This window comes from Rhodanobacter sp. TND4EL1 (assembly GCF_054061035.1).
Window position 1 is genome coordinate 171,724 of the sequence record NZ_JBSSDT010000004.1, and the last position, 57,671, is coordinate 229,394.

The 57,671-nt window shown below is 65.6% G+C and carries 48 protein-coding genes (2 of these 48 only partly in view); 13 read left to right on the plus strand and 35 right to left on the minus strand.

All coding sequences use genetic code 11. The features are described 5' to 3' along the window. Positions 1-1,127 carry the 3' portion of an ATP-dependent RNA helicase DbpA gene (gene dbpA / locus ACVWWQ_RS14585; RefSeq protein WP_133951746.1) on the plus strand. The gene continues 253 nt to the left of window position 1, outside the view, so 1,127 of the gene's 1,380 nt are visible here — the last part of the coding sequence; its start codon lies beyond the left edge, outside the window; its stop codon occupies positions 1,125-1,127. Between the two features lie 29 nt (positions 1,128-1,156). Next, complete coding sequence (locus ACVWWQ_RS14590) at positions 1,157-1,933, plus strand: glutaminyl-peptide cyclotransferase (RefSeq protein ID WP_133951748.1); 777 nt, start codon at positions 1,157-1,159, stop codon at positions 1,931-1,933. Positions 1,934-1,948: 15 nt separating this feature from the next. Here ACVWWQ_RS14590 and ACVWWQ_RS14595 read toward each other — a convergent pair whose 3' ends face one another. Then, positions 1,949-3,184 (minus strand): TIGR03862 family flavoprotein, encoded by a 1,236-nt coding sequence (locus tag ACVWWQ_RS14595; RefSeq protein WP_133951750.1) that lies wholly within the window; start codon positions 3,182-3,184, stop codon positions 1,949-1,951. A gap of 143 nt (positions 3,185-3,327) precedes the next feature. Between ACVWWQ_RS14595 and ACVWWQ_RS14600 the strand changes: the two genes are divergently transcribed. Further along, a complete protein-coding gene (locus ACVWWQ_RS14600) occupies positions 3,328-4,722 on the plus strand; it encodes a M28 family metallopeptidase (RefSeq protein WP_133951752.1) in 1,395 nt (464 codons plus the stop codon). Between the two features lie 12 nt (positions 4,723-4,734). Here ACVWWQ_RS14600 and ACVWWQ_RS14605 read toward each other — a convergent pair whose 3' ends face one another. The 16 genes from ACVWWQ_RS14605 to ACVWWQ_RS14680 form a co-directional block, all read right to left on the minus strand. Beyond that, on the minus strand, positions 4,735-7,470 hold the full coding sequence (locus ACVWWQ_RS14605) for a bifunctional diguanylate cyclase/phosphodiesterase (RefSeq protein ID WP_457383448.1): 2,736 nt from the start codon (positions 7,468-7,470) through the stop codon (positions 4,735-4,737). A 52-nt stretch (positions 7,471-7,522) separates the two neighbouring features. Then, positions 7,523-10,045 (minus strand): ATP-dependent helicase HrpB, encoded by a 2,523-nt coding sequence (gene hrpB, locus ACVWWQ_RS14610; RefSeq protein ID WP_133951754.1) that lies wholly within the window; start codon positions 10,043-10,045, stop codon positions 7,523-7,525. Between the two features lie 60 nt (positions 10,046-10,105). Next, positions 10,106-12,724: a type II secretion system secretin GspD gene (gspD, locus tag ACVWWQ_RS14615; RefSeq protein WP_133951757.1), complete on the minus strand. Its 2,619-nt coding sequence runs from the start codon at positions 12,722-12,724 to the stop codon at positions 10,106-10,108. A gap of 3 nt (positions 12,725-12,727) precedes the next feature. Beyond that, positions 12,728-13,414, minus strand: coding sequence for a general secretion pathway protein GspN (locus tag ACVWWQ_RS14620; RefSeq protein WP_133951759.1), 687 nt, complete (start codon positions 13,412-13,414; stop codon positions 12,728-12,730). Further along, entirely contained in the window at positions 13,411-14,058 is a 648-nt protein-coding gene (gene gspM, locus ACVWWQ_RS14625) for a type II secretion system protein GspM (RefSeq protein ID WP_133951761.1), read from the minus strand. The genes ACVWWQ_RS14620 and gspM overlap by 4 nt, the downstream gene beginning before the upstream one ends. Continuing rightward, positions 14,055-15,224 (minus strand): PilN domain-containing protein, encoded by a 1,170-nt coding sequence (locus tag ACVWWQ_RS14630; RefSeq protein WP_133951763.1) that lies wholly within the window; start codon positions 15,222-15,224, stop codon positions 14,055-14,057. Before ACVWWQ_RS14630 ends, gspM begins: the two co-directional genes overlap by 4 nt. Next, entirely contained in the window at positions 15,221-16,090 is an 870-nt protein-coding gene (locus tag ACVWWQ_RS14635) for a type II secretion system protein GspK (RefSeq protein ID WP_133951765.1), read from the minus strand. Before ACVWWQ_RS14635 ends, ACVWWQ_RS14630 begins: the two co-directional genes overlap by 4 nt. Next, positions 16,087-16,740, minus strand: a complete 654-nt coding sequence (locus ACVWWQ_RS14640; protein ID WP_099654443.1) for a prepilin-type N-terminal cleavage/methylation domain-containing protein — start codon at positions 16,738-16,740, stop codon at positions 16,087-16,089. Before ACVWWQ_RS14640 ends, ACVWWQ_RS14635 begins: the two co-directional genes overlap by 4 nt. Further along, positions 16,737-17,159 carry a prepilin-type N-terminal cleavage/methylation domain-containing protein gene (locus ACVWWQ_RS14645; protein WP_099654444.1) on the minus strand — a complete coding sequence of 141 codons (423 nt, stop codon included), beginning with the start codon at positions 17,157-17,159 and terminating at the stop codon, positions 16,737-16,739. Before ACVWWQ_RS14645 ends, ACVWWQ_RS14640 begins: the two co-directional genes overlap by 4 nt. Next, positions 17,156-17,626 carry a GspH/FimT family pseudopilin gene (locus ACVWWQ_RS14650; RefSeq protein WP_457383459.1) on the minus strand — a complete coding sequence of 157 codons (471 nt, stop codon included), beginning with the start codon at positions 17,624-17,626 and terminating at the stop codon, positions 17,156-17,158. The genes ACVWWQ_RS14645 and ACVWWQ_RS14650 overlap by 4 nt, the downstream gene beginning before the upstream one ends. A gap of 74 nt (positions 17,627-17,700) precedes the next feature. After that, entirely contained in the window at positions 17,701-18,120 is a 420-nt protein-coding gene (gene gspG, locus ACVWWQ_RS14655) for a type II secretion system major pseudopilin GspG (protein WP_099654568.1), read from the minus strand. Between the two features lie 125 nt (positions 18,121-18,245). After that, positions 18,246-19,463: a type II secretion system inner membrane protein GspF gene (gene gspF, locus ACVWWQ_RS14660; protein ID WP_133951767.1), complete on the minus strand. Its 1,218-nt coding sequence runs from the start codon at positions 19,461-19,463 to the stop codon at positions 18,246-18,248. A 1-nt stretch (position 19,464) separates the two neighbouring features. Next, a complete protein-coding gene (gene gspE, locus ACVWWQ_RS14665) occupies positions 19,465-21,198 on the minus strand; it encodes a type II secretion system ATPase GspE (protein WP_133951769.1) in 1,734 nt (577 codons plus the stop codon). Positions 21,199-21,371: 173 nt separating this feature from the next. After that, complete coding sequence (locus ACVWWQ_RS14670) at positions 21,372-24,995, minus strand: ESPR-type extended signal peptide-containing protein (protein ID WP_133951771.1); 3,624 nt, start codon at positions 24,993-24,995, stop codon at positions 21,372-21,374. Between the two features lie 236 nt (positions 24,996-25,231). Continuing rightward, positions 25,232-27,232, minus strand: coding sequence for a PA domain-containing protein (locus tag ACVWWQ_RS14675; RefSeq protein WP_133951773.1), 2,001 nt, complete (start codon positions 27,230-27,232; stop codon positions 25,232-25,234). Continuing rightward, entirely contained in the window at positions 27,229-27,681 is a 453-nt protein-coding gene (locus tag ACVWWQ_RS14680) for a post-PEP-CTERM-1 domain-containing protein (protein ID WP_099654449.1), read from the minus strand. Before ACVWWQ_RS14680 ends, ACVWWQ_RS14675 begins: the two co-directional genes overlap by 4 nt. Positions 27,682-28,164: 483 nt before the next feature. Between ACVWWQ_RS14680 and ACVWWQ_RS14685 the strand changes: the two genes are divergently transcribed. Then, positions 28,165-28,992 carry a TatD family hydrolase gene (locus tag ACVWWQ_RS14685; RefSeq protein ID WP_133951775.1) on the plus strand — a complete coding sequence of 276 codons (828 nt, stop codon included), beginning with the start codon at positions 28,165-28,167 and terminating at the stop codon, positions 28,990-28,992. A gap of 39 nt (positions 28,993-29,031) precedes the next feature. Here the strand turns inward: ACVWWQ_RS14685 and ACVWWQ_RS14690 are convergent, their stop codons facing one another. From ACVWWQ_RS14690 to ACVWWQ_RS14705, 4 genes are all read right to left on the minus strand, one after another. After that, the gene (locus ACVWWQ_RS14690; protein ID WP_133951777.1) at positions 29,032-29,565 is read right to left on the minus strand and encodes a pseudouridine synthase; all 534 of its coding nucleotides are present in this window, start codon (positions 29,563-29,565) and stop codon (positions 29,032-29,034) included. 30 nt (positions 29,566-29,595) lie between these two features. Beyond that, entirely contained in the window at positions 29,596-30,549 is a 954-nt protein-coding gene (locus ACVWWQ_RS14695) for a class I SAM-dependent methyltransferase (protein ID WP_133951779.1), read from the minus strand. 214 nt (positions 30,550-30,763) lie between these two features. After that, on the minus strand, positions 30,764-31,876 hold the full coding sequence (locus tag ACVWWQ_RS14700) for an S-(hydroxymethyl)glutathione dehydrogenase/class III alcohol dehydrogenase (RefSeq protein ID WP_133951781.1): 1,113 nt from the start codon (positions 31,874-31,876) through the stop codon (positions 30,764-30,766). A gap of 58 nt (positions 31,877-31,934) precedes the next feature. Beyond that, positions 31,935-32,855: a LysR substrate-binding domain-containing protein gene (locus ACVWWQ_RS14705; RefSeq protein WP_133951783.1), complete on the minus strand. Its 921-nt coding sequence runs from the start codon at positions 32,853-32,855 to the stop codon at positions 31,935-31,937. Between the two features lie 105 nt (positions 32,856-32,960). On the opposite strand from ACVWWQ_RS14705, the gene ACVWWQ_RS14710 reads away from it, so the two are divergent. Together ACVWWQ_RS14710 and ACVWWQ_RS14715 are read left to right on the plus strand one after the other, a co-directional pair. Continuing rightward, on the plus strand, positions 32,961-33,140 hold the full coding sequence (locus ACVWWQ_RS14710; protein WP_133951785.1) for a hypothetical protein: 180 nt from the start codon (positions 32,961-32,963) through the stop codon (positions 33,138-33,140). A gap of 107 nt (positions 33,141-33,247) precedes the next feature. Then, positions 33,248-34,192, plus strand: coding sequence for an aldo/keto reductase (locus ACVWWQ_RS14715; protein WP_133951787.1), 945 nt, complete (start codon positions 33,248-33,250; stop codon positions 34,190-34,192). Between the two features lie 150 nt (positions 34,193-34,342). On the opposite strand, the gene ACVWWQ_RS14720 is transcribed toward ACVWWQ_RS14715, so the two are convergent. Continuing rightward, a complete protein-coding gene (locus ACVWWQ_RS14720; RefSeq protein ID WP_133951789.1) occupies positions 34,343-35,365 on the minus strand; it encodes a TraB/GumN family protein in 1,023 nt (340 codons plus the stop codon). A 132-nt stretch (positions 35,366-35,497) separates the two neighbouring features. Then, a complete protein-coding gene (locus ACVWWQ_RS14725; protein ID WP_133951791.1) occupies positions 35,498-37,723 on the minus strand; it encodes an NADP-dependent isocitrate dehydrogenase in 2,226 nt (741 codons plus the stop codon). A 254-nt stretch (positions 37,724-37,977) separates the two neighbouring features. Between ACVWWQ_RS14725 and ACVWWQ_RS14730 the strand changes: the two genes are divergently transcribed. After that, complete coding sequence (locus tag ACVWWQ_RS14730) at positions 37,978-38,340, plus strand: hypothetical protein (protein ID WP_457383449.1); 363 nt, start codon at positions 37,978-37,980, stop codon at positions 38,338-38,340. Between the two features lie 60 nt (positions 38,341-38,400). On the opposite strand, the gene ACVWWQ_RS14735 is transcribed toward ACVWWQ_RS14730, so the two are convergent. The 5 genes from ACVWWQ_RS14735 to ACVWWQ_RS14755 form a co-directional block, all read right to left on the minus strand. Continuing rightward, complete coding sequence (locus tag ACVWWQ_RS14735; RefSeq protein ID WP_099654457.1) at positions 38,401-38,907, minus strand: hypothetical protein; 507 nt, start codon at positions 38,905-38,907, stop codon at positions 38,401-38,403. Positions 38,908-38,948: 41 nt separating this feature from the next. Further along, positions 38,949-39,251 (minus strand): LysM peptidoglycan-binding domain-containing protein, encoded by a 303-nt coding sequence (locus ACVWWQ_RS14740; RefSeq protein ID WP_099654458.1) that lies wholly within the window; start codon positions 39,249-39,251, stop codon positions 38,949-38,951. Positions 39,252-39,420: 169 nt separating this feature from the next. After that, entirely contained in the window at positions 39,421-42,561 is a 3,141-nt protein-coding gene (locus tag ACVWWQ_RS14745) for an efflux RND transporter permease subunit (protein WP_133951793.1), read from the minus strand. Positions 42,562-42,801: 240 nt separating this feature from the next. Next, entirely contained in the window at positions 42,802-46,041 is a 3,240-nt protein-coding gene (locus ACVWWQ_RS14750; protein WP_133951795.1) for an efflux RND transporter permease subunit, read from the minus strand. 93 nt (positions 46,042-46,134) lie between these two features. Beyond that, a complete protein-coding gene (locus tag ACVWWQ_RS14755; RefSeq protein WP_099654461.1) occupies positions 46,135-47,388 on the minus strand; it encodes an efflux RND transporter periplasmic adaptor subunit in 1,254 nt (417 codons plus the stop codon). A 471-nt stretch (positions 47,389-47,859) separates the two neighbouring features. Between ACVWWQ_RS14755 and ACVWWQ_RS14760 the strand changes: the two genes are divergently transcribed. After that, positions 47,860-48,381, plus strand: a complete 522-nt coding sequence (locus ACVWWQ_RS14760) for a c-type cytochrome (protein WP_099654462.1) — start codon at positions 47,860-47,862, stop codon at positions 48,379-48,381. A 91-nt stretch (positions 48,382-48,472) separates the two neighbouring features. Here the strand turns inward: ACVWWQ_RS14760 and ACVWWQ_RS14765 are convergent, their stop codons facing one another. Continuing rightward, positions 48,473-49,066: an ACP phosphodiesterase gene (locus ACVWWQ_RS14765; protein ID WP_133951798.1), complete on the minus strand. Its 594-nt coding sequence runs from the start codon at positions 49,064-49,066 to the stop codon at positions 48,473-48,475. 48 nt (positions 49,067-49,114) lie between these two features. On the opposite strand from ACVWWQ_RS14765, the gene ACVWWQ_RS14770 reads away from it, so the two are divergent. Further along, positions 49,115-49,804, plus strand: coding sequence for an alpha/beta family hydrolase (locus tag ACVWWQ_RS14770; protein ID WP_133951800.1), 690 nt, complete (start codon positions 49,115-49,117; stop codon positions 49,802-49,804). Positions 49,805-49,842: 38 nt separating this feature from the next. Next, on the plus strand, positions 49,843-50,964 hold the full coding sequence (gene zapE / locus ACVWWQ_RS14775) for a cell division protein ZapE (RefSeq protein ID WP_133951802.1): 1,122 nt from the start codon (positions 49,843-49,845) through the stop codon (positions 50,962-50,964). Between the two features lie 38 nt (positions 50,965-51,002). Here zapE and ACVWWQ_RS14780 read toward each other — a convergent pair whose 3' ends face one another. The 4 genes from ACVWWQ_RS14780 to gpmA all read right to left on the minus strand — a co-directional run bounded on the left by ACVWWQ_RS14780 (position 51,003) and on the right by gpmA (position 53,659). Then, positions 51,003-51,575, minus strand: a complete 573-nt coding sequence (locus ACVWWQ_RS14780) for a DUF7010 family protein (protein WP_133951804.1) — start codon at positions 51,573-51,575, stop codon at positions 51,003-51,005. A gap of 34 nt (positions 51,576-51,609) precedes the next feature. Next, positions 51,610-52,170, minus strand: a complete 561-nt coding sequence (locus tag ACVWWQ_RS14785; RefSeq protein WP_133951806.1) for a DUF1453 domain-containing protein — start codon at positions 52,168-52,170, stop codon at positions 51,610-51,612. A 95-nt stretch (positions 52,171-52,265) separates the two neighbouring features. Beyond that, positions 52,266-52,877 (minus strand): DUF6445 family protein, encoded by a 612-nt coding sequence (locus ACVWWQ_RS14790; protein WP_133951808.1) that lies wholly within the window; start codon positions 52,875-52,877, stop codon positions 52,266-52,268. Between the two features lie 38 nt (positions 52,878-52,915). Continuing rightward, entirely contained in the window at positions 52,916-53,659 is a 744-nt protein-coding gene (gene gpmA, locus ACVWWQ_RS14795; RefSeq protein WP_133951810.1) for a 2,3-diphosphoglycerate-dependent phosphoglycerate mutase, read from the minus strand. 147 nt (positions 53,660-53,806) lie between these two features. On the opposite strand from gpmA, the gene ACVWWQ_RS14800 reads away from it, so the two are divergent. Continuing rightward, the gene (locus ACVWWQ_RS14800) at positions 53,807-54,466 is read left to right on the plus strand and encodes a hypothetical protein (protein ID WP_133951812.1); all 660 of its coding nucleotides are present in this window, start codon (positions 53,807-53,809) and stop codon (positions 54,464-54,466) included. Between the two features lie 99 nt (positions 54,467-54,565). On the opposite strand, the gene hemF is transcribed toward ACVWWQ_RS14800, so the two are convergent. Further along, entirely contained in the window at positions 54,566-55,471 is a 906-nt protein-coding gene (gene hemF, locus ACVWWQ_RS14805) for an oxygen-dependent coproporphyrinogen oxidase (protein WP_133951814.1), read from the minus strand. A gap of 114 nt (positions 55,472-55,585) precedes the next feature. Further along, positions 55,586-56,290, minus strand: a complete 705-nt coding sequence (locus ACVWWQ_RS14810; RefSeq protein ID WP_099654471.1) for a YdcF family protein — start codon at positions 56,288-56,290, stop codon at positions 55,586-55,588. A gap of 151 nt (positions 56,291-56,441) precedes the next feature. On the opposite strand from ACVWWQ_RS14810, the gene ACVWWQ_RS14815 reads away from it, so the two are divergent. Both ACVWWQ_RS14815 and ACVWWQ_RS14820 read left to right on the plus strand, forming a co-directional pair. After that, positions 56,442-57,635: a beta-ketoacyl-[acyl-carrier-protein] synthase family protein gene (locus ACVWWQ_RS14815; RefSeq protein WP_133951816.1), complete on the plus strand. Its 1,194-nt coding sequence runs from the start codon at positions 56,442-56,444 to the stop codon at positions 57,633-57,635. Then, positions 57,632-57,671, plus strand: partial view of a beta-ketoacyl synthase chain length factor gene (locus ACVWWQ_RS14820; RefSeq protein ID WP_133951818.1) — the 5' portion only. 752 nt of this gene lie beyond the right edge of the window; 40 of the gene's 792 nt are visible here — the first part of the coding sequence; it begins with the start codon at positions 57,632-57,634; its stop codon lies beyond the right edge, outside the window. Before ACVWWQ_RS14815 ends, ACVWWQ_RS14820 begins: the two co-directional genes overlap by 4 nt.

Here is a 57,671-nt window from a genome sequence, read left to right on the forward strand (position 1 = left end):
AGGTCAGCAAGGCGATCCGCAAGCTGGCGGCCAACATTCCCAACGTGAAATTGCTGACCCTGTGCGGCGGCATGCCGCTGGGCCCGCAGCTGGCTTCGCTGACGCACGACCCGCACATCGTGGTGGGCACGCCCGGCCGCGTGCAGGAACACCTGAAGCGCGAGAGCCTGCATGGCGGTGGGATCAAGGTGCTGGTGCTGGACGAAGCCGATCGCATGCTCGACATGGGTTTCACCGAGGCGATCGACGACATCATCGGCCGCATCGCGAAGCACCATCAGACGCTGCTGTTCTCGGCCACCTATCCGGACGAGATCCGCGAGGTGAGCAAGCGCGTGCAAAAGAATCCGGTCGAGGTGACGGTGGATGCGCCGGTCGATGAAAAGCCGGCGATCGAGCAGCGTTTCCACGAGGTGGAGCCGACACAGAAACCCGATGCGCTGGCGCAATTGCTGAGCGGCGCGGTCGTCGATCAGGCGCTGGTGTTCTGCAACATGCGTCGCGAGGTGGATGCAGTGGCGCAGGAACTCGACCGCCGCGGCTTCTCTGCACTGGCGCTGCATGGCGACATGGACCAGCGTGACCGCGACGAGGTGCTGGTGCGCTTCGCGAACCACAGCTGCGCCGTGCTGGTGGCCACCGACGTGGCCGCACGCGGACTGGACATCGTGGCGCTGCCGCTGGTGGTCAGTTACGACATCGCGCACGACCCGGAAACCCACACCCACCGCATCGGCCGCACCGGCCGCGCCGGCCAGGCCGGCCTCGCAATCACGTTGTGCACGCCGCGCGAACGACCGAAGGCCGCGAACATCGAGGAATTGAACGGCACGCCGTTGCCGTGGCGCCCGCTGAAGGTCGCTCCAGCGCGCGGAAAGACCTTGCATCTGGCGCCGATGAAAACGCTGGTGATCGACGCCGGCAGGCAGGACAAGCTGCGCCCCGGCGATATCCTCGGCGCACTCACCGGCGACGCCGGGCTGGCCGCGAAGGACATCGGCAAGATCGACGTGTTCGCCACCCGTGCCTACGTGGCGATCACCCGCGAACTGGCCAACAAGGCGCTGGAACGATTGCGCGCCGGCAAGATCAAAGGCCGGAATTTCCGCGTGCGGCCGTTGGGCTGAGCGCGTCCACCTTGCCGGAAGCTCCTGCCATGCCGCACTGGTTCCATCGCACGCTCGCCCTCGTCCTGTTCGCTGCAATCACGCCCGCGTGGGCGGCCATTCCGGTCTACGGCTTCAAGGTCGTGCACAGCTATCCGCATGACACCGCTGCGTACACCGAAGGCCTGTTCTACAAGGACGGCCATTTGTACGAAAGCACGGGCCAGGTGGGCGAGTCGACCGTGCGCAAAGTCGATCTGGAAACGGGAGAAGTGGTGCAGCGTCATCGCCTGCCGAAGCAGTACTTCGGCGAAGGCATCGTCGACTGGAAAGACCGGATGATCCAGCTCACCTGGCAAAGCCAGACCGGTTTCGTCTACGACCTAGCCAGCTTCACGCCGAAGAAAACCTTCAACTATCCCGGCGAAGGCTGGGCGCTGACCCGCGATGACAAGCACATCTACATGAGCGACGGCAGCGCGGAACTGCGCGTGCTGGATCCGGAAACGCTGGCCGAAGTCCGCCGCATCCAGGTCACCGCCGATGGCGTGCCGGTCACCCATCTCAACGAACTGGAGTGGGTCGACGGCGAAATCTACGCGAACGTGTGGCTGACCGAGCGCATCGCGCGCATCGATCCGAAGAGCGGCCGCGTGGTCGGCTGGATCGATCTGGCCGGCTTGTTCGACAACAGCCAGTTGCCGAACCCGGTCGACGACGTGCTCAACGGGATCGCCTGGGATGCACAGCACAAGCGTCTGTTCGTCACCGGCAAGTGCTGGCCGACGCTGTTCGAGATCAAGCTGGTGCCGCGCAGCGCCAACTGAGCAAGGCGCAGCGGGTCAGCGCTTCAGCCAGCGCGCCGCACCACGTCCGGCCAGCAGTCCACTGGCGAAGCTGGCGGTGAGCAGGTAGCCGCCGGTGGGCGCTTCCCAATCGAGCATCTCGCCGGCGCAGAACACACCCGGGCGATCACGCACCATCAGATTTTCATCCAGCGCTTCCAGCCGCACGCCTCCGGCGGTACTGATCGCCTCGGCTACCGGGCGTGGTGCACGCAGGCGCAGTGGCAACGCTTTCAGCTGCGCCGCCAACGCCGTTGGGTCGGCCAGCGTAGACTTGTTGGCGAGTTCGAACACCAACGCGCATTTCGCCGGATCCAGGCCGGCGCGGCGACGCAGCCAGTCGCCGATGCTGTGCTTGCCACGCGGCGCGGCGAGCCGTTCGGCCAGCACCGTTTCGGTGTAGCCCGGCACCAGATCCAGCCGCAGCATCGCTTCGCCCTGCGCAGCAATCTGCTCGCGCAGGTCGGCGCCGATGGCATAGATCAGACTGCCCTCGATGCCGTATTCACTGAGCACGAATTCGCCCTGGCGCGCATGGGCAACGCCCCGGCGATCCACCCAATGCGCCACTACCGGCTTCAACGGTGCACCGGCGAAACGGCTGGACAGATGCTCGCTCCAGGGAATCTCGAAACCGCAGTTCGCCGGCTGCAGCGATGCGATGTCGATGCCGGCCTGCTGCAGCGGTACCACCCACGCGCCATCGGAACCCAGCTGCGGCCAGCTGGCGCCACCGAGGGCGAGGATCACTGCCTCCGCCGACACCACCCGCTGTCCCTGCGGCGTGGCGAAATGCAGCGCATCGTGCGCCTGCCAGCCCAGCCAGCGATGGTGCATGTGGAAGGTGACCCCGGATTCGCGCAGCCGGCGCAACCAGCCACGCAGCAACGGCGCCGCCTTCAGGTCACGCGGAAACACGCGGCCGGAACTGCCGACAAACGTCTCGACGCCAAGCCCGCTGGCCCAGGCGCGCAGCGCCTGCGCGTCGAACGCCTGGAGCCAAGGCGCCACCTCGTCGCGACGCGCGCCGTAACGCTCGACGAAGCGCGGCAGGGGTTCGTCATGGGTGAGGTTCAGGCCGCCCTTGCCGGCCAGCAGAAATTTCCGTCCGACCGAGCCCTTGGCGTCATACAGGTCGACCGCCATGCCGGCGGCGCAGGCCGCTTCGGCCGCCATCAGTCCCGCCGGACCGCCGCCAATGATTGCCAGTCGGGGAGAGTTGGTCCGATTCATCCGTGCATGGTCGCATGCGCCGCCGCACAAGCAACAGACACCGGAAAGTGGCGTGCAGGCGATGCGCGATGCGCGGCTGCCGCGGAGCTCTGGCCCGGGCACGACGTTGTATGGTTGGCCCTTCCTTCCGAAGGCTGTTCCCGATGCGTCGAAGCACGCCCCTGCTTTCCATGCTCCTGCTGGCAACGACCAGTGCCGGCATGGCCGCCACCCTGCCAGCCGTGCCGCGCGAACAACCGGCGCTGCACGCGCTGGCCAGTGCGCCGAGCGAGGCCGAACTGCGCAGCACGATCACGCAGCTGGTGGGCTTCGGCACCCGGCATACGCTGTCCGACACCACCTCGGACAGCCGCGGCATCGGCGCGGCACGACGCTGGGTGAAGCGTCGCTTCGAGGCGATGTCCCGCGAGTGCGGTGGCTGCATCGAGGTGATCACGCCGTCGCAAATGTTTACCGGCAAGCGCATTCCGGTGGCGACCGAAGTGATGGACGTGGTCGCGATCAAGCGTGGCCGCGGCGACCCGCGACGGGTGATCGTGATGACCGGTCACCTCGACTCGCGGGTCACTGACGTGATGAACAGCCACAGCGACGCGCCCGGCGCCAACGACGACGCCTCCGGCGTGGCCGCCTTGATCGAGGCGGCACGGCTGCTGTCGAAGCAGGACAACGACGCCACCCTCGTGTTCGCCGCGCTGTCGGGCGAGGAACAGGGGCTGTATGGCGGCAAGGTGCTGGCGGACTACGCCGTGGCCCATGACTGGCAAGTGGAAGCGGAGTTGAACAACGACATCGTCGGCAACAGTCGCGGCCAGAACGGCGCGCGCGACAACACCAGCGTGCGGATTTTCTCCGAAGGCACCAAGAGCAACGAAACACCGGCGCAGGCGAATTACCGCCGCTATCACGGTGGCGAAGTGGATTCGGCGTCGCGCAACCTCGCCCGCCTGATGGCCAGCGTGGCCGGGCAATACCTGCCCGACTTCCGCGTGCACATGGTCTATCGCACCGACCGCTATGCTCGCGGTGGTGACCAGGTGCCGTTCCTCGAAGCCGGCTTTCCGGCGGTGCGGGTGACCGAGCCGCACGAGGATTACACCCGCCAGCATCAGGATCTGCGCAGCGAGGGTGGCGTGCATTACGGCGACACCATCGACGGCATCGACTTCCGCTATCTGGCCCGCATCACCGCGCTGAACAGCATCACCATGGCGACGCTCAGCCGGGCACCGGCGCCACCGACCGGCGTGGACAGCGCAGGCGCACTGGCCACCGACACCACCTTGCGCTGGAACAAGGTCCCCGGCGCGGCCGGCTATCGCGTGCACTGGCGCGATACCACCGCGCCGCAGTGGCAGTACCAGCGTGCCGTGGGCGACGTCGACCATGCGGTGATCAAGGACGTGGTGATCGACGACTGGTATTTCGGCGTCTCGGCCGTATCAGCCAATGGCTACGAAAGCCCGGTGGTGTTTCCCGGCTACGCCGGCAGCTTCGAGCGCTCGCCGGCGGTGGCGGTACCCAGTGGGAAGCCGTGACTCAGGAGCCGCTCAGTCCAGGTAGAACAGCGCCGGCTCCGGTCGGTGCAGGCTGAAGCCCTGCACCCGGTTCACGCCCAGGGCGGTCAGTGCCTGCACCGTCTCGGCATCGGCCACCCATTCGGCGATCACTTCCAGGCCCAGCCGGTGACCGATGTCGGTGACCGCCTTGACCATCAGGTGACTGACTGGATCGGTCAGCATGTCGCGCACGAAACTGCCGTCGATCTTGATGATGTCGAGCGGCAGATTCTTCAAATAGGTGAATGAGGACATGCCCGCGCCGAAGTCATCCAGCGCGATGCGACAACCCGCGCTGCGCAATGCGGCCATGCAGCGCGCCACCTGGGAAAGATTGCGCACCGCCACGGTCTCGGTGATCTCGAAACAGACCCGCGAGGGCTCCACCCGATAGCGGCGCAACAACTTGATGATGCGTTCCACCAGCGTCGCGTCCTCGAGGCTGGCGCCGGACAGGTTGATGGCGACCATGTCCAGTCGTTTGCCGGCGGGGTGAAGCCGATCAAAATTGGCCAGCGTGGTTTCGATCACCCAACGATCCACCACCGGCATCAAGCCGTAGCGCTCCGCGGCCGGCAGGAAAACGCCCGGCACCACCAGCTGTCCGGATTCCTCACGGAAACGCAGCAGCATCTCGATACCGGGTTCGCCGCCGTCATGCAAAGGCAGCGGCCACACTTCCTGATAGGTCAGCTGCAGCCGATGTTCATCCACGGCCCAGCGCAGCCGATTGGCCCACTCCATTTCGCTGCGCCGGCGCACGGTCTGATCGTCACGCTCGGAATAGAAGTGCACGCGATTGCGGCCCGCCTCCTTGGCCATGTAGCAGGCGGTGTCGGCCTGGGTCAGCAAGTCCTTTGCCGAGACACCCGCTGGCTCGGCCAGCACCCCGCCGATGCTGGCGCTGATCGTGTAGCTGCGCTGTTCCCAGAGGAAGACGTAACCGTCAATGCAGCGGCGAACACGCTCGGCGACCTGTTCGGCCTCCTGTTGATCGCGCACATGGGTAAGCAGCACACCAAACTCGTCGCCGCCGAGCCGGGCCAGCACATCGCTGCCGCCAAGCTGCTTGCGCATCACGCCCGACAGCTGGGCCAGCAACTGATCGCCGGCGAGATGACCCGAGGTGTCGTTGATCAGCTTGAACTGGTCAAGATCGATGTACAGCAGCACCACGACCGGCGAAGCCGCTGGCCCCGCCACCAGCGACTCCTGCAGGCGACGTTCGAATTCACGCCGGTTGTAGAGATCGGTCAACGCATCATGGCTGGCCTGGTGGCTGAGCAACTCGGTGAGCTTGCGCTGCTCGCTGATATCGCTGGCCACCATCAGCAGCTTGTTGCGACCACTCAACGCCACGCGCGAGATCGCGACACTGGCCCAGAAGCGCACGCCGGCTTCGTTTTGCAGGCAGGCGTCGATCCGGCTGCAGCCGCGTGTATCAGGCTGTTGCAGTTGGGTCCGCAGCTCGGCGTCCTCGAACAGGTCCGACAGCTGGTATTCGGTCAGGTCATCGCCCAGACGGTCGCGCGCCGCGTGGTTGGCGTAGGTGATCCGTCCGCCTTCGAACTCAGCCAGCAGCACCAGTGCGGGCAGCAGTTCGTTCAATGCGCGGAAACGCTCCTCGCTTTCGCGGTAGCGCCGACTCATCTGCCAGCCCAGTTCCAGCGCGCGTTGCCGCGTGCTGACAATGGAATACACCAGAAGTGCAAACAGCAGGCTGGCCAGCAGGCCGGCCGGCAGCGGCGAATCCTCCCATTCGAATGCCGCCGAGCTCCCTTCGAGCGACAGCATCAGCACGTCCCAGGTTCGGCCGCCGTAAACCAGTGGGCGCTCGAACCGATAAGCGCCGACAGGTTCCGCAACACCGGGGGCGGAATCGAACAGAGGCAATGGATGTGCGCGGTCGGTAATGTCGCTCAGTTGCAGGCGAAGCTCGCGCTTCACGTCGTCGGGTATCGCGTTGTCGATCAGGCTGCTGGCACTGAAGGACATTGCTATGGAGCCGCGAATGCGTTGACGCCGCTGTTCGAGGGTTTGCGGTGAACTCCCGGGACTGAATACCGGCAGGCGAAGAGTGATGCCATCGTCCGCGTCCGCGGCAGCGGCGGCGGACGCGCCGGCCTGCTGGATGAGCCGAAACGGCGCCGACAGGGTGGCCAGGTCACTGTCGCGTGACGCCAGCAGCCCTTCGAGATTCTTCGGCTGCGCCCCCACATCCAGCCCGAGCACGGCATCATTTCCCGCCGATGGTTCCACCCAGCGAGTCACGTAGAGCTCGCCGTGGCTTCCCGACTCGCGCCGGGCATAGGCCAGGGCAAGCATGCTCGGAAACTGCTCGCGGGGACGCAGGTTGGTGTAGAAAGTGCTGAACTCGGCAGCCGTGACTTCGTCGGAAGCGAGGAACAGCGTTTGCACCGCACGCAACAGCCCTTCGGCGGCGTGCAGTTTCGTTTGCAGCGCCGCATACGTCTTGGCGGCCAACTCGCCACGAACCAGGGATTGCTCCAGCTGTTGCCGCCGCTGCTGCTGATGGTTCAGCGCCAACGCAAGCATCAGCCCGACCAGCAGGGCGAGCAGGCTCCACAGGATCGCGCTCAGGCGCGACGGCGACGGCTTCACCATCAGCGCGGCGTCGTCAGCCGATCGACGGTCCTTGTCCGTCAACCCGAACTCGTTGAGATCCATGTGTCCTGGCACATCGCCCACCACGTAGGTCCGTTGCATCGGATGGTACAGGAGCGCCCTGTGCTTGAATTGTCACGATGGCGCAGTAACGTCAGCGCCGCTCGCGCGGCTTGGCGCGATGCGTCGGCGTCGCGGTCCACGGATCGTCCGGCCAGGGATGTCGCGGATAGCGCCCCTTCAGCTCCTTCTTCACCTCCGGATAGGTTCGCTCCCAGAAGCCTTTCAGATCCTGGGTCACCTGGATCGGCCGTCCGGCGGGCGACAGCAGATGCAGGGTGACGGGCACGCGGCCGGCGCCGACCCGCGGGGTATCGGCCAGGCCAAACAATTCCTGCAGCTTCACGGCCAGCACCGGCGGCTCGCCTTCCACGTAGTCGAGCCGGCGACTCTGCCCGCTGGGCACGAGCAGGCTTTCCGGCGCCTGCGCATCCAGCGTGCGGCGCTGTTCGAAGTCGAGGCGCGACGCCAGTGCCTGCGTCAGATCCTCCGGTGCCAGCGCATCGAGTCGATGCCGGCCGTGCAGGCACGGCGCCAGCCATTCCTCCAGTGACGCCAGCAGTGCGGCATCGGAAACATCAGGCAATCCGAGCTCCGGCATCCAGCCACGCAGGGATTGCATCCGCGCACGCAGACGGTGCGCGTGCTCGCTCCAGGGCAGCGTATCGAGGCCGCGGGCGCGCACCGCCGCCAGCAACGCGGGCAGCGCATCGGAGGACTTCACCGGGACGCTGCGACGCTCGAGCACGATCGCGCCGAAGCGTCGCTCATCGAACGCTTCGGCGGCCGCGCGCTGCTCGTTCCAGCGCAGGCTGCGTTGATGGGTGAAGCGTGCGGGGAAATCGCGCTCCAGCGCGCGCGGGTCCAGCGGCGCGGCGGCGAGGATAAGGCTGTCGCGACTGTCACGGCGCAACTCGAGGACGACCAGCCATGGCTCCCCCAGCAAGGCCGTGTTCTCGTGCAGACGGGCACCGCGACCGTTGGCCAGGGTGTAACGAAGGGGGTTGCTTTCATCGCGACGCGCCACCCTATCGGGGAAGGCATGCATCAACAATTCGCCGACACTGTGACTGTGGGGTACGCCGCTGGCGGCCGTCTTCACCTCCAGCCGCCGACGCCAGCCTTTGCTGGCCTGCTCGATCGCCGCCAGCGCGCCGGCGTCGGCGTCGCGTGCCAAGCTGCCGCGACGATCACGCCACCCGTGCAACGCCGTCAGCCGCACGCGCAAGTCGTCGTTGCGCGACTGCTCCCCGCGCAGCGGCGAGCGCGCATCCAGCAGGGCCAGCAGATCAGCTGCCAGCGCACGCAACGGCACTGGCGCGCGCAAGGCGGCCGCCGCCAGTCGCGGGCTGCTGCCAAGGTCGAGCATGCGTTGGCCGAGGGCGCTGATGCGCCCGTCGTGGCCGAGCGCGCCGAGTTGCTGCAGCAACTCACGGGCCTGCGCCAGGGCACCGGACGGTGGCGCATCGAGCCATGGCAGGTCGGCGCCGCTGCTCGCGGAGATGCCCCAGGCGGCCAGTTCCAGTGCCAGCGAGGACAGTTCGGCCTGCGCCATTTCCGCGGTTCGCGCCAACTCCAGCCGCCGGCTCTGTGGCCACAGCCGATACGCCGTGCCTTCCGCCACGCGACCGGCGCGACCGGCGCGCTGGTCGGCCGAAGCCTGTGAAATGGTCACCGCTTCCAGTCGGGTGAAACCCGAGTTCGGATCGAAACGTGGCTCCCGCGCCAGCCCGCTGTCGACCACCGCGCGAATGCCCGGCAACGTGATGCTCGACTCGGCCACGTTGGTCGCCAGCACGACCCGCTGCGTGCCCGCTTCCGCCGGCGCCAGCGCCGCCTGCTGTTCGGCCAGCGACAGTTCGCCATGCAGGGCCAGCACGTCGACGTTGTCACGTGTCAGCGTCTGCGCCAGCACGGTCCTGGTGCGCTCGATCTCGCGTCGACCCGGCAGGAAGGCCAGCACGTCGCCCTCATTTTCTTCCAGCGCCTGCCGGACCACCCTGGCCAAATGGTGTTCGAGGCTTTCCTGGGTGCGCGCCGGCGGATGTTCGATCCGCACCGCGAAGCTGCGGCCGGGGCTGGACAGCCGCGGTGCGTCCAGCCACTGTGCGATGCGTTCGCCATCGAGCGTGGCCGACATCAGCAGCAGGCGCAGCTCGGGCCGCAGGGTTGCCTGCACGTCCAGCGCCAGCGCCGCGCCAAGATCACCGGCCAGATGACGCTCGTGGAATTCGTCGAACACGATCGCGCCGATCCCCGAAAGCTCGGGATCGTGCTGGATCAGCCGGGTCAGGATGCCCTCGGTGACCACTTCAATGCGGGTGGCGGCACTCACCTTCGACTCGAAGCGGATGCGGTAGCCGACCGTCTGTCCCACCGCTTCGCCGAGTTGCTGCGCCATGAATTGCGCGGCGGAACGTGCGGCGATGCGGCGCGGCTCCAGCATCACGATCTTCTGGCCGGCCAGCCACCCGGCGTCGAGCAGGGCCAGCGGCACCTGGGTGGTCTTGCCGGCACCCGGCGGCGCCTCCAGCACCAGTCGCGGATGTGCCGCCAGCGAGGCAACGATCTGCGGCAGCAGCGGGGTGATCGGAAAGTGCGGCGTGGATGCAGTCATCCGCGCGAATGATAGTGGCTGCGGGCGGAGCAGGCCTGCCTGCTCCGCCACTGCGTGGCGTTACGGCGACTTGACCGGCGCACTGCAGGTCGCCTGTCGTTTGCGCGCCAGGTCCAGGCCCTTCGGATCATTCGCATGCTGGCGCGCCTGGATCACCACCTGCCAGTTGCGCTCGCACAGCGCGCCACGTCGCGTGCCCTGCTGCCACGACTGGATCGCCAGGTTTTGCGCATTCAGATAGTCACCCTTGCCCAGTGCCGCTTCCGCATGCTCCTGCATCTGCTCGGGCCAGCTTGGTGCCGGGGTCGGCGACGCAGGCAGCGGAAGCGTGATCGCGGCGGCCGCCGGAGCAGCATTGGCCTCCTTGCGCAACGGCGCCAGCGATTCGAATTTGCTCTGGTAGTCGTCGGTGATCTGCTTGGCATCCGCACCGCCGCGAATCACCCGTGGGGTGATCAGCACGATCAGCTCGGTGCGATTGCGGCTGCGGTTGGTGCTGCCGAACAGCCGCCCCAGCACGGGAACCCGGTTGAGACCGGGAATGCCGGTATCGGTATTGCCCTCGGCCTGCTCGATCAGCCCACCCAGCAGCACGGTTTGCCCGCTCTGGACGGCTACCTGGGTGGCCAGCTTGCGTTGCGAGATCGCCGGATTGCCATTGACCAGCGGCACCGATTTGTCGGCCTGACTGACTTCCTGGCTGATGTTCATGTAGACCAGACCGCCCGGATTGATCCGCGGCTGCACGTTCAGGATCACGCCGGTGTTGATGTAATTGACCTGGCTGTAACTGGTCGGCGTGCCGATGCCGGTGTTCACGCTGGTCTGGTTGATCGGAATCTGGTTGCCCACCGCGATGCTGGCGGTCTGGTTGTTCATCACCACCATCGACGGTGCCGACAGTGTCTTGGTGTTGCCGCTGGTCTCCATCGCGCGCACGGCGACCTGCAGGTTGCTGTTCAGGAACGAATAGAAGAACGGCTCGCCGCCAAACGCATTGCCACCCTGGCCGAGGCCGATCTGGCGGTGGCGATAGGGTTGCCCCGGAGTGAAGGTCGAGTTGCCGCTGCTGTCGGCGGTGGTGCTGCTGCCGGTCAGGCCTTCGAGGTACCACTGCACGCCGAACTGGAATTCACCGGTGAGGTTGACCTCCAGAATCCGGGTCTCGATCTGCACCTGCATCGGCACGTTGTCGAGCTTGCTGATCGCCGACTTGATCTCTTCCCATTGCGAGGGCCGGGCGCGTACCAGCAGCTGGTTGTTGCTGTCGACCGAACTGATCCGCACGCTGCCATCGCTGGAGGCGTACTGCTGCTCGTTGGCGGCGGCATTGCCGCCCGCTGCGTTGCCGCCGAAACCGCCCGCATTGCTGCCAAAGCCACCACCTTGGCCGGTGCCGGCTGCCTCGCGACTGCCACCGTTGTTGAAACCGGAACCGTTGTCCATGCCGTTGATGCCGCCGCTGCGCGAGGCATCGGCGGAGTTGCCGAAACTGCCGGCGGTGCTGCCCATGCTGTTGGCGCCGGCATTCTCGGCACTGCCAAGCGTTGCACCGGTCAGCCCGGGCCCGACCTGCCCACCACTGTCCGCCGCACCGCTGCCACCGGCGCCGTTGGTGTAGATGTTGGCCAGATACTTGGCCAGGTCAGACGCCTTGATGTTGCGCACGTCGTAGACGAACAACTGCGGCTCGTTGCCGCCGCCGCGATCGATGCGCGCAATCCAGTCGCCGACTTCCTGCAGGTAATCGGACTGCGTACTGATCACCACCAGGGCATTGGTGCGTTCGATCGGAATGAAACGCAGCATGCCGGCCAGCGGCGTGTCGCCGTGCACGCCGAACATCCCGTCCAGTTTCGGCATCAGCTCGCCGACCTTGGCGTACTGCAGGTTGAATACGCCCACCGACATGCCGCGCAGCCAGTCGACGTCGAAGGTGCGCACCATGCTCTGGTAGTTGGCCAGTTCCTGCGGCGTGCCCGACATCACCAGCAGGTTGCGGGCAGGGTCGGCGAGCAGGGTAGCGTCGGGCCGCGCGAACGGCTTGATCAGCTTCTGCATTTCCGTGGCGGAGATGTAGCGCAGCGGGAACAGCCGGGCCTGCAATCCGCCTTGCGGCGCGGTAGCACCGAGGCTGGGCACCAGGTTGCCGGCGACCGCGTCCTTCTGCGGCATCACCACGTAACCGCCATCGCGGTGCACCAGCGCGTTGCCGGTCCAGCCCAGCAGGGTTTCGAGGATCGGCAGCGCCTGGCCGGCATCCACCGGTTCGGATGTGGAGAACGAGATGTTGCCCTGCACGCCGGGCACGATCGTGTAGTTCTGCTTCAGCAGGTCGCCGAGAATCGCCTTGACCACCGCCTGCACCGGCTGGTTCTCGAAGTTGAAGGTGACCGCGCCGCTGCCGCTGGCCGCCGGCCGCGGCGTGGCCAGCGCGCCGGGGCGAATGAACTGTCCGCTGCCGTGGCTGATTTCCGGCACCGCGATGGTCCCGGCGGCAGTTTCCATCGGGGTGTTCAGCGGCAGCGGGGCCGGCACCGGATTCTGCGTGCCGGCCATCGCCTCGCGCTGCAGGGCGCCGTCGTCATGCGGCTGCGGCAGGCTGGCGCAGCCCGCCGTGCCGACCACCAGCGCCAGGGTGGCAGCGCGCAAGGTTTGCTGGGTGAGGATGCGGAACATGGATCAACGTACTCCTTCGTTGGCCGCGGCGGCGCGTGCGGCCCGACGTTTCTGGATGGTCTTGCGCAGCCGGTCGGCCGGCGATTCGCGCGGTCCGTCGGTGTCCACATGCACGGGCGACGGCGAGAGCATCGCCGGCGGTGACGGTCCGGTACGCACCGGACCGTCACCGCCGGCGGCAGCCTCCCTGGATGCCCCCCGCAGCGGGTCGATCGGCGCGCCCGCCGGCAACTTCAATTCCGTGCGCCCGCTGGCGGCATCGAAGATTGCCGAACGCGGATGCACTTCGACCAGCTTCACGCTGCCATCGGGCAGCGACTCGCCTTCGCGCAACCGGACTTCACGATCGTTCTGGCGATCATGCAGCAAGGCCATGTGCAGCGAAGGCGTAAGAATGACGCCGGTCAGCGCCAGGTCGCCGAGGTTGCTGCCGCCATCGGCAGCGGACGTCGTCGGCTTGCGATCAGGTGAGAACAACGGCTTTTGCCAGACCGCCGCAAACTGCTGCAGCGGCATCGGTTGCGGCAGGTTGGCCGGATTGCCTGCCGACGGCAGCGGTGCGTGCGCGCGCGGTGGATCCCAGCGCACGCCACGACCCATGCCGAACAACAGCAGCAGCAGCAACGCACCCAGCAACACCGTCAACGCTAGCAGCCACGGCGTCAGCCGGCGCTGACTGGCGGCGTTCATGGCGCGTCTCCCGGGGTAACGACCGGCGCACCCGCCGATGCCGGCGGCACGCGCGCGGGCCGCACATAGCCGGACAGGGTGAACTGCACTTCCAGCGGTACCGAACCACCCTCCTGCGCCGCTACCGGATTGCGGTAGATGCTCAAGTCGTCGATGAACAGATACGGCGTGCCCTGCTCCAGCGCCTGCATCACCGCGGCCAGCGGCTCGATGTCGCAACTCAGGCTGATGCTCGCCGCCGCCTTGCGATACGGCTCACCAGCGGCCGGCGACGGACTGGGCAGCGGCATTTTCTGGCTCACCGTGCAACGCCCGCTGCCCGCATGGGCGGCGACCACGTCGACCACGCGCTGCATCAAGTCGGCCGAGGCCGTGTTCGGATCATCCGCCGGCAGGAAGGCGCTGCTGGCTGCCTGGCCCGCACCCAGCGCGCTGATGCGCTGCTGCAGCGCCGGCTTTTCGGCAATGGCACCGGCGTAGCGACTCTGTGTATCGCGCAGGTCCGCCATCTCGCCGTGGATCCGCTGCAGCGGCGCGACGAACCACCAGTGCAGCAACACGAAGTAACCAAGCAGCAACACCAGCAACAAGAGGAGCACCGCCGCGATGCGACTGTCACGCGGATTCATGGCAGCCAGCTTCATGGCATGCCTCCGGCAGGGGCCGCTGGCGCGGGCGTCTTCGGTTGCCTGATGCGTGCAGTGAGATAGAAACGTTCCTTGCCGCTGGTCGGATCCGGCTGGATGCTGCCCTGGAAACTGGCGTCGGTGACGAGTGGCGAATCCTTCAGCGCGTCGAGCAATTTCACGGCCTGCTGGCTTTGTCCCTGGAAGCCGATCTGACCGGCGTTGTCGACGCTGAAGCGTTCCAGCCACGCGCTGTCCGGCAATCGCGTGGTGACGTCGTTGAGTACGCTCAACATCGACACGCTGTTTTTCTTGCGCTGAGCCAGGAAGCCCGCCGCGCCGGCATTGTCCTGCAGTTGCTGGCGCAAGGCCGTCACCTGCTGCGCTTCGCCGCGCATGTCCTCGACTTGCGCACGCATCTGTTCGAGTGCCGTGCGGCGGTTGTGCACCCACTCGCCCAGCACCGACACCAGCAGCAGCACGCACGCCCCCGCCAGTAACAGGTTGAGGCGACGACGGGGATGCACATGCTGCGGAATCCGCTCCGCTGGCAGCAGGTTCACGCCAAGCCGACCATCGCCGAGCGCCACGTCCGCTGCGTCAACGCTGATCGACTGCGCCTGTAGCCTTGCCAGCAGGGGATCAAGAACGTCGCGGGTGACTACCACCAGCTCGGCGTTGAAGCGCCCAGCCGGTGATGTGGTGGCCAGCTCGCGTACCGCGTAATGCACCTGCGCGAGCGTGAACGGGGTTTGCCGATCCATCTCGAAGCCGGCCACCTGGACCAGGTTGTCGCGCGCCGCCGATGGCAGGCTGAGCGTACGACGCAATACCTGGGCGGGTGCCAGCAGCAAGGCGACGCGCAGATCCTCCCGATCAACGCCGTGCAATGCATCGCGCATCGCCATCGGCGGCAACGCCGGCATTTCACTGGCAGGCTGGCCTTCGTCGGCCCAACTCGCCAACAGGCCCGGCTGGCCACTGTGACGCAGGGTCCACGTGGTGGCGGACGGTTGCAGCACGTACCAGTCCGCGCCGCTGCGGAACACCCCGCGCCAGCGCACCGGCAGCAACGCGCGCAACTCGCCGCCCCACCAGCGCAGGAAGCCCGGCAACGGCGAAGCCCGCCAGCTGCGGCGTACACCATCGACCAGCGGCCGCATTGACTGCGTTGCCGAACTCATTCCGCCTCCCCTTCCTGCCAGCGCAAGACGACATACGGTTGCGCCTGCCCCGCCTGCAGGCGAATCGTCGCGCGCAGGATCGCGCGCGTGCCGTCGGCCAGCGTAGCCTCCGACCGGATACTATGCGTTGTTCCGCCGCCCAGAACCAGCTGCGGATCGTTCGCGTTTTGCTGCCGTGCAGCCGTGATCTGCTGGCGTTGTTCCGGGGTCATTCCCGGTATCGCGGCCAACGCCAGCGGCGGTGCGGTGTTGGGGTCGGGGCTGGCGGCCCCGGACCAGATCGTCAATGCCGGTGCCAGCAAGCGATACAGTGACGGGGTCACGCCAAGCACCATCTGGAATTCTTCGACACTGGCAAACGGACCGTGACGCGGACCGTAATGTCTTCCGGCGGCAAGGTAATCACTCTTTCCGTTCGCGACCTCACCCGGCGCCCCGGGCAGGGAACGCCAGTCGATCACGTGATCGACCAGCGCCTTGGCCGGCAGCGGCTGCAAGCCAGCCGCCTGGAACAACGCCAGCAACACCTCCGGCGACGCGGCATTGAGATCCACCTTGCCGCCTTCGTCGATGGCGCGCACCACGACCGTCGCGTCGTCATAGTGGAACGTGTACAGCCGCCCGTCCGCAAGCCAGCGCTGCTTGGGTTGCGGACTTTGCACACCGTACGCGGCACGCATCAGTCCGGCCTCGGCCGCATAGTGAGCCTGCGTCTGGGCGAACTGGTAGCGCGCCTGGATACCCTCGGTGCGCGCCAGTGCCGCATAACCGCCAAGCAGAATGGCCAGCAAGGTGCACGCCCACAGCACCAGCAGCAAGGCCACCCCGCGTTGATTGCCACGGCCGCCTGACGCTGCGCGGATCATCGGACGCTGCCTCCGCGAATGCTCATGCGCAGGCCTTCCGGCGTGGAGTTCACTCGCAGCGGCACGTCCAGCCGTGGCCATTCGACCGTGCCGTCCACCTGCAGCTCGACCCGCACCAGTTGGGGCAACACGCGGCCGTCGACCCATTCAGGTGACCACGCCACCACCGCACCTTTCTGGTCCATGCCGCGATAGCTGAAACTGCCGTTGCGAATATGGTCAACCAGGACCTGGGGATCACCCAGGGGCTGCGGTGGCTGACCATCGGGCGGCAGTAGCGCCAGGCTCCATTCCAGCCGCTGGCCGCCGTGGCCATCGTCAACCAGCTGCAATTGCTGCAATTGCGGGCCGAGCTTGCCCAGATAGCCGGGCAGCGGTGCCACGTAGCGCATCTGGCGAGCAGTGCCGACGAAGTAGATCGGCTCGCCGTGATCCGTCCGATCAATCGGCTGGGTCAGCGTCTGTGCCAGTTCACGGCGCAGAAACTGCTGGGCGGAACGGACCTGGTCCATCCGCTCGATGGCCGCGGTACCGGAACGTACGCTGTGCGTGGCAGTGCGAATGCCCGAGTACACGCCCACCAGCAACAAGGCCAGCAACACCAGCGAGGCGAGTACCTCCAGCAAGGTGAAGCCGGCCTGGCGGCTCATGGACCGGCCTGCGGCTGGCCCGAGGCCAGCGGACCGCCCAGTCGCAGCGTACGGAAATGGCGGGTGCGGGGCTGCGCCTGGGGACCCCACGACACGGCCAGATCCAGCTGATACAGCTGCAGCGGCGCACCCGGTATCACCGGGCCACCGGTACTCCACGGCGTCACGTTCAGCTGCCAGCGGTAGTGCGGATCAAAGCGGCCGGAACGACTTCCCGGCGTGACCGGCTCGCCCACGAAGGCACTGTCGAGCAGGCTGCGTGCGCGCATGGCCGCTTCGCTGTACTCCGCCGCGTTGTGGGTCAGGCTGATCGAGGCACCGGCCACTTTCATCAAGGCCGTGAACGCGATCGCCAGCAACATGATCGCGGCGATCACCTCGAGCAGGCTGAAGCCGCCTTGTTTCCGCCCGGCGTTCATCGCTTCGCCACCGTATCCACCACGCGCACTTCGCCGGTCAGCCACGACACGTTGATGTGCCACTCGCGCCTGCCGCTGTGCAGGGTGATGCGCCCGCCGGTGGAGCTGCCGTCAGGAAAGAAGCGGATGCGCCCGGTGTGATCGTCGGGCTGGTCTTCCCTGGCGCTGGTGATGCTGACGCGCAACCCCTTGGGCAACAGCACGTCCTGCCGCTTCGCACCGCCATAGCTGTTGGTGCGGGTGTTGACGTCGAAGTGCTGCTCCTCGCCGCGTACGATGGCTTGCGCGCGGGTGGCACGCAGCGCGCCGGCCAGTTCGCCGCTGGCGGCACGCACGCGCGCACTGGCCAGTCCCTGCGTCACCGACACCGAGACGGCTGCCACCGCGATGCCGATCAGCAGAATCACCGCCAGCATTTCCAGCAGGGTGAAGCCGGTGGCGCGCGATGCGCTTCCGGGATTGCGGATTCGGGATGGAGGATTCGCGAAGCCGGACCGGCGCTTGCGCGCCTGACCGAATCCCCGCATCCCGAATCCCGATTTCACTGCCAGTTGCCCACGTCCTTGCTGTAGCCGTCACCGCCAGGCTTGCCGTCCTGACCATAGAAGATCAGGTCGAAACTGCCGTTCTTGCCGGGGTACTGGTAACCGAACGCGTGACCCCACGGGTCCTTCAGCTCCGACGCCTTGGCGTACGGTCCTTGCCAATTCGGTGCGTTGGCCGGCTTGGTCACCAGTCCGTCGAGTTGCTGTGGCGGCGTACCGTTGTCCAGCGCGTAGTTCTCGATTTTCTGACTCAAGGTCATCAGTTGCGATTTGCCGGCACCGTATTTGCCCTTGTCGACATTCTTGCCGACCTGGGTCACCACCACCGCGCCGATGATGCCGATCAGGACGATCACCGCCAGCATTTCCAGCAGGGTGAAGCCGCGGGCGCGCTGCGCGCGCGGCGAGCGGGTCAATCGTCCTGCATGCGGATGCCTCGATCCCGACTTGCACGGAACCGGTGCGTCGGGCTCGCGCACATCTGCCCGTTTCCCGTAGCCCGTTCCCCGCTTCTGCATCAACATCATCGTCATCTCCACGTTCATTGAATATTGCTGGTCAGGCTGAGCAGCGGCAGCAGGATCGCCGCCATGATGATCGCCACCATCACGGTCATCACGATGGTCAATGCCGGCACCAGTGCCGCCAGCAAACGATCGATCGCGCGCTTGGATTCGAGTTCAAAGGTGTCGGCGACTTTCAGCAGCATGGTGTCGAGCTGACCGGCTTCCTCGCCCACCTGCACCATCTGCATCGCCAGCCGCGGAAACAGTTTCGACTGGCTCAATGCCAGGCTGAGACCAGCGCCGCCCTTGACCTGTTCGTGCGCCGCAGCCAGCGCGGTATCCAGCGCAAGGTTGCCAGTGACCTGGCGCGCAATCGTCAGCGCACTCAACAGTGGCACGCCGTTCTTCAACAGCGTGCCCAGCGTGCGGGCGATCCGTGCGGTCTCCACTTTCAGCAGCAACGGGCCAACCAGGCGCAGATGCAGCAGCCGGGTATGCCAGGCCCGCCGCGCGACCGGGTCGCGCAGGCGCGCGCGCCAGAAAAAGATGCCACCGCCCAGCACCAGCAGGATCAGCCACCACCACGCCTGCAGCGTGTTGCCGACCACCAGTACCGCCTCGGTGATCCACGGGATCGGCACCTGCATGTCTTCGAAGATCGGCACGAACTGCGGCACCACGTAAGCCAGCAGCAGCACCAGCGAACCGAGCACGCCGACCATCAGGAACGCGGGGTAGATCAGCGCATTGATGATGCTGCCGCGCATCGCCTGCGCACGCTCGAGGTAATCGGCCAGCCGGCGCAGGGTTTCCTCCAGTGAGCCGCCGGCTTCGCCCGCACGGACCAGGCTGACGTAGAGCTTGGGAAACACGCCGTGTTCTTCGTCCAGCGCCGAGGACAGGGTATTGCCGCCGCGTACGCGATCACGCACGCGTTCGACCAGCTTCTTGGCGTGCTCGCCCTCGGGCAGGTCAAGCAGGATGCCGAGCGCACGATCCAGTGGCTGACCCGCACCGAGCAGGGTCGCCAGCTGATGGGTGAACTGGGCCAGCTGATCACCGCTGAACGGACCGCGCTTGAACCATCCCGCCATGCCGCTGCCACCGGCTGCGCCATGGGCGGGCTGGGCCTCCAGCGGCGTATGCCCCTGGTCCTGCAGGCGTCCGATCACTTCCTCGACGCTGGCCGCCTCCATCTGACCTTGCAACGTCTCGCCGTCCGAGCTGACCGCCTTGTAATGGAATTGCGCCACGTCAGCCGTCCTGCGTCACGCGCAGAACCTCTTCCAGCGTGGTCACGCCGGCTACCGCCTTGGCGATGCCGTCTTCGTACATGGTGCGCATGCCTTCGGCACGCGCCTGCTTCTCGATCTCGCCTTCGTTGGCCCGCTGCATCACCAGTCGGCGCAGCGGGTCACTCATGGTCAGGAATTCCATGATCGCGCGACGGCCGCGATAGCCGCTGGGGTTGGCCGCGCTGGTACCGGGTTTCCACAGGCGGATCGGACGTTCGTCGGTGTACTTTTCCAGCTCGAACTGCGCGATCACTTCGGGCAGCGCCTCGTACGCAATCGCGGTTTCCGGGTCCAGCCGACGCACCAGTCTCTGCGCCAGGATGCCGTTGATGGTGGAGCCGAGCAGGTAGTCCTCCACGCCCATGTCGAGCAGGCGCGTGACGCCACCGGCGGCGCTGTTGGTATGCAGCGTGGACAACACCAGGTGACCGGTCAACGCGGACTGGATCGCGATTCGGCAGGTTTCCAGATCGCGCATTTCGCCGATCATGATCACGTCCGGATCCTGGCGCATGATCGAGCGCAGCGCGCCGGAGAAATCCAGACCGATCTGCGGCTTGACCTGGATCTGGTTGATGCCCTCAAGCTGGTATTCGACCGGATCCTCGACGGTGATGATCTTCACGTCGTTGGTATTGATCTGCGACAACGCGGTGTACAGCGTGGTGGTCTTGCCCGAACCGGTTGGCCCGGTGACCAGCAGGATGCCGTGCGGCTTTTGCAGCACGTCGACAAAGCGCTGCTTGAAACTGTCAGTGAAACCCAGAGATTCGAAATCAAACACCACCGATTCGCGGTCGAGAATGCGCATCACCACCGATTCGCCGAAGCTGGTCGGCACGGTGGATACGCGCAGATCGAGTTCCTTTCCCTGCACGCGAAGCTGAATGCGACCATCCTGCGGCAGGCGCCGCTCGGCGATGTTCAGCCGCGCCATGATCTTCACGCGCGAGATCACCGCCGCGGTGGAAGAGGAAGGCGGCGCTTCGACTTCGTGCAAGACGCCGTCGATGCGATAGCGCACCTTCAGGCGGTTTTCGAACGGCTCGATGTGCACGTCCGACGCGCGTTGTTCCACCGCGCGCTGAAGAATCAGGTTGACCAGGCGGATGACCGGCGCCTCGGAAGCCAGGTCGCGCAGATGCTCGACGTCGTCCTCCTCCGCCGCGCTGCCATCGAGGTTTTCCACGATCGTGCCCATCGCCGAGCGGCCACTGCCGTAATAACGTTCGATCAGGCCGTCGATTTCCGAACGCAGGCCCACGCGCAGCGCCACCGGTCGCCCGGCAGCGAGTTCGACCGCCTGCCGCGGATACGGGTCAGCCGGATCGGCCACGATCAACGCCAGTCCGTGCACCTCATCCTGCACCGGCACCACGTGCTGCTGCTTGAGAAAGCGCAGGGACAGCTCGAGATCGGTCGGCGGCAGTTCCGGCGCATCGCGCGCCGACAGCAGCGGCACCTTCAGCAGGTCGGCCCAGCCCTCGGCAAGATCACGCTCCGAAACCAGCCCGAGACGAGCCATCAGCGTGGTCAGCGTGCCCTCGGTCGACTCCTCATGCAGTCGGCGCGCGCGCACCAGGTCGCCTTCCTTGAGGCGTCCGCGAGCCACCAGCCACGCGCAGACTTCCGCCTCGCGATCATTCACGGCGATACCCAACCCGTTGACCGCCGGCTCAATCGCTGCCGACATTTTCCACCCCACTCAATGCACGAGAAACCGTCAACGCCCCCTGCAGCGAATCGGTAAACGACATAGTTATCACATCCCGCGGGCAACATGCGAGCACGCGCTTCACGCTTGCCGGCATCAAGAAAAAGGCCGGCGCCCCGCGGCGCCGGCCTGGCCTGGATCAAACGCTGGAATTACCAGCCGAAGCCGACACCCACGCCACCGGAAGCCTCGTTGCCGCTGACCGCGGCACCGAACGTCAGATTGGCCTTCGGCGACAACTGGCGCGAGTAGCCGACCGACAACGCAGCCTCCCCGCCGTAGCCGCCCACGCCCACGCCGACGCGGTTGGGCGTGTTGATGCCCTGCGTGCTGAACGCCATCTGTGACATCGCCGTACCCATCGCGCCGACCTGATTCACACGTTTGTCGACGGCGCGGAAGCGGGTGTTCGTTTCGTTGCGCAGTGAATTCACATCCGCGGTGCTCGCAATGTTGGCGAACTTCTGGTCAGTATAGGCATTGGCTGTCTGCAAGGTCTGCTGCGCCGTGGCGTCGCTGTAATCCTTGGCGGTGACGAGGGCCTGCTGCACCTGGCCGAAGTTGGCCGCATCCGTCGCCTGGCTACCGGCTGCCACGTTCGCGATCTGGCGATTGTTGGTCGCCGTGCCCACCGACACCGTGTTGGCGCGGTCGGCCACCGAGCCCTGACCCAGTGCCACGGCCCCCGAGGCGGTTACCGATGCCCCTTCGCCAATGGCCACCGCGTTGGTCGCCGCCGCATCAATGGTGGTGTTGGCACCTACCGCCGTGCTGCCATCAGCATTGACCTTCGCGTTGCCGCCAATCGCCGTGTCGTTCGGCCCCGCGGCGTAGCTGTCGCCACCGATTGCCGTGCCGTGATCGCCACCGACTTTTGCGTTCGCACCAATCGCCACACCGTGCGAACCCGCCGCAACCGATGCATCGTCGCTACCGTCACCCGCAGTGTCGATCCCGATGGCGCCCAGCTGGATGGTGCTCTGCTGGAGGGCACCAAGCTGACCCTCGATCGTGCCGACCCGACCGTCCAGCGAGCTGATGGCAGCGGTGTTGGTGGCGATGGCCGCCGTGTTGGCACTCACGTCCGAGCCGGTCTGGGCAACCTGTGACCCCATGGCCTGCAACTGCCCCAGATTGACCGCATCGGTCGCTTGGGTGCCGTCCGCTACGTTGGTGATCTGACGTTCGAAGCCGGCGCTTCCCACCGAGACCGTATTGGCCCGATCCGCCAGCGACTGCGCACCCAGCGCCACGGAGTTGTCGGCCGCTGCCTTCACCCAGGCACCGGCGCCCAGCGCCGTGCCGTTGACAGCATCCGAACCCGCGAGCCAGCCGAACGCCGCGGCGTAATCGGCCGTCGCATACGCACCTGCGCCCACTGCCGTGGCCCCCATGCCCGAGGCCTCGGTGACGAAGTTGCCACCCGCCGCGCTGCCACCCAGCGCCACGCTTTCATCACCGCTGGCGGAGCTGCTTTCACCGACTGCCACGCTGCTGGCACCATCGGCCGCTGCAAATGCGCCATTGGCCAGCGAGAAGTCTCCGTTGGCCGCTGCTCCGTAGCCAGTCGCCGTCGCGCCCAAGCCGGCAGCAACGCTCTGCACACCCACGGCCACGGTAGCTATCTGCGAAGCCGCCGAGCCAAAGCCCAAGGCAACGGATTGGGCGCCGGTTGCCGCAGATTCGGCACCGACCGAGGTGGCATAGTCAGCGGCGGCGTACGCCAGGGCGCCCAGGGCCGTGGACTCACTGCCGTCCGCCTGCGCACCGATGCCCACCGCGGAAGCAGCCAGACCACTGGCAATTGAACTGGCGCCGATCGCGGTACCGCCATCACCGGCCGTCGCCGAGCCGGTGGTGCCGGTCAGGATGTTGGAGGCCAGGCCGCCGATCGCCACGCTGTCGGCACCCGTGGCGGTCGCCCCGGCACCGTAGGCCGAACTGTTGCCGCCGATGGCCTGCGCACCGTTGCCATACGCCGAGCTGTTGTCCGCTGCCGCATGACTGCCGCTGCCGGTCGCCACGCTGCCGATACCGTCGGCCATCGCATTGGCACCGCTGGCCACGCTGTTGTCACCAGCGGCGACCGCTCCGTAACCACTGGCCACGGAGAACATGCCCAGTGCGTTGCTGCCCCAGCCTACCGTGGTGGAGCCTTCGCCAAACGCCACGCTGCCCGCACCCAGCGCCGTGCTGTAGTCACCCTCGGCGTCGGACTGGAAGCCGAACGCCGAGCTCTCCTGACCGATCGCGAAGCTGCTCGAACCTACCGCTGCCGACTGCATGCCAAGCGCCAACGTGTTGTAACCCGTCGCCACGCTCTCATCGCCCGCCGCCGTGCTGAGAGCACCCGAGGCCACCGAATGAACACCGGATGCCACCGCGTCTTCGCTGCCATCGGTGGCGCCGTCAGCGCCAAAGAGATGCGTGACCGCACTCGTGCTGCTGGCCAACGCATCGAGCTGACCCTTGTTCACCGCATCGGTCGCCTGGGTACCGTCCGCGACGTTGGTGATCTGACGCTCGGAGCCGGCGCTGCCCACCGAAACCGTATTGTCGCGGTCAGCCACGCTGCTGTCGCCCAACGCCACGCTGCTCACGCCCGTGGCGGAAGCGCCCACACCCAACGCGGTGGAGAAGTCACCATCGGCGGCGGCCGCATAGCCCACGCTTGTAGCCAGGAGTCCCGCCGACGAACTTCTGCTGCCCACCGCGGTACTGCCGTCATTCGCGGCAACGGATGCATAGCCGAGCGCCAGCGATTCGATACCGATCGCCTGCGTCGTGGAACCCATGGCGGTGGAGTTGGCGCCGATCGCGGCCGATTCGGCACCGACCGCCGTCGCGTAAGTGCTCGCGGCATACGCCAGCGCGCCCAGGGCCGTGGACTCACTGCCGTCGGCCTGCGCACCGATGCCCACCGCGGAAGCAGCCAGACCACTGGCAATCGAACTGGCGCCGATCGCTGTACCGCCATCACCGGCCGTCGCCGAACCGGTGGTGCCGGTCAGGATGTTGGAGGCCAGGCCGCCGATCGCCACGCTGTCGGCACCCGTGGCGGTCGCCCCGGCACCGTAGGCCGAACTGTTGCCGCCGATGGCCTGCGCACCGTTGCCATACGCCGAGCTGTTGTCCGCTGCCGCATGACTGCCGCTGCCGGTCGCCACGCTGCCGATACCGTCGGCCATCGCGTTGGCACCGCTGGCCACGCTGTTGTCACCAGCGGCGACCGCTCCGTAACCACTGGCCACGGAGAACATGCCCAGTGCGTTGCTGCCCCAGCCTACCGTGGTGGAGCCTTCGCCAAACGCCACGCTGCCCGCACCCAGCGCCGTGCTGTAGTCACCCTCGGCGTCGGACTGGAAGCCGAACGCCGAGCTCTCCTGACCGATCGCGAAGCTGCCACTGCCCGTGGCGGAAGATCCCGCGCCGAGCGCCAGAGCGTTGGCGCCAAAAGCCACGCTGTCGTCGGCGGCAGCGAAGCTGAGGGTGCCCACCGCCGTCGCACGATCACCGGTTGCAGAGGCATCCGGGCCGCAGACGAAGGCGTCATCACCGGAAACTGCAGCTGACGCGCCCACGTCCAGCTGGCACATGGCGGCTGCGCTTTGTGCCGATGCCGTGCCGACCGGAACCATGGCCAGCGCACCCACCAGCGCCACCGCACCGCAAACCAGTCCGACGGATCCCGACTTGCCGCGCTTCGAAGCCAGTTCGGAGACAACAACCATGGCGCCCAACGTGCGGCTCCATACCTTTCTGTAAATCTTGTTCATGCAACACCTCGACGGTTATGACATGTAAATCTGTGGATGACACCAGCTGCGACTTGCCCGATGGCCGGCCGCTGGTGCGCAAAATTCGGATTCGCGGATCGCCCGACGGACGCGATGTCCCGCATCGAGGCATTTCATCTGCCACGAAGTTTCGGAACGACGGCGAGCCTGATCGCGATTGATTCAGGACACCCGGCAGGACGACCAAGGGCCGTCACTGCCAGGTGACCCTCGTCCTACCGCTGGGTAAAGTTGCCCAGCACCGACACGCCGCTGAAGTCCGTCTCGCCATACACCGTGACGTAGTACGTTCCTGCATCCGGACGCGCGATCAACACCGACTCGCTATTGGTCCGGGCATGCACCGATTTCCAGGTGAAGTCAGTCGGCGAAGCCTGCGATCCGAGTTTCACGTAGATCGAGACATCACCCGTGCCGCCCAAGGTGCGCAGACTCAGACCCAGTGCCCCGGCAGGGACGGCCAGCGTGTACACCTTGCTCGACGCTGCGGCGCCGGATTGCGCCGGAACGGTGACGCCTGCGGAAATGTCCTGCGGCGCAAACGCACTCCACGCCTTCCACTGCTTCAAGGTCTCGGCATCACTGAGGCAGGTGTTGAGGCTGCTCGCCTGACCGCTGGTGATGAGACTGTCGGTCGCCAGGCTGGTCGCATAAGCGCGTACCGCCGGACGATAGGCATCCACGGTCTGGGCAGCAGCGGCAATGATCTTGGCGTTGGCCACCACGTTGGCACCGATCACCACGCCGCCGGGCAGCCAGGTCGGGATACCGCTGTCGCAACCCAGCAGGCTCTGCGTACCTGCATTCACCTGCCAGCCTTCGTCCTGGAACAGCGCCGGCGTCAGATCCAGGTCGATGTGGCCGGCCAGATCCGCGTTGATGGCATATTCCATGAGCGCATTGGGTGTCAGACGCGTGTCGTAGTGCGAGAACGACGAGCCTTGGGCCAATACGGTCGGCGCGTACAGCTGCACGTTGCCAGCCGCGTCCGCACCGGCAAGGCTGTTGCCCAGCACCAGCGCCCCGGTGAGACCACTCAAATTCGCCTTGAACTTGCTGCCATCAGCCTGGGTAACCGAGATCACCGGAATGCTCACGGAGATGGCGGGCACGATGGTGCCGGCCTGGTTGTTCGCGATGATCACACCGGTGGCGCCAGCGGCGATGGCATTGCCGGCCTTGATGTCGAACGAGCAGGTGCCCCGATCGATCAACACGAGATGACCAGCCACGGCGGATGCATTGGTGAACGGGTTGCAACCTTCGAACGTGCTGACGCCGGGTGCCTGCGGGGCACTGGTCGCCTGCACGACCGTTCCGCTGAAGTTGGCCGGAGTAGCCGGGATCGGACTGCCGCTCTGGCTGAAGTTGTAGTCACCGGCGGCGCCGGCCGGAGCCGAGATGTGCAGGGTGGTGGTCTTGCCCAACGCCAGCGGAGCCTGGGCCTTCACATGGCTGCCGGTGAACACCAGGTTGCCATCGTTCAGCGCAGAGGTAACGCGCTGGGCATTGGTCATCGCGTACCAACCCTTTTGCTGCGTGTTGTCGTACACGAACGTGGAGTAGATATCGGGACGACCGACGCCGTCGTTTCCGGCAAGCGGCGCGCCGGTGGTGAGGCTGCCAAAGCCGGAGAAACCGAGCCCGTGGCCGATTTCATGCAGCACCACGTTCAGGAAGTCGATCTGACCCGGCGCCTGCTTGCCATCCAGGCCGAAGTACCAGTCCGAACCTTCCAGACAGCCGGTCGAGCCCAGCGCGCCGTTGAAGCGGGCGCGGATATCGGCGGCACCCGGATTGGCATCCTGATGACTGAGCGCATCGAACAGGGCCGAGTGATACCAGGTGTTTGCCACGGCACCGGTCGGCGCCGGCGCGTTGAACGAGAAGATGTTGGTGGTGCCCGCCGAGCCAAGCACGCCCGAGTTGGCATCACAGCTCAGCTTGGCAAAGCTGGCGCTCACGGTGACCGGAACGTCGCTTTGCAGCACCGCACCCCAGATGTCCGCGGCAAACTGGAACACGATCTGCGCCTGCTGGCCCCGGGTCGTGCCCGGGTTGCCACCAATCGGCGTGGCCGGCGTCGGGTCGTCCAGGCCCTGACCGGTGCCCACATCCTGGTTGGCGATCTTGATATCGGCGGCCGATACCTGGCCCGCCATGAAAATCAGGCCGAGCCCGAGGAAAGCGTTGAACAAACGATTGCGACGGATCATTTCGTCACCTCCACCGCGGTCGAAGCGTTCGGCGTGTCGCCGGCGTGATGGATGCTCAAGCTGCCATCGGCCTTCCGTTCGGCGACCAGGCTGCTCATCAGGTTCTCCGGCAACGCCATGCCCACGGCGGTATGACCATTGCGAAGCTTGATGGTACGAAACGTGGCGCGTGCCTCAGCTTCGTTGCGCGGCGCCGCATCCTGGCCCAGCGCGCCGATCTTCGTTGACGCAGCGGCGGACTGTTGCAGCATCGCGCGTGACAACGAAGCACGCTGTTCTGCAGTTGGTGCCACGAGCTGACCGGTCGGCGAAATCGCCACCTGCACACCCTGCACCGTCACCGACGCGGCTTGCGCTGCCGCCTGTGGCTCGGCTGCGCTGACCATCGTGGCCATGAAGAATCCAGCCAAGGCCAGACTCGAACCGCGCACTATCCATTTCTTGTCCATGCAACCCCTCCCGTTAAAAGCAACGCCCCGTTTCAGGCGTGCAAAAGCCCGCCACGCGCGTTTCCACGCGTGCTGTATGGATGTTCCGATACGGATTCGACGAGATCGCGCGAAAGCCCCCCATCGCGCAAGCTCTGATCCCCCACGGCATCAAAATGAGACACCGTCGATGGAACCTATCGCAAGTTTCCGCGGTGGTCAACGCGGTTTTTTCCGAGGCCTGTGGAAGCGCGAAAGGCCGCGCGGCAGCGAGTCACGATACCGACGATCCGCCTGCGATTTCCCCTGTGCGGATGCGACGATCGCCCTGCCCACATGAAAAGGGCCCGCAACGAAACCTGCGCGTTCGCGCCCCAATCAGGCGTGCTGCAATGCACTGCTGATTCGGCCATTCCGATCTGGCGCATGCGGATCTTTGCCGCGAGAACAGAAAACCCGCGCCGCAGTTCTGGCAACATGCTCAATGAATGTCCGGGAAAAAGCATGTCTCTTATCGATATCGGCGCCAACCTCACCCACGAATCGTTCCATCACGATCTTGATGCTGTGCTGCAACGTGCGCAGACGCATGGCGTCAGGCGAATGATTGTCACCGGCGCTTCCGTCGATGGAAGCGAAAAAGCCTTGGAACTGGCGACCGACCACCCCGAGTTGCTGTTTGCAACCGCAGGCGTCCATCCCCACCATGCCGTCGACTATGCCGATACCGCCGACACGCAACTGCGTCGGCTGGCGCAGGATCCCGCGGTGCGCGCGATCGGCGAAACCGGCCTTGACTACAATCGCAACTATTCGCCGCGTGACGTGCAGCTGCAGGTGTTCGAACGTCAGCTGCAAATCGCGGTGGATACGCAGAAGCCGCTGTTCCTGCATCAGCGCGATGCCCATGCGGACTTCATCGACTTGCTACGGCGCTACCGCGACAAGGTTTCGGGTGCGGTGGTGCACTGCTTCACCGATACCGGCGAGGCGCTGCGCGACTACCTGGCGCTGGATTGCCACATCGGCATCACCGGCTGGATCTGCGATGAACGGCGCGGCACGCATCTGCGCGAACTGGTGCGCGAAATTCCGGCGAACCGGCTGATGATCGAGACGGATGCGCCGTACTTGTTGCCGCGCACGGTCCGCCCGCAGCCGGCCCACCGACGCAATGAGCCGATGTATCTGAAACATATCTGCGAAGAGATCGCACGCGACCGCGGTGAGAGCGTGGAGGTCACGGCCGCGAACAGCACCGCGACAGCGCAGGCGTTTTTCGGATTGCCGACACTGCCGCGGGAATCGCTCGAAGATGGCGGCCCGGTCTGATCCGCGTCGACGCCAAGAGCATCGTCCGCGAGCGGGCGCCTACGCGAGGCGGCGGGTTTCGCCGGGCGGCAGGTCGGCGAGCGCATGGTCGCCGATGCGCACGCGAACAAGGCGCAGCGTGGGAAAGCCGACTGCGGCGGTCATCCGTCGCACTTGACGGTTGCGGCCTTCGCGCAAGGTAAGACTGATCCAGCTGGTCGGGATCGTCTTGCGAAAACGCACGGGTGGAACGCGCGGCCACAGCCAGCCAGGCTCGTCCACCTGGATGGCCTCGGCCGGCAAGGTGGGGCCATCGCTCAGGACCAGTCCGTGTGAAAGCGCCTTGAGCGCCGCGTCATCAATGCTCCCATCCAGCTGGGCCAGATAGGTCTTGGCCTGCTTGTGGCGCGGATCGGTAAGCCTGTGCGCCAGCCGTCCATCATCGGTCAGCAGCAAAAGCCCTTCGCTGTCCTGATCGAGTCGTCCGGCCGCATAGACGTCTTTCTGATGCACGAAATCCGCCAGCGTGGCACGACCACGATCGTCGGTGAACTGACAGAGCACGCCATAGGGCTTGTTGAGGGCAATGAGCATGATCAGACCAAGCCGGGACGCATCGACCCGTTACCTGCCGCCGACTCCCGACGTGGCAGCACTGGCCGGAACGGCCGGCTTGACGAACTTCAACGTCATCCGGTCAGACTCGCCGATTGCCTGGTAGGTCGCCTTGTCCTTGTCGCCCAGAGCCAGCGTTGGCGGCAGCGTCCACACGCCCTTCGGGTGATCCCGATTGTCCTTCGCATTGGCATTGATTTCGCTGCTTCCATCCAGCACGAAGCCCGCATCGATGGCCAGCCTCACCACGTAGGCGGTGGGCAGGTAGCCACTGTCCCTGGTCGCCTCAAGCGACATGCCGTTGGCGGCCCGATGGTCCACCACACCAAGCACGCCGCCCGGCTTGAGCACGTTGAAGAACGCCTTGAACATGGCCTGCGCCGAATCGCCCACGGTCCAGTTGTGCACATTGCGGAAGGTAAGTACCACGTCAGCCGAACCCGGCGCCCCAAACACAGGCGTCGCGGGATTGAACTCGATGATGCGGGCGTTGCCGTAGTGAGCCGGGTCGGCGGCGAATTTCTTGCGCAACGCCGTGTCGTCACTGCGCGCCTCGCCGTCGGAGGCAGCGGCCTTCTCGGCGGCGATGTAGTGGCCATTGTCATTCAACAGCGGCGCGAGTATTTCCGCATACCAGCCACCACCGGGGGTGATTTCGATTACCGTCTGGTCGGGTCGCACGCCGAAGAACTGCAGCGTGGCCTTCGGGTGACGATACGCGTCACGTGCGGCATGCGCCGCCGAACGCCAGCTTCCCGCCAGGATGTTGTCCAGCTGGGATGCGGTGAAGTCGCTGGCACTGGTGGGTGGCACCAGCTCATCCGCAGGCTGATCGCTCACCGTCGTCGCCGTCGTCGCCATCTGCGCCGCGGCCGGGACCGGCAGCCCCAGGAATGCGCCGAGCAGCAGCACCGCCGTGGTGGCGAACCAACTCTTCCCTGCAATGGCGGTGACGCGAATCATGGTGGACTCCTTGGCGTGCATTCGAGCGGACAACCCACTATCACCAAAAACATGTGCAGGCCGGGTGGATGGCCCGCCCCCGTCACCGGCTATCGACACCTGACCGAGCGCATGGCTTCGACAACCCCGGGCGCAGCCCCCATGCAATCACCAGAGGCCAGAATGAAAATCGCCGCCAGCTTCGACACTGGCAGCGACTCCCGCGCATTCTACGTCAGTAGTGGATCACGGAGCGGATCACCTTGCCCTCGTGCATCAGGTCAAAGGCGTCGTTGATGCGCTCCAGCGGCAACACTTCGGTGATCATCTCGTCGATCCTGATTTCACCGGCCATGTAGCGCTCGACATAACCCGGCAACTGCGAACGGCCCTTCACGCCGCCGAACGCCGAGCCGCGCCAGACGCGCCCGGTGACCAGCTGGAACGGCCGGGTGCTGATCTCCTGCCCGGCACCGGCCACGCCGATGATGATCGACTCGCCCCAGCCCTTGTGGCAGCACTCCAGCGCCGACCGCATCACGTGGACGTTGCCGATGCATTCGAACGAATAGTCCACGCCGCCGTCGGTGAGCTCGACGATGACTTGCTGGATCGGCGTGTCCGGGTAATCCCTGGGATTGACGAAGTCGGTGGCGCCCAGCATCTTGGCCATCTCGAATTTCGCCGGGTTGGTGTCGACCACCACGATGCGCCCGGCCTTGGCCATCACCGCGCCCTGCACCACCGACAGGCCGATGCCGCCCATGCCGAACACCGCCACCGACGCGCCCGGCTCGACCTTGGCGGTATTCAGCACCGCACCGATGCCCGTGGTGATGCCGCAGCCGAGCAGGCAGACCTTCTCCAGCGGGGCCGCCTTGTTGATCTTCGCCAGCGAGATTTCCGGCAGCACGGTGTATTCGCTGAACGTGCTGGTGCCCATGTAGTGCAGCAGCGGCTTGCCGTTCAACGAGAAACGGGACGTGCCGTCCGGCATCAGGCCCTGGCCCTGGGTGACGCGGATTTTCTGGCACAGGTTGGTCTTGCCGGAGCGGCAGAATTTGCACTCGCCGCATTCGGGCGTGTACAGCGGAATCACGTGGTCACCGACCTTCAGTGAGGTGACGCCTTCGCCGACTTCCTCGACGATGCCGCCGCCTTCATGACCCAGGATCACCGGGAACATGCCTTCCGGATCGGCACCGGACAGGGTGAACGCATCGGTGTGGCAGACACCGGTGGCAACGATGCGCACCAGCACCTCGCCGGCTTTCGGGCCGGCTACGTCGACCTCTTCGATCGACAGTGGTTTGCCTGCTTCCCAGGCAACGGCGGCGCGTGACTTCATGGCGGCACTCCTTGATGCGATACAAAAACGTAGAGCGCCTCATGGTAACTGTTCGAGGTCAGTTTCCGGCAGCCACGCACGTGCCCATGCCCGGCATCTGCCGACAATAATCCTCTGCTTCGGCCAGCAACCACTCACGAAATACCTGCAGACCACGGTGCTCCAGCGAACGCGGTGGATAGACCAACCAGTACGCCTCCTCTACGGGAAGGAAGCGATCGCCCAGCACCCGCAGTCGCCCCGCGTCAATCAGCGACCTGGAAGTCACCATTCGCCCGAGGCCCACGCCGAGCCCCTCCAGTGCCGCATGCCGCAACGCGTCGACCGTATCGAAATGCGCCACATAGCGCTTGGGCGGGGTTCCGCCGTACTGGGCAAACCAGGCATTCCAGCGGTTGGAGCGATTCGGATCACCCAGCAGCGGCCAGCGCGCCAGATCGAGCGGATCGGCGTCACCCATCTGAGCAATCAATTCGGGCGCGGCAACCGGGGCAATCCATTCGCCGAACAGGCGTTCGCCGTGCAGGCCCGCCCAATCCCCACGGCCGTAGCGCAAGCCGGCATCGACCGGTTCGCGCGCGAAGTTCACCAGCGAGGAGCCGGACTGCAGGGTGAGTTCCAACTCCGGGTGGGTGGCAACCAGCCGTGGCAGCCGGGGCACCAGCCAGCTCGACATGATGCCCGGACTGGCACTGAGGGTCAGCGCATCGTGGTGACGCGCGCGATAGGCCGCCAACGCATCTTCGATACCGTCAACATGGTCGCTGACCGCCTCCAGCAGGCTGCGGCCGTCGACAGTCAGGCTGACGCCACGCGGCCCGCGCTCGAGCAGGCGCCGTTGCAATCGCTCCTCCAACTGACGCATCTGGTGGCTGAGCGCACTGACTGTGAGGTTGCTCTGCTCGGCGGCGCGCGAAAGATTGCCCAGCCTGGCGACAAGAACGAACTGTTGCAGCAGGCCAAGGGGAAGCTTTCCCATTTTGAATATTCCTCAAGTCTGGCTTGCGAATATATCGCTTTTTGGCGGCCTTTCACCCGGCTACCTTGACGCCCTACCAAGCCACAATCCCCAGGGAGACCCCTCATGAGCTCCATTTGGAAAGACTTGCTGTTCCTGCACGGCCATCTTGCTAACAAGAACGAGCTCGACTGGCACGCCGATGCCCGACCCGAGCAACCCGGCCAGTGCAAAGACAAAGAGACCCAGCGCTCCCTCCTGGCCTGCTGCACTCACGTGTGGCCACGGCTGACCCGTCCCCGTTAGTCCAGACCGCACTTGAATGCCGGGGATCCGCAGCCACTTCAACAGAATCACGCGCTGCCACCCTGCCCGGGGACAGCGCTTTCGGTCGCTGCCATCCGAGGTACTCCATGCACATGCGCCAGCTCGGCAACTCGCCGCTTTCGATCGCCCCGCTCGCCTTTGGCGGCAACGTGTTCGGCTGGAGTGCCGACGAGAAGCGTTCATTCGAATTGCTTGATGCGTTCGTCGACGCCGGTGGCAACCTGATCGACACCGCCGACGTCTATCCGGCCTGGGTGCCCGGCAACCACGGCGGCGAGTCGGAAACCATCATCGGCAAGTGGCTGAAGACCAGCGGCAAGCGCGGTCAGGTGGTGATCTCGACCAAGGTGGCCAAATGGGCCGAGCAGCCGGGCCTGTCGCCGGTGAACATCCGGCAGGCGGTCGACGGATCGCTGCAGCGCCTGCAGGTCGACTGCATCGATCTGTACCAGGCGCATGAAGACGATGCCAGCGTGCCGATGGAGGAAACCCTCGACGCGTTCGCGCGCCTGATCGAAGCCGGCAAGGTGCGCGTGATCGGCGCGTCCAACTTCAGCGCCGAACGCTTCGCCGATGCATTGGCCATGTCGAAGAAACACAGCCTGCCGCGCTACGAATCCCTGCAGCCGGAATACAATCTGGTCAGCCGCGCCGGCTACGAGCAGGAGCTGGAGCCGCTGATCCGTTGCGAGAACATCGGCGTGATCAGTTACTACGCGCTGGCCAGCGGCTTCCTCAGCGGCAAGTACCGCAGCGACACCGACCTCGGCAAGAGCAGTGCGCGCGGCGGGGCAGTGAAGAAATTTCTGAATCCGCACGGCCTGCAGGTGCTCGCCGCGCTGGACGAAATCGCCGCCACCCATCGCGCCACGCCGGCGCAAGTTGCACTGGCCTGGCTCATCGCCCGGCCCGGCCTCACCGCCCCCATTGTCAGTGCCACCAGCGTGGAGCAGTGGCAGGAATTGCTGGGTGCCACCGAGCTGGCCTTGAGCGACAACGAAATCGCCCGGTTGGATCTCGCCAGCGCCTGATCTCCGACATACCCGTATAGCCGGACGCGCCGTTCACTCCGGCGCAACAGCAACGCATGGAGCATTTGCAGGGCGGGCACTATCCGCCGCTTTTCGTTACGCACGACGCAAGACAAAAGCCGGCGGACATTTCCCGCACGACGAAGCCTTTCACTCCGGTGCGTCGACTTCGTAGCCCTCGGACTGCAGCGCGGCCAGGTAGCCATCCGGTTTCAGCAATTCGTCCATCGTCAGCAGCGCAAAGGTCTGCGCATTACTGGCCAGCGCAGCGCGGGCGGCGGCGAGCCAGGTGGCTCGCTGCCTTGTCGGCACGTCGTCGAGGCCCAGCGTCTGGGCAAAGCCGGCATCGGCCAGCGCCGCCACGCAAGCATCACGCCAGGCGCTGTCCGGCAGGTTGCGCAAGGTCTGCAGGTCACCAGTGGCCCATGCATTCGCGCGCGCGGTCATCGTCGGCATGTCGTGTTCGATATTGTCCAGCATGCGGATGAAGCAGGTGGTGTCATGCGGCGCGGCACGCTTGAACGCCTTGAGCGCCGCGTGCGGATGCTCGATCACCACCTGATAACTCGTCGGTATCGTCTTGATGCCGTAGCGCGTTGCCAACGCGGCGATGCTGCCCGGGACACCACCGCTCCGGCTCAGGCCATTCGCCTTGATTGCCTTGTGATAGAGCTCCTGCGCCGCGAACAACGGCCGCCAGCGTTCGATGCCGCGGTCATCACCGATGTATTTTTGCTTGAGCACCTGCCAGCGTGCATATACCGCAGGCGGCAAGATTTGCTGCAAGGTTTCCCCATCATTGTTCTTGCGGGCGCTGTAGGCGGAGGGCAGCAGGAAGAGCTTGCCGACAAAGCCCACGTCCGCCTTGAACTTCACCGATGGCAACAGCAATACCTGCTGCGATTCGCTGATCACCTGTTCCACGTCGCGCGATCGCCACTGCATGTCGCGCGGCAGCGGGGACAGCGTGCCGAGCACCCACATCACATGGCCACCCCGGCTGACCTTCCACAAACCCGGGCCCGGTTGTACACCGCTGACCACCACGGCTGGCAGGTCGGCCACCTGTGTCGGCGCCGGAGCCGACGACACCGGCGACGGGGGCACGGACTGCGCGAACAACGGCGCGCAGATACCGAGCAGCATCGGAAGCATTCCTCGCCAAACGCGCATCGTGAGCCACTCCCTCTCCAACGGTGATTGTGCAGCCAACCCGTGCGGGCGGCGTGCGTTCATTCAACTGGCGCGACGGAAGACGGGGCGCCGATGGGCGCCCCGCTTCCGTCGCGAACCGGATTGAGTGCCTTACTTCGACAGCTGCGCCAATGCCGCGTTCAACGTGGCACTGGGGCGCATGGCCTTGCCCACCTTGTCGATGTCCGGATGGTAATAGCCACCGATGTCGACGCCGTGACCCTGCACGGCAGCCAGTTCGGCAACAATCCTGTCCTCGTTCTCGGTCAGCGCTTTCGCCAACGGCGCGAATTTCGCCTTCAAGGCCGGGCTGACATCCTGCGCGGCCAGCGCCTGTGCCCAGTACATCGCCAGGTAGAAGTGGCTGCCGCGGTTGTCGATGCCGCCGACCTTGCGCGAAGGCGACTTGTCGGTGTCGAGGAACTTGCCATTGGCCTGGTCCAGCGTCTTTGCCAGCACCTCCACCTCGGCACTTTCGTGACGACTGCCCAGATGTTCCAGCGACGCGGCCAGCGCGAGGAACTCGCCGAGCGAATCCCAACGCAGGTAGTCCTCTTCCAGGAACTGCTGCACGTGCTTCGGTGCCGAACCGCCGGCGCCGGTTTCGAACAGGCCGCCGCCGGCCATCAGCGGCACGATCGACAGCATCTTCGCGCTGGTGCCCAGCTCCATGATCGGAAACAGGTCGGTGAGGTAGTCGCGCAGCACGTTGCCGGTGACCGAGATGGTGTCCAGGCCCTGGCGGATGCGCTCCAGCGAGAACTTCGTCGCGGCCACCGGATCCATGATGCGGATGTCCAGCCCGCTGGTGTCGTGGTCCTTCAGGTAGCGCTCGACCTTGGCGATCACCTGCGCGTCGTGCGCGCGCTGCGGGTCCAGCCAGAACACCGCCGGCGTATGCCGCGCGCGGCTGACGGCAAGCTTTACCCAGTCCTGGATCGGCGTATCCTTGGTCTGGCACATGCGCCAGATGTCACCGGCCTCGACGTCGTGCTGCAGCAGCACAGTGCCGGCCTCGTCGATCACCTTGACCACGCCGTCGCCGGCGATCTGGAAGGTCTTGTCATGCGAACCGTATTCCTCGGCCGCCTGCGCCATCAGGCCCACGTTCGGCACACTGCCCATGGTGGCCGGGTCGAACGCACCGTGCGCCTTGCAGTCGTCGATGGTGGCCTGGTACACGCCGGCGTAGCTGCGATCAGGAATCACCGCGACGATGTCCTGCAGTTCACCCTTCGCGTTCCACATCTTGCCGGAGTCGCGGATCATCGCCGGCATCGAGGCGTCGATGATCACGTCGCTGGGCACGTGCAGGTTGGTGATGCCCTTGTCCGAATTGACCATCGCCACCCCCGGACGCTGCGCGTACTCGGCATCGAGATCGGCCTTGATCGCCGCCTGCGTCGCCTCCGGCAGCGAGCCCAGGCGCGCGTACAGGTCGCCGATGCCGTTGTTCGGGTTGAAGCCGACCTGCTTCAGCGCATCGGCATGCTTCGCCAGCACGTCCTTGTAGAACTCGCCCACCACCACGCCGAACATGATCGGGTCGGAGACCTTCATCATGGTGGCCTTCAGATGCAGCGAGAACAGCACGCCCTGCTGTTTCGCCGCCTCGATCTGCGTATCGATGAAGGCGGCCAGCGCCTTGCGGCTCATCACCGCCGCGTCGATGATCTCGCCGGCCAGCAGTGCCGTCTTCGGTTTCAGCACATTGTGGCTGCCGTCCTTGCCGAACCATTCGATGCTGACGTTGCCGGCCTGCTCCACCACGGTGGATTTTTCACTGCCGTAGAAGTCGCCACCGTCCATGTGCGCCACGTGGGTGGTCGAATCCTTGCTCCACGCGCCCATCTTGTGCGGATGCTTGCGCGCGTAGTTCTTCACCGAGACCGGTGCGCGGCGATCGGAATTGCCCTCGCGCAACACCGGATTCACCGCGCTGCCCTTGACCCGGTCATAGCGCGCCTTGATGTCCTTCTCGCTGTCATTGGCCGGCGCGTCAGGGTAGTCCGGCAGCGCATAGCCCTGGCCCTGCAGCTCCTTGATCGCGGCCTTCAGCTGCGGCATCGAGGCGCTGATGTTGGGCAGCTTGATGATGTTTGCTTCCGGCGTGGTGGCCAGCTTGCCCAGTTCGGCGAGATCGTCGGCGATGCGCTGGTCCTGCTTCAGGTGCTCGGGGAACAACGAAATGATGCGACCGGCAAGCGAGATGTCACGCGTTTCCAGCCGGATGCCAGCGGTGCCGGCAAACGCCGCGACGATGGGAAGCAGCGACTGGGTGGCCAGAAAGGGGGCTTCATCGGTGAGCGTGTAAATGATCTTCGGGGTCTGGGACATGGCGAGCGGGGATTCCCTGGCAAGGGCGGCGTAACCGCGAAAGAAGACTGCCCATTGTCGCGCGAATGCCGCCCCCGGACCACCGCGCACTGCGCAAGAAGCCGCCGCCGTGCCAGAATGCGCGCGGCCCAGCCGCATGAAGGGGGGAACCTTCCTTGCAGTCGAGTAGTGTCCCTGGAGGTTTTGGTCCTCGGGCACACGCTACGCGTGGGTCGGTTCCGATTCGGTCAGCACAGCCACCAAAGGGAAGGGAAATGAGTCCACTGAGCCAGTCCATTGTCGACTTCATCGCCGGTTTGCAGCCGTTGTATACCTGCCAGCACGCCGACGGTCGCGTGTGCGCGCTGTCACTTCTTGATGGAACACTGATCCTTCCTGTCGACGAGACTCACTCCTCGGAACAGGAAGGCTGGGTGGCCGTTTATTGGCAGGGCGACAGCCTTCGGCACTCGGAAGTGCCCGGCACACAACTGGCCAGCGTCGCGGTGTGGCGTCATATCGAACTGCACGGCCCGGATGGGGACGTGGCTGGACGCGCGGCCTTGCGCGAGGAACTGGCCAGGCGCTTCACGGCCGCTACCGGCCTGTCGCTGAACAAGTCTCCGCTGGCGGCGTGAGTCAGCGGACGAGCGCGCGTCCCGCAAGCAGCCCGCGGCTGCCTGCAGGACGCAGTGACGTTACTTGACGGAGAAATCCTTGCTGGCGACCTGCTTGCCGTCCAGCGAGATGTCCACCTTGTAGTTGCCCGCAGGAAATCCGCTGGGCTTGCTGATCATGAACACCGTGGTTTGCGGGCCATTCGTGGTCAGCATCTTGCTGTCCTCATGGACGGTCTGCCCGTCCTGATAGGTCCAGTTTGCGGCCAGCGTGCCGTTGCCGGTACCGGTGGTGTCCACCGACGCGTAGATACTGTCCTTGGGCGCGAACGAGTCTCCACTGGCGGCGATCTTGTTGTTCTCGTCGACCTTCGAGCCAAGCTGCACGGAACTGACGGTGACCATGCTGGCGCCGGCTTCCGGCGCGGTGGGCGCCATGGTGGTCGGCGGCGTCGCCGGTGCAGCAGCCTCCGGCGGCGGAGTGGCGGGAATCTGCGAGGCGGAGTCGTCCTTTTTGCCACAACCACCCAGCGCAAGAGCGGCGGCCAGCGATACGGCGAGAATCAGGGGTTGGCGAGTCGTCTTCATCGGTGTCTCCTTTTTCAGGGGCTTGCGGTTTGGTGCGTAGCTCAGGCTTTGGCGGGAATCTTCAGCATCTGCCCGGCCTTGATATGGTCCGGGTCGGTGAGCTGGTCCCGGTTGGCGTCGAAGATGGGCTTCCACGCATTGCCGTCGCCATAGAAGTGTTTGGCAATCTTCGACAGGCTGTCTCCAGCCACGACTTCGTAGATTTGCGTCTCATCAGCCGTCGAGCTGACGTGCGACTGCACGTCGCTGAAATCCGCCTTGGCGGCGGGCGGCATCTGCGCCGCCTGGCTGCGTACTTCACTGCGTACGTCGGAGAAGTCCGGCTTGCCGGTTTCGTTGCCCATGGGAATCGCTCCATCTCGTAAAGAGGGAGCCATTGGTAACGATCGCGCGGTTAACGCTTTGTGAGCGCATCACCGAGTCGTTCAGGCTGGAAACACGCCCGACACAATCACCTGCGGTGCAGCATCAAGCTCAAATGCCGGCACGGCGCACGATCCACGCAACTCCTCGTTACGTCCCGGCGAGCTGGCGTCTGCGGCGCGCCAGTTTGCGTTCGCGTCGGCGGGCGGACCAGGCGCGACGGCGCTCGGCGACGCAGGAGAAGATCACGTAGAGCGCGGGCGTGCTCAGCAGGGTCAGACTCTGCGAGATCAACAGGCCGCCGATCAGCGCGATGCCGAGGGGGCGGCGCAATTCGCTGCCTTCGCCAAGACCAATCGCGATCGGCAGCGCAGCAAGGATCGCGACCATGGTGGTCATCATGATCGGGCGGAAGCGCACGGTGCATGCTTCGCGCGCCGCTTCCAGCGGGCTTTTGCCATGTTCGCGCTCGGCGACCAGGGCGAAGTCGATCATCATGATCGCGTTTTTCTTGACGATGCCTATCAACAACACCAGCGCGATCTGCGCGACCACCGACAACTCGGTGCCGGTCAGCCACAGTGCCAGCAACGCGCCGACACCGGCGGCGGGCAAGGTGGAGAGGATGGTCACCGGGTGAATCAGGTTCTCGTACAGCATGCCAAGCACGATGTAGACAGTCAGCACGGCGGCCAGGATCAGCCAGCCCATGCCGCTCTGCGATTGCTGGAAGCGGCGGAAATTACCGCCCATCACCACCTTGATGTCGCCGGGCATGCGCATGTTCTGCACGGTTCCCTGGATGATGGTCATCGCCTCGCCCATGCTCACGCCGGGCGCAAGATTGAAGCTCAGATCCATCGTGGTGTACTGGTTCTGGTGGGTGATCTGCGATGGCGCCAGTCCCGGCTCCTGCCGGGTGAAGGCGGTGATCGGAATCATCTTGCCGCTGCTGGAAGGCACGTAGATGCGATTGAGCGCCTCCGGCGTGGCGGTCTGGTCGGGCAACGCGTTGACCACCACCTTGTACTGGTTGATGTCCGAGTAGATCGTGCTGACCTGGCGCTGGCCGAACGCGTCGTACAACGCTCCGTCGATCGCGCCGACCGACACGCCCAGCCGGGCGGCCTTGTCGCGATCGATCACCATGTTCTGGCGCAGGCCGGCCTCGTCGACGTCGGTACCCACGTCGCTCAGCTTGGGATTCTTCTTCAGCTCGGTCTGCAGCTTGGGCAGCCACTCCTGCAGACTGGCCAGATCATTGCCTTGCAGCGAGACCTGATATTGCGCACCCTGGCTGGTGCCGCCACCGCCGCCGCTGGGCAGGTCCTGCACCGGGCGCAGGCGCAGGTTGAGGTCGGGATATTTGGCCGCCTTGGCGCTGAGTCGCGCCAGCACGGCGAAGGTGTCGTCCTTGCGGCCTTCGGCGCGGGTCTTCAGATCAATGTTGAACGAACCGCTGGTGCCCTGCCGGCTGCTGCCCAGGCGCGAGCCGACGGTGGCCACGTCCGGGTCGGCCATCAGCATTTTGGTGAGCCGCTCCAGTCGCTGCTTGCTTTCGGCAAAGGACACGGTGGCACTGGAACTGGCGCGACCCCAGATCAGGCCGGTGTCCTGCTGCGGAAACAGCCCGGTCTTGACCACGCCGAACAGGAAGAAGGTGGCGACAATCAACACCAGCGGGGTCAGCGCGAACAACAGGGCATGACGCAGCGAGAAATTCAGCGCACGGGTGTAGACCCTGAGCATGCCGGCGTGGAAGCCGTCCAGCGAACGCGCCAATCGCGACGGCGCCGCCACCGCGCGCGCGTCATGGCCGCTGAGGAATCGTCCGCACAATGCCGGCGTGAGGGTCAGCGACACCAGCGCGGACACCACGATCGCCGCCACCAGAGTCACCGCGAATTCGTGCATGAACATGCCGGTGACGCCGCCGGCAAACAGCAGCGGAATGAACACCGCGATCAGTGACGCGGTAATCGACACGATGGTGAAGCCGATCTCGCGCGCGCCGGCCAGGGTCGGTTGCACCCGCGTCATGCCCGCATCGATATGGCGGATGATGTTCTCGATCACCACGATTGCATCGTCCACCACGAAGCCGATCGCTATCACCAGCGCCAGCAGGGTCAGGTTGTTCAGCGTGTAGCCGAGGATGTACATCACCACGAACGCCCCGGCCAGCGACAGCGGCACGGCCACCGCGGCGATCAGGGTCGGCGCCAGCCGGCGCAGGAACAGCGCCATGGTCAGGATCACCATCGCCAGCGAAATCAGCAAGGTGGCCTGCACTTCATGCAGCGAGGCGCGGATGGTCGGCGTGCCATCGAAGAACGGGGTCAGCTCGGTACCCGGTTGCAGGTACGCACGCAACGCCGGCAGCTGTGCCTTGACCAGGTCCACCGTGGCGATCACGTTGGCATCGGCCTTCTTGTAGACGTACATCAACACCGCCGGCTTGCCGCGGAACCAGGCCGCCTGGTAGGCGTCCTGCTGGCCCGCGTAGACGTTGGCCACGTCGGACAGGCGCACCGGCGTGCCGTTGCGGTTGGCAATCACCAACTGCGCAAACTCGTCCGCGTTGTGCATCTGCGTGGTGGCACTGATCGCCATGGTGGTCTTGCCGTTGGACAAGAAGCCTTCCGGCGAAGTGACGTTGGCGGCACTCAGCGCGTTGCGCAGCTGGTCCGGCGACAGTCCCATCGAGTTCAGCGCGCGCAGGTTGACGTCGACGCGGATCGCCGGCGTCGCGGCGCCGGCGATTTCCACCGACGACACGCCGGGCAGTTGACGCAGCCGCTGCGCCAGCAGCGAATCGGCCGAATTGTAGAGGTCGGCGGCGGACTGGGTATCGGACGTCATCGCGAGCGCGATGATCGGGTCGTCGTTCGGATTGGCCTTCTGGTAGCTCGGCGCGCCGTTGAGTCCGCTTGGCAGATCGGGCGCGGCCGAGTTGATCGCCGCCTGCACATCGCGCGCTGCCGAATCCAGGTCGGTGCCGTTCTGGAACATCATGAAGACGAAGGTGCTGCCTTCGGAGCTGGACGAACGCATCATTTCGATGCCCGGCACCTGACCCAGGTGGCGTTCCAGTGGCGCCGCCACGGTGGACGCCATGGTGCTGGCGTCGGCGCCGGCCTGGCTGGCCTGCACGAAGATCGCGGGGAACTGCATGTTCGGCAGCGCCGCCACGCCAAGCAGGAAGTAGCAGATCATGCCGGCGACGAACAAGCCAATCGCCAGCAACGAAGTGCCGATCGGGCGACGGATGAAGGTGCCGGAAATATTCATGGATTGAACGTGATCGGGTAGCGGGGAGGCGTGTGGCGGGCGAGCAACGGGGACATCATCCCACCCTCAACGCCCGAGCCGGAAAATGGTTGATCGGCCCGTTACCGCGCACTGCCCCACGCAACGATCCTCCCCCTGCGTGACAGGGAGAGGATGGTGGGGATGCTTCGGGCTTGGCGGCGACGGGCAACCCGCCCCTGCACCGGTGCTTCGGTGAGGGGCGCGAGGAGGTATCGAAGATCACGCCGTGTGACTGGCCCGCTGCCGGACCAGCGCGCGCTGCTCGCGACGCTCAGCCAGCCAGTCGGAGAAACGCTCCATGTACAGGTAGATCACCGGCGTGGTGTACAGCGTCACCAGCTGCGACAGCAGCAGGCCACCGACGATGGCCACGCCCAGGGGACGCCGCAGCTCCGACCCGATGCCGTTGCCCAAGGCCAGCGGCAGCGCGCCGAGCATGGCCGCCGCCGTGGTCATCATGATCGGGCGGAAGCGCAACAGACAGGCGCGGTGGATCGCATCGCGGGCGTTCAGCCCGGTACGACGCGCCTCGATCGCGAAGTCGATCATCATGATCGCGTTTTTCTTGACGATGCCGATCAGCAGCACGATGCCGACGATGCCGTCCACCGACAGGCTCATGCCGCAGAGAATCAGCGCCAGCAGCGCGCCCACACCGGCCGGCGGCAGGGTGGAAATGATCGTCAGCGGGTGGATGTAGCTCTCGTACAGCACGCCCAGCACGATGTAGATCACCACGATCGCAGCCAGCAGCAGCAGCACCTCGTCACCCAGCGAGGAGGTGAACTCGGCCGCCTTGCCGACGAACTCGCCGCGCACCTGGGGCGGCAGGTTCAACTTTGCCTCGACCTGGTGGATCGCCGAAACCGCGTCGGACAGGGAATAACCCGCCGCCACGTTGAACGCCAGGGTCACCGCGGGCAACTGCTGCTGATGGCTCACCACCAGCGGGGCGCTGGTCACTTCAGCCGAGGCCAGCGAAGCCAGCGGAATGCTGCCACCGGCGCCGATCTGGAAGCCGACGTTGCCGGCGTTGCCGATGCCCGAGGGCGTAGCCGAGTTGCTCGATTTCACCTGGCCGAAACTGGTCGCGTTGCTGCCGGTGAGCGCGCCGCTGCCGTTGCCGCGCACGGTCAGCTTGTTCAGCAGATCGACGCTGTTGCGGAATTCCGGCGCCACTTCCAGCACCACGCGATACTGGTTCAACTGCGTGAAGATGGTGGAGATCTGGCGCTGGCCGAACGCGTCATACAAGGTGTCATCGATGCTCTGCACCGGCACGCCGAGACGGCTGGCCTTCTCGCGGTCGATGGTCAGCTTCAGCGCGTTGCCGTTGTTGGCCAGGTTGTTGTCGACGTCGGACAGCTCGGGGCGCTGGCGCATCGCCTCGGTCATCTGGGCGGCATAACCGGCCAGCTCGGCTGAATTCACGTCGGACAGCGAGTACTGGTATTCCGTGGCCGAGACACGACTGTCCAGAGTCACGTCCTGCACCGGTTTCAGGTACAGGGCCACGCCCGGAATGTTGGCCACGGCCTGCTGCAGGCGCGGCAACAATTTGTCGAGGCCTTCGCGATCGCCGCGATCCTTGAGCACGATGCTCAACTGGCCCTGATTGAGGGTCGGGTTGATCGTGCCGGCGCCGATGAAGGCCGCCACGCCAGCCACGGCCGGATCCTTGCGCAGTGCCTCGGCCACGGCCTTGGTGCGTTCCTCCATCTGCGGGAAGGCGATGTTGTCGTCCGCCTGCACGACGCCGGTGATCATGCCGGTGTCCTGTTCGGGCAGCAGGCCCTTCGGGATCACGATGTACAGGAACACGGTAAGCACCACCGCCGCGCCGGCGACCAGGATGGTCAGCCGCTGGTGATCGAGCACCCAGTCCAGCGAGCGCTCGTACACGGCCACGGTGCGCGACCACACCGTGCGCTTGCCCGCCGCGGTCTGGCGCTCGTGCGCGTCGTCGCCTTCGGGCAGCTGGTCGGGCTTGAGCAGGTAGGCGCACATCATCGGCGTCAGTGTCAGCGACACCAGCATCGAGATGGTCACCGCGATGGTCAGCACCCAGGCGAATTCGTGGAACAGCCGTCCGGTGACGCCGGGCATCAACAGCAGCGGCAGGAATACCGCCACCAGCGACACGGTCAGCGACAGCACGGTGAAGCCGATCTCCTTCGCGCCCACTTCGGCTGCCTCGGGTCCGTCCATGCCCTTTTCGATGTAGCGCACGATGTTTTCGATCATCACGATCGCATCGTCGACCACGAAGCCGGTGGCCACGGTCAGCGCCATCAGCGACAGGTTGTCCAGCGACATGCCGGTGAACGCCATCACCCCGAACGTGCCCAGCAGCGACAGCGGCACTGCCGTGGCGGGAATGATGGTGGCCCACAACCGGCGCAGGAACACGAAGATCACGCCGATCACCAGGAACACGGTGAGGATCAGGGTGAACTCGACGTCATGCACCGAGGCGCGGATGGTGACCGTGCGGTCGGCGAACACATCCAAATGCACGTCGCTCGGCAGCGCGCTGCGCAATTCCGGCAACACGTTGCGGATCTGCTCCACCGTCTGCACGATGTTCGCGCCGGGTTGGCGGCGCACGTCCAGCAACACGGCCGGCTTGCCGTTGGCCCACGCGGCAAGCTGATCGTTCTCGACGCCGTCGACCACCTGCGCCACGTCCGACAGCCGCACCGGCGAGTTGTTCTTGTAGCTGATGATGGTGTTCTTGTACTCGGCCGCGTCACTCAGCTGGTCGTTGGTGCCGATCGAGTAGCTCTGGGTCTTGCCGTTCAACGTGCCCTTGGGCGCATTCACGTTCGCCTGGGTCAACGCGCTGCGTACGTCCTCCATGGTCAGGCCGAGGTTGGCCAGCTGCGCGGGGTTCACCTGCACGCGCACGGCGGGACGCACGTTGCCGGCGATCGAGACCAGACCCACGCCCTGCACCTGCGACAGCTTCTGCGCAATGATCGAGTCGGCCAGATCGTTGACGTCGCGCAGCTGGCGGCTGTCGGACGTGAGCTTCAGGGTGAGGATCGGCGCGTCGGCCGGATTGACCCGGTTGTACACCGGCGGATACGGCAGGTTGCCGGGCAAGGTGCCCTTGGCCTGGTTGATCGCGGCCTGCACGTCCTGTGCGGCGATGTCCACGTCACGATCCATCGAAAACTGCAGGATGATCGTGGACAGCCCGGCAGAGGAGTCCGAGCTCATCATGGTCAGGCCGGAGATCTGCCCGAGATTGCGCTCCAGCGGCGTGGTGATCAGCGACGCCATGGTGTTCGCGCTGGCACCCGGATACTGCGTGCTCACCACCAGGCTGGGTGCCTCGATTTCAGGCAACGCCGATACCGGCAACTGGCGGTAGCCCAGAATGCCGAGCAGCAGTACCGCCACCATCAGCAGCGAGGTGGCGATCGGTCGGCGAATGAAAAGGGTCGAGAATCCCATGGCTATCCGTAACGTCTAGGTGCGGTGTCAGCCGCGATCGTGGCCGGCGCGCGGTCACGACCGCGCAATCCGGTTGGCGCGTAACGGCCTGGGTCAGCCGCGACGGCGACCACCGCCCTTGCTGCCCTGTTTGGCCTTGTCCAGTTCGGTCGCGGTGGGCACGGCAGGCACTTCACCGGGCTTCAACGCATTGACCTTGCTGCCCGGCTTCAGGCGGAACTGGCCTTCGGTGACCACGCTGTCGCCGGCCTTGAGGCCGCTGCCGATCATCACGTGGCTGTCGCCCACTTCACCGGCGACCACCACCGACTGCATTTTCACCGTGCTGTCGGCCTGCACCTGGTAGACGTAGTCACCGTCGGGACCGCGCTGCACCGCCTGCGCCGGAATCACCAAACCACCATCCACGGTGTTCACCAGCAGCTGCACGTTGACGAACTGACCGGGCCACAATTCGTTGTTCACGTTCGGGAACTCGGACTTCAGGCGGAACGTGCCGGTGGTGGTGTCGATCTGGTTGTCGATCACCTTGAGCACGCCGCCGCTGGCGATCGGATGCGCGTCGGTGCGATCCAGCGCCGTCACCTGCAGCGCGGCGCCATCCTGCGAGGCCGCCTTGCGCACCATGTCCAGGTTCTGCTCGGGCAGGGTGAACATCACGTTGATCGGATGCAGCTGGGTCAGCGTGACGATCGTGCTGGAGGCGGTCACCACGTTGCCCGGGTCCACGCCACGGATGCCGGCCAGGCCGTCGATCGGCGATATGACCTTGGTGTAGTTCAACTGCACCTGGGCGTCACGCACGCTGGCGGCATCGGCGGACACGGCGGCCTGGTACTGGGCGGACGTGTTGCGCAAGGTGTCCAGGTCCTGCTTGGAGATGTAGCCCTTGCTGGCCAGGTCCTGACTGCGCGAAAGGTTGCTCTTGGCGGTGTCCAGCATCGCCTGGTCCTGGCGTTGGCGCGCCACGGCCTGGTCATAGGTCGCCTGATAGGTGCGCGGATCGATCTGCGCCAGCACCTGACCCTTCTTCACCGGCTGACCTTCGGTGAACTCCAGGCTGAGCAGCTGGCCACCCACCTGCGGATTCACGCTCACCGTGTTCAGCGCCTGCACCGTGCCCAGTGCGGTCAGGTAGACCGGCACGTTCTGCTTGACGACCGGTACCACGGTGACTGGAACGGGCGGCGTCTCGTCCTTGCCATTCTTTCCGCCACCGGCCTTGCCGGCCGTCTGGGCCGTGGATGCAGAGCCGGCAGGAGCCGGCTTGTGCAGCAGACGGAAAGCCAGGGCCGCCACCACGACCACCGCAATCACGATCAACGCGATCTTCCAAAAACGCGACATGTAAAACTCCTGGACTGAACGGTGCGGCCATGTGGCAGGCAACGGTGTGACATGCATCTGCCGCCTGAGGTGCTGACGGGCAGCGCCAACGAGCGACTCTCGGGGTGAAAGCATAGGGGCAGTTCAACGAAAATGAACAATGCCGGTTGACATGGGTAGGCCATGACCGATGGCAGGGTAGCGGCTTTTCGAGGGCCGCAACGACTTCGCTTTCGCTCGACTCCTGTCGAGCCGTTGTCACAAGGGGCCTGAAACTTGCGGCGCGCTTCGTTTATAATCTTCGACTGGTTGCCTGTCCGATCCCCGAACCCGGGCCGGGGGCAAGCTTGATCCTCGTCGTTCGCTCATCGGGTACCCCTGCGGGAGTGCTCCTGATCCGATGCGGCGGCAACAGGCAATTGAGGCAGGTCGGGGCAGCCATCGTGGCGTTCCCGCGTGCCCACTGACAGGAGTACGTGCGTGAGCGGTTCCATGAGCAAGGCGGACCAGAGCGTCCTGCGCCAGTTTTCGATCATGATCGGCGGCTTGGCCGTGCTGGCGGTGGTGTTGATTTTCGGCGCGCTGGCCATCCACGAGCACGAGCCACAGGAAACCAATCCGAATCAGCCGGCCCAGGTGGCCGCGCGGATTGCCCCGGCTGGCGCCGTGTACGCCGGCAACACCGGACGCGCCGCCATGCAGGCCGCCGCCGACGCGGCTACCAAGGCCGCCGCCTCGCAGGTCGCCTACGGCGGCACCACGGACGGCAAGGCGATCTTCGATCACCTGTGCACCAGCTGCCACACCTCCGGTGTCGCCGGCGCGCCCAAGGTGGGCGACAAGGCCGCATGGGGTCCGCGCCTGGCCGAGGGCATCGACGTGCTGGTCAAGCACGCGATCGAGGGTTACCACGGCCCGGACGGCAACTTCATGCCGCCGAAGGGTGGCAACCCGGCGCTCACCGACGAGCAGGTGACCAATGCCGTCCACTGGATTGCCGGTCAGGCTAAGTAACTGGCCTGAGTCAACCCAGCCTGGCAAGACGCCGCCTTCGGGCGGCGTTTTTGTTGTCGACCTCCCTGCGAGGGAGCGTGCATGCACGATCTCAGGTTTCGCGGGTCTGGATCCATTCGCGGGCGAAATCGGTCAGCTGCGGAAAGAACGCCTCGAAACAGACTTGCAGCTCCGCCTCATGCTCCTGCAACACCGGCAACGCCGAGTCCAGCGGGTTGGCCCGGCTCAGGCGCTCGCCGATGCCCGCCAGCGCGTGGCCGAGCACGGCCGGCTCGGCATAGCCCGCCGGCAGGTCATGGCGGTCCATGTAATCACGGAAGCGGCGCAGCGGGGGCGTCAGCAGCGCATCACGCCGCCACAGCAGCGCGCGCAACGCCTCGGCGTAGCGTTGCAGCGGCTGGCCGCTCCAGTACGTGAAGTCGCGTGCCAGGCAATGATCGAACCACATGTCCAGCAGGATCCCCGCATACCGTCGATATGGCGGGGGCAGCAGCGCCTTGGCCGCCAGCACCTCGGGGTGGGCATCGGTGTAGACGTCGATGGCACGATGCAGCCGGATTCCCGCAATCACACGCGGCGGAAACGACACCGGATCCGGCTGTCCGTGCACGAAATCACCGAGCATCCCGCCCAGTTGGAGGGCTTCGTCGTCACCGGCCAGTAGCACGTGCGCCAGATGGTTCATCGGCCACTCCGGCGGCATCGAATCCGATCGGCGGGTATCATCGTGCGCATGAATCCCACTGAACTCCCTGCCGAGCCGGCAACCTTTCCCGATATCGCGGCCAGTTTCATGCTCGACGGCCCGATCGGCAAGCTGGAAGCGATCAGTGACGTCGCCGAGCCCGCTGGCGCGCGGAGCGGCGTGGCGGTGATCTGCCATCCGCTGACGTCCGAGGGTGGCACCATGCACAACAAGGTGGTGACCATGGCCGAGCGCGCGCTGCGTGAATCCGGACTGGACACGCTCCGCTTCAATTTTCGCGGCGCCGGCAATTCCACCGGAACCTTCGACAAGGGCAACGGCGAAAGCGACGATCTTGCGGCCGTGGTGGCCTGGGTGCGCAAGGTGCGACCGGACGACGCGCTGTGGCTGACCGGCTTTTCGTTCGGCAGCTATGTGACCATCCGCAACGCGGTGCGGCTGCACGCTGATGCCCTGGTAAGCATCGCGCCGCCGGTGGGTCGTCGCGAATTCGGGCCGGTCACGCTGCCGAGCTGCCCGTGGCTGGTGGTGCAGGGCGAAGCCGACGAGGTGGTCGACCCCCAAGCGGTGTTCGACTGGATTGCCTCGCTGGAACACCGGCCCGCACTGGTGCGCATGCCCGATACCAGCCATTTTTTCCATCGACGGCTGATGGATCTGCGCGGTGCGATCAAACACGCCGTGCTGGACTGGTTGCCGCCACCGCGACGCGACTGACGCGCGCTTTTCCACCCCCTCCAAGACTTGTCTGTTCCATGAGTGAAAATCCCTCGCTCGCGCCCAGCGCGCGCTACCACGAAGGCGTCGCTGCGCATCGCTGGGAATCCGATCCGACCCAACAGGCATTGCTGTCCGAGTTCGACCGCATGCACGCCGCGCTGTGCGCCACGCCATCCCGCGAAGGCGGCTTGTTCGGCCGGCTGAAATCGCTGCTTGGCAACGACGAGCCGACGGCCGCGGTACCGGGCCTGTACCTGTGGGGCACGGTGGGCCGAGGCAAGACGTTCCTGATGGATCTGTTCGCCTCCAGCCTGCCCGGCGGCCTGGTGCTGCGTCGGCATTTTCACCGCTTCATGGGCGAGGTACACGACAGCCTGCGGGAATTGGGTGAACGGCAAAGCCCGTTGAATGACGTGGCCACCGGCATCGCCGCGCGCTGTCGCGTGTTGTGCCTGGATGAGTTTCTGGTCAACGACATCGGCGACGCGATGATCCTGGCCAACTTGCTCGATGCCTTGTTTTCCCGTGGCGTCACCCTGGTCACCACCTCCAACACCGCACCAGCCAATCTTTACAAGGGCGGCCTGCAACGGGCGCGCTTCCTGCCCGCGATCGCGCTGATCGAGCAACAATGCCACGTGGTGGAAATGGCCTCCTCACACGACTGGCGACTGCGCGCGCTGACCCAGGCGTCGGTCTACCTGACTCCGCCGGGCGCCGAATCGCATCGCACGCTGGAGAAGATCTTCGCCAGCCAGGCCGGCAGCGCGGCCGACATCGATGGCCAATGCCATATCAACGGTCGCGACATCCCGTTTCACAAACGTGCCGACGGCGTCCTCTGGTTCGAGTTTGCGGCGTTGTGCGAAGGTCCGCGCGCGGTGGCCGACTACATCGCCCTGGCCAAGGCCGGGCCGGCCATCATCATCTCCAACGTGCCCCAGTTCTCCATCTACAGCGAGGACGCCGCCAAGCGTTTCGTGCAACTGGTCGACGAGTTTTACGACCGGCACGTGAAACTGGTGCTGTCCGCCGCCGCACCGATCACCGAGCTGTATGACGGCGAACGCCTGCGCGCAGAGTTCGGCCGTACCGAGTCGCGACTGATCGAGATGCAGAGCGAGGAATACCTGGCCTTGCCGCACCTGCCGGGGTGAGCCCTGATACCAGCTGCCATCACCGAGAGTGACCCGCCTCAGGCGCGCTGCAATGCCCGCCAGCGGGCTTCAAGCACCAGTATCGTGAAGACGTAGATCAGCACGATGACCGCGGGAATCACCACGAAACGCTGTGCTGGAAACAGGTACCACGCCACCAGCACGACGGCGGTTCGACAGGCGGCATGAGCAATACCGATCCAGTGCTGAATGATCCACGAGACCGGCACCCACATCAGCCCCGCCAAGATGCCCACGCTCAACGGCAACGAGCTGTAGTCGTGCATGAAGAAGGGAATCGCAATCGCATAGACCAGCAGCGACATGAGTACGGTCAGCATGAACAGCGAGTCGAACGTATTTTTGGGACGCGATTTGTCGAGGAAATTTTCCCCGGTGAAATGGGATAGCGCGATGCCCAGATAGGCGATGCAGCCGGTGGCAATGAACAGCGTCCATACGGCGTAAGTCGGTGTCAGGCACGCGCCGGCGATGCCAACCACGGCCCACGCAATGGAACCTGCCAACGGCATCGCCAGGAATCGGCGCCGCGAGAACTCGTCGCGCTGCTCATCAAGTGAACGGCGCGGAGTTTGGTCAGACTGGCTCATGAGGACTCCTCAAGTCCGAGTGATGTCGTCGCCTTCACTCGAATCGGGCAACGGCATTCGCTGGCAGTGTTTGCAGGAAGCGCCGGTGGTGAACCAAGACGCCGGTGAAGTAGGCGATGTAGTAGCCCACCAGCAAACCGATCACCAGCATCGTCAGCGGGGTCATCGCCTGCCCCATCGGCGGCATCGCCGCGACGCCGCCGGATGCCGCCTGTTCGAGATGCGACAGCTGCCACATCTCGAACAGGCGCCAGCCCAGCCGGCCAAGCAGCAACGCGGTCAGCAAGGCGCCGATCCACGGGTTCGGCACGTAGCAATCGCCCTTGACCGGGTCGACCTCGAAACGGGTCAGGCGCAGCCCGAGCAGACCCACCGCACCACCGATCAGGACCCCGCCAAGCAGACCTTCGGCCAGCGCGGCCCGTTGTAAGCCGACCAGCCCAAGCAGGCCTCCGATGATCGCGAAGATCACGATGCGGGCGATCATCCGCTTGCGCCGGATCGGCTGGTGGCCAAACTGGCGACTCACGCGCTTCCAGACCATCCAGGCCAATAGCGGCAGCATGATCAGGTAACTGGTCAGATGGGCAGGCATGCGATTTCCCAGCGGCGGAGTGACCCCCAGCTTAGCGGCGAAAATGCGTGCTGACGACTGACGTTTGTCATCCGTCTGCCGGGCTGAAACACCGCTTACGGCCGCGCGGACTCAAAAAACATCAGATAGACCAGCCGCCCGTTTTCCATGCTGTCGCCGAATGCCGGGCCGGCCGTGTGCCACAGCCACGGCCGCAACAGGACGAGTCGATTGAAGCGCATGGGAGCCTGCATCAGGAGCTCCCACGCCGAATCATCGTTGCTGTCCTTCTCGATGATCTCGCGATGCATTTCCTGATAGGACGCATAGCCCCCCGCCGCGAGTTCGGCCTGGTTGATCGGCGCGCGATCGGTACCTGTGCGACGGTGCCGAAAGAACTCGGTGCCGCCGCGGCAATCTTCGGGTCGACTGAGATAGAGGATGGCGGACCAGTGTGCGCCTCGATCGATGTGCACCTTGGCACGCCCCTGATCCTTCGCCAGCGAGATCCGGCATTTCGCATGCGATTGCGGCGGCGAGATGACCTTCAACGGTTCGCGCACGAGGTCGGACACTTTCTGGGCCAGTCCGCCGATCTCGATGCGCTCCAGCGAGTTGCGCCCGGCGAAGGCGCCGTCTTGCGACGGATAGGTCAGCCGCAGCGCGGCCTCGCGCAGCTGTTCCGCGTTGTCCAGGAAATCGTCGACGATGATCAGCGAGGTTGGCATGGCTATCCAGGTCGGCGAAGGGCGATCTTGCGACCGACCTATCCGGCCTTGCCCTGGCTTGCCACCGCAGCCATCTTCGCGGCGATCGCCTCGGCGTCGCCGAGGTAGTAGTGCCGCAGCGGCTTCAGTTCGTCGTCAAACTCGTACACCAGCGGCACGCCGTTGGGGATGTTGAGTTCCACGATCGCCTCGTCGGAGATGCCGTCGAGGTACTTCACCAGCGCACGCAGCGAGTTGCCATGCGCCACCACCACCACGCGCTGGCCGGCGCGGATCGCCGGAGCCAGCACGTCGTTCCAGTACGCCATCACGCGGACGACGGTGTCTTTCAGGCATTCGGTATCGGGGATGTCTTTCGGATCGAGCTTCGCGTAACGCGGGTCGCTCAGCGATTCATTCGCATCACGGTCCAGCGGCGGCGGTGGTATGTCGTAGCTGCGCCGCCACACCTTCACCTGGTCCTCGCCGTATTTCAGCGCGGTTTCGGCCTTGTTGAGGCCGGTCAGGCCGCCGTAGTGGCGCTCGTTGAGGCGCCAGTCGGTGACCACCGGCAGCCACATCAGCTCCATCGTGTCCTGCATGCCCCACAACGTGCGCACCGCGCGCTTGAGCACCGAAGTATGGGCCACGTCGAAGCTGAAGCCGTCGGCCTGCAGCAGGCGGCCAGCCTCGCATGCCTCGGCAACGCCCTGCTCGGTAAGGTCGACGTCGGCCCAGCCGCTGAAGCGGTTGTCGAGGTTCCACTGTGATTGGCCGTGGCGAATCAGAACGAGCTTGTGCATGGAGATGCCCAGAAGGTTGGATAAACCGGGAATGGTGCAGCCCTGCCCCGGCAGCGTCAAATGCGGCCCCTGCCACAGGTCATGCTAAACCGCCTGTGCTCGTGCGGCATCTCACATCCTGCAAACCAACTTTCCAGGAGAAAAGTGATGCGCCGATTCCCAACGATTCTGATATCCGCCGCGTTCGCACTGGCCCTGCCCCTGCTGGCTGCCGCCCAGGGCGGCGACATCGACAAGGTCAACGGCGCGGTGCGGGTGGCCGCCGGTGAACAGGCCGGCGACGTCAGCACCGTCAATGGCGCGGTCTACATCGCCGACGGCGCGGTGGTGAAAAAGGCCAGCACCGTCAACGGCGCGGTCGAGCTGGGCGCCAAGGCCCAGGCCAGCGAACTGGATACGGTCAACGGCTCGATCAGCCTCGGCGCCGACGGCCGGGTCAGCGGCAAGGTGGGAGCGGTCAACGGCAGCATTCGCCTGGATCAGGGCGCCGACGTGGGTGGTCGGCTGGAGAACGTGAACGGTGCCATCGTGCTGAACGACGCCCATGTCGGCGCCGGCATCGGCACCGTCGCCGGCGACATCACGGTCGGCGCGAACTCGCGCGTCGAGGGCGGCATCCTGGTCGACAAGGCGCACGGCTGGTTCAGCGGCAACCGCCGCGCACCGGTGGTGGTGATCGGCCCGCATGCGGTGGTGCAAGGCACGCTGGAGTTCCGTCGCGAGGTGGTGCTGAAGGTCAGCGACAGCGCGCAGATCGGTCCGGTGAAAGGTGCCACGGCGGTGAAGTTCAGCGGCGCCACGCCCTGAGGTGAGGAGGGAGGGAAGAGGAGTGACGAGTGAGAGAAGGGCCAAGACTGGCGCACTCTGCTTTCTCTCACTTCTCACTCCTCTCTACTCACTTCGCGTTCAAAGCCAGTCGCGCGGCTTCAGGTAAGCGGCCAGTTCCGCCTCGGCGGAGCCGGCTTCCGGCTCGTACGCGTATTCGAAGCGCACGCGCGGCGGCAGGCTCATCAGGATGGATTCGGTACGTCCGCCGGACTGCAGGCCGAACAGCGTGCCGCGGTCATAGACCAGATTGAATTCCACGTAGCGGCCGCGCCGGTACAGCTGGAACTCGCGCTCGCGCTCACCGTAGGGCGTATCCCGGCGGCGTTCGACGATCGGCAGATAGGCATCGAGGAAACCCTGGCCCACGGCCTGGGTGAAGCCGAGGCAGCGATCGAATCCGCCCTCGTTGAGGTCGTCGTAGAACAGACCGCCGACGCCGCGTGTCTCGTTGCGGTGCTTCAGGTAGAAATACTCATCGCACCACTTCTTGTAGCGCGGATAGACATCGGCGCCGTACGGTTCGCACAGATCGCGCGCCACCTGATGCCAATGGCGTACATCTTCCTCGTGCGGATAGAACGGGGTCAGGTCGAAACCGCCGCCGAACCACCAGACCGGCTCCACGCCTTCCTTGCTGGCTTCGAAGTAACGCACGTTGGCGTGCGTGGTGGGCACGTGCGGGTTCTTCGGATGCAGCACCAGCGACACGCCGGTGGCGATGAAGCTGCCGCCGACCAGTTCGGGTCGATGCGCCGTCGCGCTGGGTGGCAGCTTGTGGCCGGACACGCGCGAGAAATTCACCCCGGCCTGTTCGAACACCGCGCCATCGCGCAGCACGCGGGTGCGTCCGCCGCCGCCTTCGGCGCGGGTCCAGGCATCCTCCTCGAATCGGGCTGTTCCATCGATCCGTTCGATCGCCGTGCAGATGCGATCCTGCAGTTCGCGCAGGAAGGTTTCGGCACGATCGGCTTGCTCGCTGCTCATCACGGGACCCGTTGCTGGAAGGCGGCCAGCTTAACAAGTGCGGCGGAAACCGGCGCTGCGACGCGACGTCGCGGCGGCATGCGCTGGATCATGGCGCGCGGGAAACCCGCCCGCTCAACTCAGGCGCTCGATCATCCGCTGGTTGCCGGTGAGTCTGGCCCAACGCGCGCCGATGTCGATCCACATCAGGTAGCTGGCCTCGATCAGGATCAGCCCCAGATAGCGCGGTCGCAACGACAACCCGGCCTCGGCGGCAATCGGCTGGCCGTCGAAACCCAGCCGCCTGGCCAGCATCGCGCAGCGCGCCAGATGGTATCGACTGGTCACCAGGGCCACCGGTGGCAAGTCGCCCGCCACCGCATCGATCCGCAACAGCCGGCGCGCGTGGCGCAGGTTTTCCAGCGAGTCCACCGAATCCTGCTCCAGCTCCATGCGTACCTCGCCCGCCAGCCCATGCTGCAGCAGCCACGATCGTCCGGCGGTCGCTTCGCTTTGGTGCCCGCCGCTGTAGCCGCCCAGCAACATCAGGTGATCGGTTTGCCGCTGCTCGACCAGGCTCAGCGCCCGACGCAGGCGTTGCTGGTAGTCCGGTCCCGGCGCATTGCGCACCAGCTGGCGACCGAATACCAGCACGATCATCCGTCGCGGTGGCCGCAGCGGGCTGCCCGCGGCCACCCGGCACACGTGGATCAGGTAGGCCAGCCAGACCAGCCCCGCGCTCAACACCAGTGCCAATGCCGTCACCAGCGCCGCCCGCTGCACGTCGTGATCGCGCAGATAGCGCAGGGGACTTCGCGTTGTGGGCGGGTCTGCTTGCACGACATGCCAGCATGGACGGGAAACAAGGAAGTTTACGGCGCACACGCTGTTCGCGACACCTTCATGCGTCCGCCATCACTCTTCCGCTCGCGCGATCACAGGCTAGGCATTCCGCCGGGCCGACGTTAGGCTTTCGAAGATGCCCATCAAGATGACTCCCCTCGCCGTCACGGCACATACCGCCACGTCGGCCCTGGGCAACGGCCTGGCCGCCCAGCTTGCCGCGCTGGATGGCGCGCTCAGCGGATTGCGTCCGAACGACATCAGCAGCGCGCCGCTGGCCTGCTGGATTGGTCGCGTGGCCGGCGTGGAAGACGTGCAGCTGCCGGCCGAGCTGCAAGCCTGGGATTGCCGCAACAACCGGCTGGCCTGGCTCGGCTTGAACCAGGACGGTTTCCTGTCCAGGGTCGACGCCGCCCGCACCCGCTACGGTGCCGCACGCGTGGCCTTGCTGCTGGGCACCTCGACCGCCAGCATCGGTGCCACCGAGGAGGCCTATCGCGAACTCGATGACGATGGCGGCTTTCGCGATGAACACCTGCGCCCCTCGCTGCACACGCCCCATTCACTGGCCGCCTTCGTGGCCGCGGCGTTGCGACTGGACGGTCCATGTCTGACCGTTTCCACCGCCTGCTCCTCCAGCGCCAAGGTGTTCGCCAATGCCGAGCGAATGATCCGGCTGGGCCTGGTGGACGCGGCCGTGGTCGGTGGCGTGGACAGCCTGTGCGACAGCGTGCTGTTCGGCTTCAACGCGCTCGAACTCATTTCGGGCGAACCCTGTCGGCCGTTCGACGCCGCGCGCAACGGCATCTCGATCGGCGAGGCCGCCGGCTTCGCCCTGCTTGAGCGCGCCGAGGTGGCACCTGACGCACTGCAGCTGCTGGGCTACGGCGAAGCCAGTGACGCCCATCACATGTCCACACCGCACCCGCAGGGCCTCGGCGCCGAGCTGGCGCTGAACGATGCACTGGCGCGCGCCGGGCTCGCCGCAGCCCAGGTCGATTACATCAACCTGCACGGCACCGCCAGCCAGAAGAATGATGAAGTGGAAGCCGGCCTGGTCTCCCGCGCCTTTCCGGCGCGGACCCGGGCCAGCTCGACCAAGGGCTACACCGGCCATACGCTCGGCGCCGCCGGAATCATCGAGGCCACCATCGCGATGCAGGCCATCGAACACGGCCTGATTCCGGGCAACCTCGGCGGCGACACGCCGGACCCGATCTGCGGCGCGCAGTTCGCTTGGAACAACGAGCGCCAGCGCGTCGACGTGGCGCTCAGCAATTCGTTCGGCTTCGGCGGCAACAATGCCTGCCTGGCGTTCGCCCGGGCGGGGTTTGCCGCATGAGTACGCTGGACGTCTACGTTGACGGAGTCGGGCTGT

Bases quoted from the DNA above. Each gene is read 5' to 3' on its own strand.
- ACVWWQ_RS14590 (WP_133951748.1), top strand. From the start codon at position 1,157: ATGCCGCACTGGTTCCATCGCACGCTCGCCCTCGTCCTGTTCGCTGCA.
- ACVWWQ_RS14595 (WP_133951750.1), bottom strand. From the start codon at position 3,184: ATGAATCGGACCAACTCTCCCCGACTGGCAATCATTGGCGGCGGTCCG.
- ACVWWQ_RS14600 (WP_133951752.1), top strand. From the start codon at position 3,328: ATGCGTCGAAGCACGCCCCTGCTTTCCATGCTCCTGCTGGCAACGACC.
- ACVWWQ_RS14605 (WP_457383448.1), bottom strand. From the start codon at position 7,470: ATGCAACGGACCTACGTGGTGGGCGATGTGCCAGGACACATGGATCTC.
- hrpB (WP_133951754.1), bottom strand. From the start codon at position 10,045: ATGACTGCATCCACGCCGCACTTTCCGATCACCCCGCTGCTGCCGCAG.
- gspD (WP_133951757.1), bottom strand. From the start codon at position 12,724: ATGTTCCGCATCCTCACCCAGCAAACCTTGCGCGCTGCCACCCTGGCG.
- ACVWWQ_RS14620 (WP_133951759.1), bottom strand. From the start codon at position 13,414: ATGAACGCCGCCAGTCAGCGCCGGCTGACGCCGTGGCTGCTAGCGTTG.
- gspM (WP_133951761.1), bottom strand. From the start codon at position 14,058: ATGAAGCTGGCTGCCATGAATCCGCGTGACAGTCGCATCGCGGCGGTG.
- ACVWWQ_RS14630 (WP_133951763.1), bottom strand. From the start codon at position 15,224: ATGAGTTCGGCAACGCAGTCAATGCGGCCGCTGGTCGATGGTGTACGC.
- ACVWWQ_RS14635 (WP_133951765.1), bottom strand. From the start codon at position 16,090: ATGATCCGCGCAGCGTCAGGCGGCCGTGGCAATCAACGCGGGGTGGCC.
- ACVWWQ_RS14640 (WP_099654443.1), bottom strand. From the start codon at position 16,740: ATGAGCCGCCAGGCCGGCTTCACCTTGCTGGAGGTACTCGCCTCGCTG.
- ACVWWQ_RS14645 (WP_099654444.1), bottom strand. From the start codon at position 17,159: ATGAACGCCGGGCGGAAACAAGGCGGCTTCAGCCTGCTCGAGGTGATC.
- gspE (WP_133951769.1), bottom strand. From the start codon at position 21,198: ATGTCGGCAGCGATTGAGCCGGCGGTCAACGGGTTGGGTATCGCCGTG.
- ACVWWQ_RS14670 (WP_133951771.1), bottom strand. From the start codon at position 24,995: ATGAACAAGATTTACAGAAAGGTATGGAGCCGCACGTTGGGCGCCATG.
- ACVWWQ_RS14675 (WP_133951773.1), bottom strand. From the start codon at position 27,232: ATGATCCGTCGCAATCGTTTGTTCAACGCTTTCCTCGGGCTCGGCCTG.
- ACVWWQ_RS14680 (WP_099654449.1), bottom strand. From the start codon at position 27,681: ATGGACAAGAAATGGATAGTGCGCGGTTCGAGTCTGGCCTTGGCTGGA.
- ACVWWQ_RS14685 (WP_133951775.1), top strand. From the start codon at position 28,165: ATGTCTCTTATCGATATCGGCGCCAACCTCACCCACGAATCGTTCCAT.
- ACVWWQ_RS14690 (WP_133951777.1), bottom strand. From the start codon at position 29,565: ATGCTCATTGCCCTCAACAAGCCCTATGGCGTGCTCTGTCAGTTCACC.
- ACVWWQ_RS14695 (WP_133951779.1), bottom strand. From the start codon at position 30,549: ATGATTCGCGTCACCGCCATTGCAGGGAAGAGTTGGTTCGCCACCACG.
- ACVWWQ_RS14700 (WP_133951781.1), bottom strand. From the start codon at position 31,876: ATGAAGTCACGCGCCGCCGTTGCCTGGGAAGCAGGCAAACCACTGTCG.
- ACVWWQ_RS14705 (WP_133951783.1), bottom strand. From the start codon at position 32,855: ATGGGAAAGCTTCCCCTTGGCCTGCTGCAACAGTTCGTTCTTGTCGCC.
- ACVWWQ_RS14710 (WP_133951785.1), top strand. From the start codon at position 32,961: ATGAGCTCCATTTGGAAAGACTTGCTGTTCCTGCACGGCCATCTTGCT.
- ACVWWQ_RS14715 (WP_133951787.1), top strand. From the start codon at position 33,248: ATGCACATGCGCCAGCTCGGCAACTCGCCGCTTTCGATCGCCCCGCTC.
- ACVWWQ_RS14720 (WP_133951789.1), bottom strand. From the start codon at position 35,365: ATGCGCGTTTGGCGAGGAATGCTTCCGATGCTGCTCGGTATCTGCGCG.
- ACVWWQ_RS14725 (WP_133951791.1), bottom strand. From the start codon at position 37,723: ATGTCCCAGACCCCGAAGATCATTTACACGCTCACCGATGAAGCCCCC.
- ACVWWQ_RS14730 (WP_457383449.1), top strand. From the start codon at position 37,978: ATGAGTCCACTGAGCCAGTCCATTGTCGACTTCATCGCCGGTTTGCAG.
- ACVWWQ_RS14735 (WP_099654457.1), bottom strand. From the start codon at position 38,907: ATGAAGACGACTCGCCAACCCCTGATTCTCGCCGTATCGCTGGCCGCC.
- ACVWWQ_RS14740 (WP_099654458.1), bottom strand. From the start codon at position 39,251: ATGGGCAACGAAACCGGCAAGCCGGACTTCTCCGACGTACGCAGTGAA.
- ACVWWQ_RS14745 (WP_133951793.1), bottom strand. From the start codon at position 42,561: ATGAATATTTCCGGCACCTTCATCCGTCGCCCGATCGGCACTTCGTTG.
- ACVWWQ_RS14750 (WP_133951795.1), bottom strand. From the start codon at position 46,041: ATGGGATTCTCGACCCTTTTCATTCGCCGACCGATCGCCACCTCGCTG.
- ACVWWQ_RS14755 (WP_099654461.1), bottom strand. From the start codon at position 47,388: ATGTCGCGTTTTTGGAAGATCGCGTTGATCGTGATTGCGGTGGTCGTG.
- ACVWWQ_RS14760 (WP_099654462.1), top strand. From the start codon at position 47,860: ATGAGCAAGGCGGACCAGAGCGTCCTGCGCCAGTTTTCGATCATGATC.
- ACVWWQ_RS14765 (WP_133951798.1), bottom strand. From the start codon at position 49,066: ATGAACCATCTGGCGCACGTGCTACTGGCCGGTGACGACGAAGCCCTC.
- ACVWWQ_RS14770 (WP_133951800.1), top strand. From the start codon at position 49,115: ATGAATCCCACTGAACTCCCTGCCGAGCCGGCAACCTTTCCCGATATC.
- zapE (WP_133951802.1), top strand. From the start codon at position 49,843: ATGAGTGAAAATCCCTCGCTCGCGCCCAGCGCGCGCTACCACGAAGGC.
- ACVWWQ_RS14780 (WP_133951804.1), bottom strand. From the start codon at position 51,575: ATGAGCCAGTCTGACCAAACTCCGCGCCGTTCACTTGATGAGCAGCGC.
- ACVWWQ_RS14785 (WP_133951806.1), bottom strand. From the start codon at position 52,170: ATGCCTGCCCATCTGACCAGTTACCTGATCATGCTGCCGCTATTGGCC.
- ACVWWQ_RS14790 (WP_133951808.1), bottom strand. From the start codon at position 52,877: ATGCCAACCTCGCTGATCATCGTCGACGATTTCCTGGACAACGCGGAA.
- gpmA (WP_133951810.1), bottom strand. From the start codon at position 53,659: ATGCACAAGCTCGTTCTGATTCGCCACGGCCAATCACAGTGGAACCTC.
- ACVWWQ_RS14800 (WP_133951812.1), top strand. From the start codon at position 53,807: ATGCGCCGATTCCCAACGATTCTGATATCCGCCGCGTTCGCACTGGCC.
- hemF (WP_133951814.1), bottom strand. From the start codon at position 55,471: ATGAGCAGCGAGCAAGCCGATCGTGCCGAAACCTTCCTGCGCGAACTG.
- ACVWWQ_RS14815 (WP_133951816.1), top strand. From the start codon at position 56,442: ATGACTCCCCTCGCCGTCACGGCACATACCGCCACGTCGGCCCTGGGC.